At 64.3% G+C, this 57671-nt stretch carries 45 protein-coding genes and 2 pseudogenes (2 of these 47 only partly in view); 28 read left to right on the top strand and 19 right to left on the bottom strand.

The annotated features are described in order from the left end of the window. On the bottom strand, nucleotides 1–976 hold the 5' portion of the coding sequence (locus tag XH88_RS05245; protein WP_271614325.1) for an anhydro-N-acetylmuramic acid kinase. 128 nt of this gene lie to the left of the window's left edge; the window shows 976 of its 1104 coding nt (coding positions 1–976); its start codon is at nucleotides 974–976; the stop codon falls past the left edge of the window. 163 nt (nucleotides 977–1139) lie between these two features. Here XH88_RS05245 and tyrS point away from each other — a divergent pair, with 163 nt between their 5' ends. The 4 genes from tyrS to XH88_RS05225 all read left to right on the top strand — a co-directional run bounded on the left by tyrS (nucleotide 1140) and on the right by XH88_RS05225 (nucleotide 6441). Next, entirely contained in the window at nucleotides 1140–2393 is a 1254-nt protein-coding gene (gene tyrS / locus XH88_RS05240) for a tyrosine--tRNA ligase (RefSeq protein WP_271614324.1), read from the top strand. A gap of 56 nt (nucleotides 2394–2449) precedes the next feature. Next, nucleotides 2450–3718, top strand: a complete 1269-nt coding sequence (locus XH88_RS05235; RefSeq protein WP_271614323.1) for an MFS transporter — start codon at nucleotides 2450–2452, stop codon at nucleotides 3716–3718. A gap of 219 nt (nucleotides 3719–3937) precedes the next feature. Beyond that, nucleotides 3938–4384 (top strand): DoxX family protein, encoded by a 447-nt coding sequence (locus tag XH88_RS05230; RefSeq protein ID WP_271614322.1) that lies wholly within the window; start codon nucleotides 3938–3940, stop codon nucleotides 4382–4384. A 362-nt stretch (nucleotides 4385–4746) separates the two neighbouring features. Then, complete coding sequence (locus XH88_RS05225; protein WP_271614321.1) at nucleotides 4747–6441, top strand: methyl-accepting chemotaxis protein; 1695 nt, start codon at nucleotides 4747–4749, stop codon at nucleotides 6439–6441. Between the two features lie 62 nt (nucleotides 6442–6503). Here the strand turns inward: XH88_RS05225 and XH88_RS05220 are convergent, their stop codons facing one another. After that, nucleotides 6504–10304, bottom strand: a complete 3801-nt coding sequence (locus XH88_RS05220; RefSeq protein WP_271614370.1) for a YhdP family protein — start codon at nucleotides 10302–10304, stop codon at nucleotides 6504–6506. 204 nt (nucleotides 10305–10508) lie between these two features. Here XH88_RS05220 and XH88_RS05215 point away from each other — a divergent pair, with 204 nt between their 5' ends. Both XH88_RS05215 and XH88_RS05210 read left to right on the top strand, forming a co-directional pair. Beyond that, complete coding sequence (locus XH88_RS05215; protein ID WP_271614320.1) at nucleotides 10509–11210, top strand: peroxiredoxin; 702 nt, start codon at nucleotides 10509–10511, stop codon at nucleotides 11208–11210. Between the two features lie 111 nt (nucleotides 11211–11321). Further along, nucleotides 11322–12680, top strand: coding sequence for a peptidoglycan DD-metalloendopeptidase family protein (locus XH88_RS05210; RefSeq protein WP_271614319.1), 1359 nt, complete (start codon nucleotides 11322–11324; stop codon nucleotides 12678–12680). Here the strand turns inward: XH88_RS05210 and XH88_RS05205 are convergent. The 6 genes from XH88_RS05205 to XH88_RS05180 form a co-directional block, all read right to left on the bottom strand. Then, nucleotides 12677–13945 (bottom strand): ABC transporter substrate-binding protein, encoded by a 1269-nt coding sequence (locus XH88_RS05205; RefSeq protein WP_271614318.1) that lies wholly within the window; start codon nucleotides 13943–13945, stop codon nucleotides 12677–12679. The two genes, XH88_RS05210 and XH88_RS05205, sit on opposite strands and share 4 nt — an antisense overlap. A 170-nt stretch (nucleotides 13946–14115) precedes the next feature. Next, nucleotides 14116–14997 (bottom strand): NAD(P)-dependent oxidoreductase, encoded by an 882-nt coding sequence (locus XH88_RS05200; RefSeq protein WP_271614317.1) that lies wholly within the window; start codon nucleotides 14995–14997, stop codon nucleotides 14116–14118. Between the two features lies 1 nt (nucleotide 14998). Then, nucleotides 14999–16130 (bottom strand): peptide chain release factor 2 gene (prfB, locus tag XH88_RS05195; protein WP_271614316.1). Its coding sequence is split into 2 segments (ribosomal slippage): nucleotides 14999–16060 and nucleotides 16062–16130, totalling 1131 coding nucleotides; the frame shifts between segments, so codons are not numbered across the junction. Between the two features lie 109 nt (nucleotides 16131–16239). Beyond that, nucleotides 16240–18750, bottom strand: a complete 2511-nt coding sequence (locus XH88_RS05190) for a penicillin-binding protein 1A (RefSeq protein ID WP_271614315.1) — start codon at nucleotides 18748–18750, stop codon at nucleotides 16240–16242. A gap of 229 nt (nucleotides 18751–18979) precedes the next feature. After that, the gene (locus XH88_RS05185) at nucleotides 18980–20275 is read right to left on the bottom strand and encodes an N-acetylmuramoyl-L-alanine amidase (RefSeq protein WP_271614314.1); all 1296 of its coding nucleotides are present in this window, start codon (nucleotides 20273–20275) and stop codon (nucleotides 18980–18982) included. 613 nt (nucleotides 20276–20888) lie between these two features. Beyond that, nucleotides 20889–21764 carry a hypothetical protein gene (locus tag XH88_RS05180; protein ID WP_271614313.1) on the bottom strand — a complete coding sequence of 292 codons (876 nt, stop codon included), beginning with the start codon at nucleotides 21762–21764 and terminating at the stop codon, nucleotides 20889–20891. Between XH88_RS05180 and XH88_RS05175 the strand changes: the two genes are divergently transcribed. Further along, nucleotides 21708–24083: an Rne/Rng family ribonuclease gene (locus XH88_RS05175; protein ID WP_271614312.1), complete on the top strand. Its 2376-nt coding sequence runs from the start codon at nucleotides 21708–21710 to the stop codon at nucleotides 24081–24083. The two genes, XH88_RS05180 and XH88_RS05175, sit on opposite strands and share 57 nt — an antisense overlap. 65 nt (nucleotides 24084–24148) lie before the next feature. On the opposite strand, the gene XH88_RS05170 is transcribed toward XH88_RS05175, so the two are convergent. Beyond that, nucleotides 24149–24820 carry a helix-turn-helix domain-containing protein gene (locus XH88_RS05170; RefSeq protein WP_271614311.1) on the bottom strand — a complete coding sequence of 224 codons (672 nt, stop codon included), beginning with the start codon at nucleotides 24818–24820 and terminating at the stop codon, nucleotides 24149–24151. Nucleotides 24821–25026: 206 nt separating this feature from the next. Between XH88_RS05170 and XH88_RS05165 the strand changes: the two genes are divergently transcribed. From XH88_RS05165 to XH88_RS05155, 3 genes are read left to right on the top strand one after another with little or no spacing between them, the layout of a single operon-like run. Continuing rightward, complete coding sequence (locus tag XH88_RS05165; protein ID WP_271614310.1) at nucleotides 25027–26523, top strand: amidase; 1497 nt, start codon at nucleotides 25027–25029, stop codon at nucleotides 26521–26523. Nucleotides 26524–26580: 57 nt separating this feature from the next. Then, nucleotides 26581–27795: an MFS transporter gene (locus XH88_RS05160; RefSeq protein ID WP_271614309.1), complete on the top strand. Its 1215-nt coding sequence runs from the start codon at nucleotides 26581–26583 to the stop codon at nucleotides 27793–27795. A 16-nt stretch (nucleotides 27796–27811) separates the two neighbouring features. Next, complete coding sequence (locus XH88_RS05155) at nucleotides 27812–29044, top strand: NAD(P)/FAD-dependent oxidoreductase (protein ID WP_271614308.1); 1233 nt, start codon at nucleotides 27812–27814, stop codon at nucleotides 29042–29044. A gap of 1 nt (nucleotide 29045) precedes the next feature. On the opposite strand, the pseudogene XH88_RS05150 reads toward XH88_RS05155, so the two are convergent. Next, a pseudogene (locus XH88_RS05150) lies at nucleotides 29046–29879 on the bottom strand (helix-turn-helix transcriptional regulator). Between the two features lie 86 nt (nucleotides 29880–29965). On the opposite strand from XH88_RS05150, the pseudogene XH88_RS05145 reads away from it, so the two are divergent. Continuing rightward, a pseudogene (locus XH88_RS05145) lies at nucleotides 29966–30891 on the top strand (SDR family oxidoreductase). Here the strand turns inward: XH88_RS05145 and XH88_RS05140 are convergent. From XH88_RS05140 to XH88_RS05130, 3 genes are all read right to left on the bottom strand, one after another. Further along, nucleotides 30878–32212 carry a dicarboxylate/amino acid:cation symporter gene (locus tag XH88_RS05140; RefSeq protein WP_271614307.1) on the bottom strand — a complete coding sequence of 445 codons (1335 nt, stop codon included), beginning with the start codon at nucleotides 32210–32212 and terminating at the stop codon, nucleotides 30878–30880. The pseudogene XH88_RS05145 and the gene XH88_RS05140 sit on opposite strands and share 14 nt — an antisense overlap. Before the next feature lie 84 nt (nucleotides 32213–32296). Next, the gene (locus XH88_RS05135; RefSeq protein ID WP_271614369.1) at nucleotides 32297–32854 is read right to left on the bottom strand and encodes a biotin transporter BioY; all 558 of its coding nucleotides are present in this window, start codon (nucleotides 32852–32854) and stop codon (nucleotides 32297–32299) included. A 90-nt stretch (nucleotides 32855–32944) separates the two neighbouring features. Then, nucleotides 32945–34132, bottom strand: coding sequence for a pyridoxal phosphate-dependent aminotransferase (locus tag XH88_RS05130; RefSeq protein ID WP_271614306.1), 1188 nt, complete (start codon nucleotides 34130–34132; stop codon nucleotides 32945–32947). Between the two features lie 174 nt (nucleotides 34133–34306). Here XH88_RS05130 and XH88_RS05125 point away from each other — a divergent pair, with 174 nt between their 5' ends. The 10 genes from XH88_RS05125 (at nucleotide 34307) to aat (ending at nucleotide 44163) form a co-directional block, all read left to right on the top strand. Continuing rightward, nucleotides 34307–35710 (top strand): M48 family metalloprotease, encoded by a 1404-nt coding sequence (locus XH88_RS05125; protein ID WP_271614305.1) that lies wholly within the window; start codon nucleotides 34307–34309, stop codon nucleotides 35708–35710. Between the two features lie 101 nt (nucleotides 35711–35811). Continuing rightward, nucleotides 35812–36579 (top strand): DsbA family protein, encoded by a 768-nt coding sequence (locus tag XH88_RS05120; RefSeq protein WP_271614304.1) that lies wholly within the window; start codon nucleotides 35812–35814, stop codon nucleotides 36577–36579. Between the two features lie 214 nt (nucleotides 36580–36793). After that, the gene (locus tag XH88_RS05115; RefSeq protein WP_271614303.1) at nucleotides 36794–37642 is read left to right on the top strand and encodes a DUF1236 domain-containing protein; all 849 of its coding nucleotides are present in this window, start codon (nucleotides 36794–36796) and stop codon (nucleotides 37640–37642) included. A gap of 225 nt (nucleotides 37643–37867) precedes the next feature. After that, nucleotides 37868–38335 (top strand): type II 3-dehydroquinate dehydratase, encoded by a 468-nt coding sequence (gene aroQ, locus XH88_RS05110; RefSeq protein WP_271614302.1) that lies wholly within the window; start codon nucleotides 37868–37870, stop codon nucleotides 38333–38335. Between the two features lie 38 nt (nucleotides 38336–38373). After that, nucleotides 38374–38862 (top strand): acetyl-CoA carboxylase biotin carboxyl carrier protein, encoded by a 489-nt coding sequence (accB, locus tag XH88_RS05105; RefSeq protein WP_271614301.1) that lies wholly within the window; start codon nucleotides 38374–38376, stop codon nucleotides 38860–38862. A 31-nt stretch (nucleotides 38863–38893) separates the two neighbouring features. Beyond that, entirely contained in the window at nucleotides 38894–40252 is a 1359-nt protein-coding gene (gene accC / locus XH88_RS05100) for an acetyl-CoA carboxylase biotin carboxylase subunit (RefSeq protein WP_271614300.1), read from the top strand. A 107-nt stretch (nucleotides 40253–40359) separates the two neighbouring features. Then, nucleotides 40360–41886, top strand: coding sequence for a sensor histidine kinase (locus XH88_RS05095; protein ID WP_271614299.1), 1527 nt, complete (start codon nucleotides 40360–40362; stop codon nucleotides 41884–41886). Further along, the gene (locus XH88_RS05090; RefSeq protein WP_271614298.1) at nucleotides 41883–42323 is read left to right on the top strand and encodes a response regulator; all 441 of its coding nucleotides are present in this window, start codon (nucleotides 41883–41885) and stop codon (nucleotides 42321–42323) included. Before XH88_RS05095 ends, XH88_RS05090 begins: the two co-directional genes overlap by 4 nt. After that, the gene (locus tag XH88_RS05085) at nucleotides 42320–43423 is read left to right on the top strand and encodes a sensor histidine kinase (protein WP_271614297.1); all 1104 of its coding nucleotides are present in this window, start codon (nucleotides 42320–42322) and stop codon (nucleotides 43421–43423) included. The genes XH88_RS05090 and XH88_RS05085 overlap by 4 nt, the downstream gene beginning before the upstream one ends. Nucleotides 43424–43482: 59 nt before the next feature. Further along, nucleotides 43483–44163 (top strand): leucyl/phenylalanyl-tRNA--protein transferase, encoded by a 681-nt coding sequence (gene aat, locus XH88_RS05080; protein WP_271614296.1) that lies wholly within the window; start codon nucleotides 43483–43485, stop codon nucleotides 44161–44163. 7 nt (nucleotides 44164–44170) lie between these two features. On the opposite strand, the gene XH88_RS05075 is transcribed toward aat, so the two are convergent. After that, nucleotides 44171–45187, bottom strand: a complete 1017-nt coding sequence (locus tag XH88_RS05075; protein ID WP_271614295.1) for a DUF2155 domain-containing protein — start codon at nucleotides 45185–45187, stop codon at nucleotides 44171–44173. Nucleotides 45188–45388: 201 nt separating this feature from the next. Between XH88_RS05075 and XH88_RS05070 the strand changes: the two genes are divergently transcribed. After that, nucleotides 45389–46399: a Na+-dependent transporter gene (locus tag XH88_RS05070; protein WP_271614294.1), complete on the top strand. Its 1011-nt coding sequence runs from the start codon at nucleotides 45389–45391 to the stop codon at nucleotides 46397–46399. Between the two features lie 20 nt (nucleotides 46400–46419). Here XH88_RS05070 and XH88_RS05065 read toward each other — a convergent pair whose 3' ends face one another. Next, nucleotides 46420–47301, bottom strand: a complete 882-nt coding sequence (locus XH88_RS05065) for a LysR family transcriptional regulator (RefSeq protein WP_271614368.1) — start codon at nucleotides 47299–47301, stop codon at nucleotides 46420–46422. Nucleotides 47302–47421: 120 nt separating this feature from the next. Between XH88_RS05065 and bla the strand changes: the two genes are divergently transcribed. Next, complete coding sequence (gene bla, locus XH88_RS05060; protein ID WP_271614367.1) at nucleotides 47422–48306, top strand: class A beta-lactamase; 885 nt, start codon at nucleotides 47422–47424, stop codon at nucleotides 48304–48306. Between the two features lie 15 nt (nucleotides 48307–48321). Here bla and XH88_RS05055 read toward each other — a convergent pair whose 3' ends face one another. Continuing rightward, on the bottom strand, nucleotides 48322–49260 hold the full coding sequence (locus XH88_RS05055) for a GlxA family transcriptional regulator (RefSeq protein WP_271614293.1): 939 nt from the start codon (nucleotides 49258–49260) through the stop codon (nucleotides 48322–48324). A 91-nt stretch (nucleotides 49261–49351) separates the two neighbouring features. On the opposite strand from XH88_RS05055, the gene XH88_RS05050 reads away from it, so the two are divergent. After that, nucleotides 49352–50038: a DJ-1/PfpI family protein gene (locus XH88_RS05050; protein ID WP_271614292.1), complete on the top strand. Its 687-nt coding sequence runs from the start codon at nucleotides 49352–49354 to the stop codon at nucleotides 50036–50038. A 476-nt stretch (nucleotides 50039–50514) separates the two neighbouring features. On the opposite strand, the gene XH88_RS05045 is transcribed toward XH88_RS05050, so the two are convergent. Beyond that, on the bottom strand, nucleotides 50515–50922 hold the full coding sequence (locus XH88_RS05045) for an NADH:ubiquinone oxidoreductase subunit NDUFA12 (protein ID WP_271614291.1): 408 nt from the start codon (nucleotides 50920–50922) through the stop codon (nucleotides 50515–50517). A 242-nt stretch (nucleotides 50923–51164) separates the two neighbouring features. Here XH88_RS05045 and XH88_RS05040 point away from each other — a divergent pair, with 242 nt between their 5' ends. The 3 genes from XH88_RS05040 to XH88_RS05030 all read left to right on the top strand — a co-directional run bounded on the left by XH88_RS05040 (nucleotide 51165) and on the right by XH88_RS05030 (nucleotide 54789). Further along, entirely contained in the window at nucleotides 51165–51746 is a 582-nt protein-coding gene (locus tag XH88_RS05040) for a BA14K family protein (RefSeq protein ID WP_271614290.1), read from the top strand. A 374-nt stretch (nucleotides 51747–52120) separates the two neighbouring features. Next, nucleotides 52121–52540, top strand: coding sequence for a response regulator (locus XH88_RS05035; protein ID WP_271614289.1), 420 nt, complete (start codon nucleotides 52121–52123; stop codon nucleotides 52538–52540). Then, nucleotides 52537–54789: a CHASE3 domain-containing protein gene (locus XH88_RS05030; RefSeq protein WP_271614288.1), complete on the top strand. Its 2253-nt coding sequence runs from the start codon at nucleotides 52537–52539 to the stop codon at nucleotides 54787–54789. Before XH88_RS05035 ends, XH88_RS05030 begins: the two co-directional genes overlap by 4 nt. Nucleotides 54790–54808: 19 nt before the next feature. Here the strand turns inward: XH88_RS05030 and XH88_RS05025 are convergent, their stop codons facing one another. Continuing rightward, nucleotides 54809–55768, bottom strand: a complete 960-nt coding sequence (locus XH88_RS05025) for a helix-turn-helix transcriptional regulator (RefSeq protein ID WP_271614287.1) — start codon at nucleotides 55766–55768, stop codon at nucleotides 54809–54811. A gap of 438 nt (nucleotides 55769–56206) precedes the next feature. Here XH88_RS05025 and XH88_RS05020 point away from each other — a divergent pair, with 438 nt between their 5' ends. Then, nucleotides 56207–57346: a helix-turn-helix transcriptional regulator gene (locus XH88_RS05020; RefSeq protein WP_271614286.1), complete on the top strand. Its 1140-nt coding sequence runs from the start codon at nucleotides 56207–56209 to the stop codon at nucleotides 57344–57346. Nucleotides 57347–57421: 75 nt separating this feature from the next. Here the strand turns inward: XH88_RS05020 and XH88_RS05015 are convergent, their stop codons facing one another. Continuing rightward, nucleotides 57422–57671: the 3' portion of a GDSL-type esterase/lipase family protein gene (locus tag XH88_RS05015; RefSeq protein ID WP_271614285.1), read on the bottom strand. Its footprint extends 248 nt past the window's final position; only the last 250 of its 498 coding nucleotides appear in the window; the start codon falls outside the window, past its right edge — the gene reads right to left on this strand; the stop codon is at nucleotides 57422–57424.

Raw genomic sequence — 57671 nt, 5'->3', positions numbered from 1 at the left:
AGGCCCAGCCGAGGGTCTCGGCGGCCTCGACGGTGGCGGAGCCGACGCGCTCGCGCAGCATCCGCAGCATGGTGAGGTTGCGGGCGCCGCCGCCACAGACGATCCAGCTGCGCGGCCGCCGCGGCAGCAAGGGAATGACGCGCGCGATCGCCGCCGCGGTGAACGCCGTCAGCGTCGCAGCGCCATCGGCCGGCGCGACGTCGCCGAGCTTCAGTGCGGCAAAGTCGTTGCGGTCGAGCGATTTCGGCGGCGGAAGAGCGAAGAACGGCAGCTCCAGCGCTCGCGCAATCCAGGCTTCGTCGGCCTTGCCGAGCGCTGCGAACTTGCCTTCCGCATCGAAGGCTTGGTTCATGGTGCGGTACATGAAATCGTCGAGCAGCGCGTTGCCGGGCCCGGTGTCGCAGGCGATCAGCGTGTCGTTGCCGTCGATATAGGTGATGTTGGAGACGCCGCCGATATTGACGACGACGATCGGTCCCTCGCGCGCCAGCGAATTGGCGAGCGCCCGGTGGTACACCGGCACGAAGGGGGCCCCCTGCCCGCCGGCCTCGACGTCGGCGGCGCGAAAGTCGTACATCACGGGAATATGGATGGCCCTGGCGAGCGCCGGCGCGTCGCCGATCTGGACTGTCAGCCGCCGCTCGGGCCGGTGCAGCACGGTCTGGCCGTGGAAACCGACGATGTCGATCTCCTCGGGCTTCATCCGGTTCTGGGCGAGGAAGGCGGCCACAGCCTCGGCATGCGCCTGCGTCACCGCGCGCTCCGCCTCGGCCAGGATCCCCGGCCGGGCGTCGCGTTGCGACAGGTTCACGGCCTCCGACAGCGCCTGGCGCAACAGGTTACGTTCGGCCGGGCTGTAGGGCCGGTAGCCGGACGGCCCGAACGCCTTCACCTGCTTTCCATCGGTTTCGATCAGCGCGACGTCCACCCCGTCCAGCGAGGTGCCGCTCATCAAACCGAGTGCCGTCAACATCATGGATCAGCATCCTCAAAGCCCCCTCCGGCATGCCGATCTTGTGCCAGAGGGGCACATCTTATAATGCCACAGCGCCAAGTGGCGGGCGGCAATCGAGTTCCCACGGAAGACCCTTAAATTGCTCCCAAAACAGTAAACCAAGAATTGTCAGGCACGCCGACAGATGACTGCATTTAAATCGGATTTCCTCAACACTCTGCAGGAACGCGGATTCATCCATCAATGCTCCGATTTCGAGGGGCTGGATGCGCTCGCCGCCAAGGGCGAGGCAACCGCCTATGTCGGCTACGACTGTACCGCTCCGTCGCTGCACATCGGCAACTACCTGACCATGATGATGCTGCACTGGCTGCAGCAGTCCGGCAACAAGCCGATCACGCTGATGGGTGGCGGCACCACCATGGTCGGCGATCCCTCCGGCAAGGACGAGACCCGCGCGATCCGCGCCGTCGCCGAAATCGAGGCCAACAAGGCTTCGATCCGCGGCGTGTTCGCGAAGGTGCTCCGCTATGGCGATGGCAAGAGCGACGCCATCATGCTCGACAATGCGGAGTGGCTGACCAGGTTGAACTGGATCGAAATGCTGCGCGACGTCGGCAAGCATTTCTCGGTCAACCGCATGCTGACGATGGACTCCGTGCGCCTGCGCCTCGAGCGCGAGCAGGAGATGAGCTTCATCGAGTTCAACTACATGATCTGCCAGGCCTACGACTTCGTCGAGCTCGCCAAGCGCACCGGCTGCCATTTGCAGATGGGCGGCTCGGACCAGTGGGGCAACATCATCATGGGAGTCGATCTCGGCCGCCGCATGGGCACGCATCAGCTGTTCGCGCTGACGACGCCGCTGCTGACCACCGCATCGGGCGCCAAGATGGGCAAGACTGCGCAAGGCGCGGTGTGGCTCAACGCCGATCAGTTCTCGCCCTATGATTTCTGGCAGTACTGGCGCAACACCGAGGATGCCGACGTCGGCAAATTCCTGAAGCTGTTCACGACGCTGCCGATCGCCGAGATCAAGAAGCTCGAGGCGCTCGGCGGCTCCGAGATCAACGAAGCCAAGAAGGTTCTGGCGACCGAGGCGACCGCGCTCTTGCACGGCCGCGATGCTGCGAACGAAGCCGCCGAGACGGCACGCCGCACCTTCGAGGAAGGCGCCCTCGCCGAGAGCCTGCCGACGGTGGAAATTCCGCGCGGCGAGCTGGAGGCCGGACTCGGTGTGCTCAACGCTTTCGTCAAGGCAGGCCTCGTCGCCTCCAACGGCGAGGCACGGCGCCAGATCAAGGGCGGCGGCCTGCGCGTCAATGATGGGCCCGTCACCGACGAGAAGATGACGCTGTCAGCGGCCAATCTGACGCCGGAAGGCGTGATCAAGCTGTCCTTCGGCAAGAAGAAGCACGTCCTCGTCCGGCCTGCATAGGCGTATGAGCTTTTGATGCTTGTCAGGGCGCGTTGAAGCGCGCTCCCTGACGGACAATGGATCAGAAGACGCCCAGGAAAACGCCCAACCAAACGGCCAGGGAACAAGACAGCACGCAGCAAGGCGCGGTGCGCACCGCGCTTGTCGTGCTCGCGCTGTGCTTCACGCTGGCCGTGCTCGGCCGCGGCCTGAGTGAAAGCTTCACCGTCTTCCTCAAGCCGATCTCCGAAAATTTTGGCTGGGACCGCGCGCAGGCCGTTTCGATCTATTCGCTGACATGGCTCATCAGCGGACTGACGGCGCCGCTGGTCGGCCGCCTGTTCGATCATTCCGGACCACGCATCGTCTATGCGCTCGGCCTGTTGCTGCTGGGCTCGGCGTTCCTGATCGCCGGCCATGCGCGAGCGCTCTGGCAATTCCAACTCTCGATTGGACTGTGTGTCGGCATCGGCGTTGCATTCATCGGCAATGTGCCGAACTCGATCCTGCTCGGCCGCTGGTTCGGGCCGCGGCTGCCGACTGCGATGGCGGTGGTCTATTCCGCCATGGGCGGCGGCGTGCTGGCGCTGCTGCCGGCTTCGCAGCTCCTGATCGATCATCTCGGCTGGCGCGCGACCTACCAGGTCTATGGCTTCGCCGCATTGGGCCTGCTGGTGCCGCTGATGCTGCTGCCATGGCGGCTTTTCGCGGCGGGCTCGCCGCATGTGGTGAAGAAGACCGATCCCGATTTCATCGACGACGGCTGGACACTTTTCAGCGCGATGCGCCATCACGCCTTCTGGGCGCTGTTCTCGACCTTCTTCTTCACCGCCGTCGGCATGTACGCGATCGCGGCCCAGATCGTCGCCTATCTGATCGATGCCGGCTTCCCGCCGATCCAGGCTGCAACCGCATGGGGTTTTTCCGGCGTGGTGCTGGTGTTCGGCATGTTGGGAGTCTCGGCCCTCGACGGACTGATCGGCCGTCGGCCCTCGGTGCTGCTGAGCTATGCGATCTCGATCCTCGGCATCGCCCTGCTCTGGCTGTTGCAGTACTCTCCGAACCTCATCCTGCTCACCGGCTTCGTCGTCTGCTTCGGCAGCATGATGGGCTCGCGCGGGCCGCTGATCACGGCAACCGCGATGAAGATCTTTCGAGGCAAGCGGGTCGGCACCATCTACGGCACCATCTCGATCGGCAGCGGGCTGGGCTCGGCATTCGGCTCCTGGAGCGGCGGCCTGATCCACGACGCGACCCACGGCTACAACGCGCTGCTCATCTTCGCACTTGCGAGCGTGGTGCTCGGAATGATCCCCTTCCTGATCGTACCCGCCTTGCGGCGCTAGGTTTCTCAGAGGGAACCCCGTCTCACTCACGCTACCAGGGAACTACGGGCGGGCGCGACGCGTATACGTCCAGAAAGCGAACGGCGCGTGGCTGAAAACACAGCTTGCGGTGTTTTGTCCGACATGACGAAAATGTCAGCGTGAATTGACCTGGCGCAGCTTGCGATGCGGAACCGAATGCGGTCCTAGTCGTAGCATTGGATGGAGGGCACAAACCAAATGAACTTTCCTTATCTCTCTCGCTATCAACCGGTTCTCTTGAGCCTGTTTCGCTTCATTACCGGGCTGCTGCTGTTCCAATACGGCATGACCAAGCTCTTCCACGTTCCGATGGTGGCCATGTTCGCCAATCCGCCGCCGCTGATCTGGACGGCCGGCCTGATCGAGCTCGTCCTTGGCGCGGCACTGATTCTCGGACTGTTCACCCGCCTCTCGGCCTTCGTGCTCTCCGGCGAAATGGCCTTCGCCTACTTCCTCGGCCACGTCTTCCACATCTCCAAGGAAGGCCCGGCAGTGTTCCTGCCGCTGCTCAACGGCGGCACCGCCGCGATCCTGTTCTGCTTCGCCTGCCTCTACCTCGCGGCAGCGGGTGGCGGCCCGGTCAGCGTCGATGCGCTGCTCGGCAAGGAGAGCGGTGCGCCGGGCGGCGCCTTCGCGCGGCGCTGATACGCACGTAATCGACTCCATGTCACGGGGCGGCGCCGGCGATTGACCGGCGTCGCCTCAGCGAGAGCCCAGCACGTTCCAGATCAGAACGAGGGCCGCTGCAAGCAGCACGGACATGATGAGGCGGTGAACGAATCGGTTCATTGCAGGTCCGGCCGGGCGCGACGCCCACCAAATTCCAATTTCCATCTTCCGGCACAAGAGTACCGGCGCGCGTCTGCACGTCGGCGGTTGCCTGCACCGTTACGCATAGCGCTGCGAACCTCGCCGCGCGCCGCGGGCTCCCGCACGGCCATCTTCATGATTGGTAAGAAGTTCATGCTGGCGAGGGGAGCAATAATAGACATCTCGTAGGGGCTGTGATGAAGCTGTTGAGTCATCTGAAGATTCGCACCAAGCTCGCCAGCATGGTCTGCCTTGCTGCTCTCACAGTCACGGCCATCATCGCGGTATCGGCGGTCCTCAGCAAGAGCCGCATGATGGACGACCGGGTCCAGCAGATGAAAGCGGCGGTCGATCTGCTCCATGGTCTTGCGCAGACTTTCCAGGACGACGTCGCCGCCGGCAAGATGAGTCCAGACGACGCCAAGCTGCAGTTTCGCCGGCGTGCGCGCAACATGAAGTTCGGCGGCGGCCAAGGCTATCCTGTCGTCTACAACCCGGACACGTCGATCCTGGTCAATGGCGCCAATCAGCAGCTCGAAGGCAAGATCACAGGTGCCACGGATTCGAATGGCGTCCTGATCGCAGATGCTCAGCTGAACGCTGCCAGGCAGGCGCCTCAGGGCGGCGTCACATCCTATCTCTACCCGCGCCCCGGCCAGACCGAGCCGGTTCGCAAGACTGTCTTCGTCCGCCAGTTCGCGCCCTGGAACGTCACGATCAGCTACGGGCTCTATGTCGACGATATCGACGCCGACGTGCGTGCACTCACGCTGGAGCTCGCCGCAATCGGCGCCGGCCTGCTGCTGCTGATGGCGACGCTGTCCTGGCTGATCGCCCGCGACGTGCTGAAAGCACTCGACCGCCAGAAGACCCGCATGCAGGACATCGCCAATGGGGCCCTCGACATCAAGGTTGAGGAGACCGATCGCGGCGACGAGATCGGCCGGATGGCCGAGACGCTCGAGGTGCTCAGGCAGACGGCAGTGACTGCCCGCACCCTGGAGGCCGAACAGGTCGCGGCCAAGGCGCGCAGCGAGCAGGAGAAGCGCGATGCCCTGATCTCGCTCGCCGATCGCTTCGATGCCTCGGTCGGTCAGCTCGTGGGCATGATGGCCTCGGGCTCCGGCGAGCTGGAAGCCACGGCCAGGTCGATGTCGTCGACCGCCACGGGCACCAATCAGCGCGCCGCCGTGGTCGGCTCTGCTGCAATCGAAGCCAGCCAGCGCGTCCAGACGGTGGCGGCAGCCGCCGAGGAGCTCTCCTCCTCCATCACCGAGATCAGTCGCCAGGTCGCGCAATCGGCCGAAGTGACCGGGCGCGCCGTGGAGAGCGCACGCCACACCGACACCATCGTGCGCGCTCTCTCGGACGGTGCCCAGCAGATCGAGCATGTCGCCGAACTGATCTCCAGCATCGCGGCGCAGACCAATCTGCTCGCGCTCAACGCAACCATCGAGGCCGCACACGCCGGAGAAGCCGGCCGCGGCTTCGCCGTCGTCGCCTCCGAGGTGAAGTCGCTCGCAAGCCAGACCGCCGAAGCGACCCGCGAGATCGGCGACAAGATCGCCCAGATTCAGGGCGCGACCAAGGAGGCCGTCGATGCCATCGGCAGCATCACCACCACCATCGAGGAGGTCAGCCGGATCGCCACCTCGATCGGCGCCGCCATCGAGGAGCAAGGCGCGGCTACCGCCGAGATCGCCCGCAGCGTCTCGCAGACGGCCGAAGCCACCAAGGAGGTCACCACCAATATCGGTGGCGTCAGCACGGCCGCCAACGAGACCGGCAACGCCGCCGGCATGGTGCTCGCGGCCGCCTCGAACCTCTCCAAGCAGGCCGAACAGCTCTCGGGCGAAGTCGGGACATTTTTGGCAGGCGTACGCGCCGCATAAGCGGCACGGGACTCTCGGCGAGAGATGTTCTTGCCGGATACGTCCGGGCAAAAACGCCGCGGCTAACGCCGCACGAGACTGCAACCGTTCGACAATTGTCTTGCCGAACCGGTCGGGCTGTCGCCGGACTGCGACGACGGCAATTCATCGATCGGCGCATTTTGTTTGCCGGTGTTGAATTCCATGATCTTTCGGGTCACGCCGGGAAATATCGCCGAGATCGGATTGACGCGCATCACGGGCGCGCCCGGTGTGCCGACGACCTCGTATGTCACGCCGATCAGTCCCTCCTTATCGCCAGCGCCGAGGAACAACCCGAGTACCGGAATCTGTCCGAACATGTTGTTCAACCCGTACATCGGCACAAAGGTACCGCTCATGCACACCTGGTTGCCGGGATAGTCGATCGAACCCTCGATGGTGGCGCCGATCATCGGGCCTTTGACCACGCCGTCGCGGACCGTCAGCGCGCCGTTCTGACGGATGAACTCGGCGCGGAGCGCGCTGAAGGAGACGCCATTCCCCGTGCCATTCGGAGCGCCGGCTGCAACGCGCTCGAGCTGGGCCTCGCCCTTCACCGTGAAGTCGCGCACGTTGATGAGGCCCTCGCGAGCCGTATTCGGCTCCGACGTCGGCGGCTCCATCGCAACCACCATCTGGCCGCCGATCGCCTTGGTATAAGTATCGGTGAAGCGCAGCAGCGCGCCGGCGTCGTTGGTCTGGAGATAGATGACCTCTCGGCTGCCCTGCGCACGCCCGCCGCGCAAGTCCGCCGCCACCGGCGTGTTCTGACCGATCCTGCCGCTGAGCGAGAACGCCTTGATGGCCCCGCTTCGCTTCGACATCTTGGCGTCGACGCTGCGCATCGCCTCGCCGTTGAAACCCATGACGGCGCCGAGCTTCACGTCGATGTCGAAATCGACGTTCTTGAGCTTGCTCTTGCTGTCGTCCTTGGAATTGCCTGAGATCGCGGACCTGAGGAAACCACGGCCGTCGAACACGTCGCCGCGCATGGTGCCCCTGATGACGCCGTCCTGACCGCGCTCGACCTTCAACGACGTCTTGTCGCCGTCGGACGGCGCATAGGTCGGGAAGTTCGCGTTCATGAGGTCGCCGTTGGGATCGACTTCGAGCGAGCCCTTGATCGAGGCGCCGCCGCCTTCGATGACGATGTCCTCCAGCCGCGTCGATTGCGCCGTCGGCACCACCTTGAATGTCGCCTTGCTCGATTTGCCCGGCAGCTTGACCCAGCCGGGAAGGATATTGTCGAGCTTGACCGACGTCAGGTCTGCCTCGATGCCGAGCTTCGTCGTCGCGTCAGGACCGCCGGCAATCTTGCCCGAAACCTTGATCGGAACCGATCCGCTGACGGCGGGGCTGAGATCGAAGCCGAGGCGCGCACGGCTGGCATCGTCCAGCGTCGTCTGGAGCTTGACGTCCGCATCGCCATCGGTGGCCTTACGGTAATCGAGCGAGGCCGCCTGCCCGTTGATCTTGACGTCGCCCTTGACCTGGTAACCCGCGTTGTTGGCGACGATCTTGAGGGTGTTGGCCTCGAGCTTCTGATTCATCACCAGCTTGTCGGCGGCAAAGCCGTTGAGGTCGGCGGTGACGGCATAGGTGGTATCGGCCTTGGTCAGCTCGCCCTTCACCGGCATGCCCAGCTGGATGTTGGCCGTGAACGTTCCCTTGCTGGCGTTGGGATCGACAACGGTCGACGACAAATCGCTCAACCGATCGTTGGCCAGCATTTCGGCCGCCGCTGGCACCGGACCTTCGACACGGAAGCGGGTCCGCGACGGCGACGGCTTCGGAGCCATATCAGGCACCTCGAAGGTGAAGTCCGAGATCGTGATCTTGCGGCCCGCGGGCGTGTCGGCAATGCCTTGGGCGATATTCACGGTGGCGGTGCGGCCGGTCACGTGGGCCTTGAGGTCGGCGTCGTGCACGACGGGCATGCCGTCGACGGGCCGAACCGCGACGCCGCTCGCAACGATGTTGACCGACAGGCCGTCATCGGGAATCGGCGGCCCCTTGCGCGGCAGGTTACGCGTCGGCGAGTTGATGCCGACCTCGATGCGCTGGAGCGTGCCGCGCTCGATCCGCTCGATGACCCATTGGCGCAGTTCCGGCACGACCAGCGTCGGCCACATCCGCTTCAGTGCGGAGGCTGACATTGGCGTCCCCGCAAAGCCGAGCGTCAGGCGCGGCTCGCCCGAATAGTCGATCGCGCCGGTACCGGCGACGCCGATCTCGCCATTGCTGATATCCGCCTGTGTCAACAGCAGCCGCTTGTGATCGGTGTCGAAGCGGAAGCCGATCGCGATGCGATTGAAGACCAGCGGCGGGTCGTTGTCGATGCCGCCCAGCAGGATCGAACCGCCGCTGAAGCCAAGCTGCCAGTCGTTGATGGTGCCGTTCGGCGGCTCGAGATGGGCCAGCAGCGTCATGCGATTGGCGCCCGAGAGGATCTTGAACGGTGCGACCAGCACCCGCCGTCCCGCATCCCACTCGACATTGATCTCGGCCGAGTCGATCGCCATCGGATAATCGGGCGTGTCGGTGTCGATGATGTTGCCCGCGCCAACCGTGATCTTGCCGCGGAAGAACGTCGGCACGCCGTCGCGGCCAAGCTCGCCCTTCATCTCGCCGGTCAGAGGCAGGTCAGCCGTATAAGTCAGATCCTTGACGCGCAGCGCCAGCAGGATGTTGGAGGTCGAGACCTTGTCCGCGCGGATATCGACCGAACGCACGCCATTCTCGGCAGGTCCGATCGTGGCGCGCAGCGACCACGGATGGGCGCCCTCCTCGCCGAGACTAAGCGCCACGCCACCATGGCTCGGCCGGCGCAGGCTGAGCGTAATGTTCTCAAATGTCCATTTGCTGCCGCGCTGCTGGTCGTCGACGATCAGATTGCCGTTCTTGAGACCGATCTCGTTGAGGTTCTGACCGTCGAGGCCGGTCATGCTCAGGCTGTCGAGCCAGTCTAGTCCCTGAAGGATTCCGCTCTGCGCGGCGGGTTGGGGTGCGGCCTGAGGCGCGTCCGGGGTTGCAGGGACCATCCCGAAAGGCGGCGGCGGCACGCCGTTTCGCGGGAATGTCGGCGGCAGGCCCGCTTCCTTCTTGGACGCGACGCCAGTTGCGAGCGGTTTCGCCGTCTCACCGGCAGACACCGTGACGGTCCCATCAGGTGCGATCCGGATCGCAAGCTCGGCATCGACCAGGTTGAGGCTTTCGGCGCGCAGATGCCCGGAGAGAAGCGCGAGCCCCGACAGCCTCACCTCGGCCTTCGGTGCGCTGGCGACGACGGCATGCTCATGATCGCGCACGATGATGTCGCGGATTCGCACGGCAATCCCGATCCGCCCGGCGCGCTCAATCTGGGTGCCGCCGACCTCCACGGTATTGCCGTGCCCGATATTGTCCTCAATCGCAGCCGCGAGCCAAGGCGTTGCAACGTCGAGATTGATGGGACCGGCGCCGAGCCGCCACCACAGCGCTCCAAAGCAACCGACGAAGATCACGATCATGGTGCCGAGGACGATGGACGTCCGGCGAAGCCAGCGTCCGCTGGGCAGCGCCCGTCGAAACGCCGAGAAACCGTCACCGAGGCGCAAGCGCGAATTGGAACGCGACAACAGGCGGCGTGCGCGATGGCCCGCCTCCTCCTCCTGATCCTGATCCCAATCGGCCTCGTCCCAACCCGGCTGCTCGTGATAGCCGCCGTGCCGATCGAAATCCCGATTATGATCCTGGGGCGACGTATTCCTTGCCATTGCCTCTCGATACAGGCGCCCTTCGTAGGATTGAGCGCCGCCGGGACCGCAGCCATCGACAGGGATCGACGCTCCCCGCCCCGGCATTGCCGCCATACCTCTGATGTTCCTGCTGTTCGTCATTTCGCCCCGGGAGCGCGTTCAACGAGCAGTGGGGTGGTGCGTGGAATTCCTTGTAACCATACTCCGTCGCCGCCAAACTTGCCCGGCCGAGGGCGCGAATCCGGCACACCGGACGAGAGCAGCAATACCGCTTCGGTTGACCCGCCGAAAGCGACGAAAGGAAGGCGTATGTCCAAGACATCCCGAAAGAAATCGTCCAAAACGCCCTCCGGCAGTCCGACCACTAAAAAGAAGCCCATGAAAATACGGGCATCGACTGAAACGCCCAGCGCGAAAACCCGGCGGGCGTCGGCAGGCAAATCAGGCAAGCCGGGCACGCAGACAACATCGCATAAGGCCGCATCGAAACGGTTAAAATCTTCTGAAAAGGCCACCAAGCCCGCCGCCGCCGTGTCCGGCGCCAAACCCGCTCTGGCCGAGGGTCAGAAGGCCCCGGTGTTCCGCCTGCCCCGCGATGGCGGCAATGTGGTCACCCTATCGGATTATGCCGGCCAGAAGCTGGTCCTGTTCTTCTATCCCCGCGCCGACACGCCGGGCTGCACGCGCGAGGCAATTGATTTCACCCGGCTCAAGGATGCCTTCACATCTGCCGGTACCGCAGTGCTGGGCATCTCGGCCGACCCGTTAAAGGCCCAGGAGAAGTTCCGCGACAAGCACAGCCTCGGCATCCCCCTGATCTCGGATGAAGCCCATGAGATGCTGGAGGCGTATGGCGCCTGGGGCGAAAAATCCATGTATGGCAGGAGCTTCCTCGGGATTCTTCGCACAACGGTGCTGATCGGCGCCGACGGCAAAGTGGCCAAGATCTGGCGCAACGTCCGGGTCGACGGCCATGCCGACGAGGTGCTGCTCGCTGCAAGAAGTCTTTAACCAGCCCCGTTAAAATCGGGTGTTCCCGTTTCCGGAAAATTAACCATGACTGGCCCAGATTGCCGCGGCAATTAGGCCGCAAGGAACGTTCCGACCGGCGCGGGAGTGCCGATGTCGAAAAGTTCTGCCCAATATTCGCAGTACCACCAACATCACCCCCACGACCACGGACGGGCCTTCCATCGCCGTCCCGCTGCGGCGGCAGCGGCGATCCCACTTCCCGATAGCGACCACGCCTACACCATCCAGCATCACGGCAAGCAGGTCCGTCTCGGGCCGGTGGTGTTCTGGATCGTGGTCGGCACCATCGTTTTACTCGGCCTTTGGTCGGCGGCGACCGCCACCTATTTCGCGTTCCGTGACGACGTGTTGACCCGGCTGATCGCGCGCCAGGCCGAGATGCAATATGCCTATGAGGACCGTATCGCCGAGCTGCGCGCCAAGGTCGACCGCGCCACCAGCCGACAGCTGCTTGATCAGGAACAGTTCGACCAGAAGCTCGACCAGATCATGAAGCGCCAGACGGCGCTGGAGTCCCGGGCCACGGCGCTCGGGGCCATGCCCGATATCACCGGATCGATCCCCCGCGCGGCCCCGCAGCGTAGCGAGGCGGGCCAGGCGATGCAGAGTACGCCCAAACCGTCGCCGATCAGCGACACTGTGATCTTCGTGGCGCCGCCTGATCGCGAAGCGCGGCTCGAATCGCGCGCGCCAGCTGTGATGGCCCCGCCGGTCAATCAATTCGCCAAGAATCAGGGTTTTGACAATGTCCTGGTCCGGCTGACCAATTCGCTTGATCAGGTTGAGCGCCGCCAGGTCGCGGCGCTCAACGCGGTCGAGGAAGGCATGGATTCGCGGATGCGGCGGATGCGCGGCGTGGTCAGCGACCTCGGCCTGAACCTCGCCAGTCTCGAAGCCTCCGTGCCGCGTGCCGCGATGGGCGGCCCGTTCGTGCCGGTGAAGCTCACCGCGAATGCAGGACCCTTCGAGAAGCAGCTCTATCGCATCAATGTCACACGCGCCGAGATGGACCGGCTCAACCGCACGCTGGCGCAGGTGCCGTATCGCAAGCCCGTCGTCGGCGAGGTCGAATTCACGTCGGGCTTCGGCGTTCGCAGCGATCCGTTCCTCGGTCGGCCGGCGATGCATACCGGCCTCGACTTCCGCGCCGCGACCGGCGACCCCGCACGTGTCACGGCCAACGGCAAGGTGGTCTCGGCCGGCTGGTCCGGTGGTTACGGCCGCATGGTCGAAGTCGATCACGGCAACGGCCTGTCGACCCGCTACGGCCATCTCTCCGAGATCAACGTCAGGGTCGGCGAGATCGTGAAGATCGGCCAGGTGATCGGCCTCGTCGGCTCGACCGGCCGCTCGACCGGCCCTCACTTGCATTACGAAACCCGCATCGATGGCGAGGCCGTCGATCCGCAGAAGTTCTTGCGCGCCGGCGTACGCCTCAGCGCGGGCTAAGGCCGACCATCAGGCGCTCTGCTGGCTCGCAATTGGCCGTGCTCGTGGCCGACCTCACCGGTCATGACGTCGCCGAACAGCTCCCAAGCCTGCCCGTTGAAGCGCATCAGCTGCATCTGCTCGATCGGGAAGTAATCGTCCGGCGAGGTGTTGACCATGATGCCGGGCAGCATCAGGTCGGTGTGGAAATTCTTCAGGCTGGCCGCCTGCTTCATGACGTTCTCGCGCGTGAGATTGTCGCCGCACTGCTTCAACACCTGTGCCATCGCTTCGGCCTCCACGTAGCCGTAGAGATTGTTGGCGTTGGTCTTGTCGCCGTCGGGATAATATCTATCCATGAACGCGCGCCACGCGATCACCGCCGGATCCTTGTCCCAGGTCGGGTCGGTCGGATCCTTCAGATACGCGGTCGAGATGATATCCCTGGAATATTCGAGACCCGCGGGCTTGAGCACCGAGGCGATGGAGGTTGCGGTGTTGGCCAGGAAGAATTTTGGCTTCCAGCCGAGCTCGCCCACCTTCCGGATCGCCTGCGCCGATCCCTTTGGAGCGGCCCATGAGAAGAAGATGTCGGCGCCGGAATCATGCAGAGCGACGATCTGCGAATCGATCGAGGGATCGCTGACCTCGTAGGACTTGTCAGCGACGATCATGCTGGCCTTGTCGCCAAGCCCGTCCTTCAGGCCCTTGAACTGGTCCTTGCCGGCATCGTCGTTCTGCCAGAACACGGCGATCTTGCCGTTCGGAAAATGATCGCGAATGTATTTCGCATAGATCCGTCCCTCGCTCTGGTAATTTGGCTGGAAGCCCATGGTCCAGGGAAAGTTCTTCGGGTCCCCGAACTTGGTGCCGCCGGAGGCGACGAAGAGCTGCGGCACCTTCTTGGCGTTCATGTACTTCATGATCGCGGAGTTCGATGGCGTGCCGAGCGACTGGAAGATCAACAGCACCTCGTCGCTCTCGACCAGCTTGCGCGCCTGCTCGATCGCCTTCGGCGGTGAATAGGCATCGTCATAAGTGATGAAATTGATCTTGCGGCCGTTGATGCCGCCCTGATCGTTGATCATCTTGAAGAACGCGGCCTCGGTCCTGCCGATCACACCATAGGACGATGCAGGCCCGCTATAGGGCATGATGTTGCCGATCTTGATTTCGGAGTCGCTGGCGCCGGGGTCGTATTTCTTCTGCGCCGAAGCCGGTGTCGTGATGAGCACGCCGGCAGCAAGCATGGCGAGGGCATCAAGGCTTTTGCGACGACCCGGCATTGGTCTCTCCCCTACGTTTTGTAGTCTTGTTGTGAGGAGAGTGTCGCAAGGTCGCCAGCGACTGGCAAGCGGCAGGATTTTCCGCCGAGTGAAACGGAACTGATCCAGGCTCAAGATCGCTCGTATGACCTAGCGTCCCCGACGATACCGACGCTGCCCCTTGTCCAAAGCTAGGACGGCTTCTTCGGCCGCGATACCAGCTCGATCATCCTGCCTTCGTCGTCGTCGGGCATCGCGGCCCGCGCCTGCGCATAAGCATCCACGGCAGCGCGCGAGACCAGAGGCTTGTCGGCCAGCAGGCTTTCGGCGAGTTTCACGGCGTAAGCGGCGTCCTTGTGCCGCAGCGCAGCCGTGAACGTCGCGCCGCTGAAATCGCGGGCGACCATGCGCCTGGAATGGCGCGCGACCTGCGGGCTCGCAGCCACGCCAGCCTGGATCGACTCCAGCACCAGCTTCATGTCGAGCCCGGCCTGCTCCGCGATGGCGAGGCCCTCGGCGAGACCGGCGATCTGGATTGCGCCCATGAGATTGTTGATGAGCTTGTAGACCGTGCCAGTGCCGACCGCGCCGAAATGGCGAATGGTCGCGCCGATCGGTTCGAGGAACGGCCGCGCGCGCTCGAGATCGGCGGCATCGGCGCCAACCAGCAGTGTCAGTTTTCCGGTGGCCGCGGCGTCCGGCAATCCCGTCACGGGACAATCGATGTAGATCAGCCCGCGCGCGTTGAGCTCGCGGCCCATCTCGCGGGCGTGGTCATAGGAAACGGTTGAGCACTCGATCGCGATCGTGCCTGATTTCATCGCCTTGGCCGCGCCCTTGGGGCCGAGCCACACTGTGCGCGAGGCCTCGTCATCGGCAACCATGGTCACGACGGCGTCGGCATCGATCGCGGCATCCTCAGGCGACGTCGCCCACTTCGCACCGCGCGCGATCAGGTCTTCCGCTTTGGCCTTGCTGCGATTCCACAGCGTCACCGTGAAGCCGGCATCGAGATAGCGGCCGGCCATGCCGTGGCCCATCCGCCCAAGCCCGATGAAGGCGACGCGGGTCATGCTAGTCCACGTCCTCGATGTCGCCGCTGGTGGTGCCGAAAGCGCGCTGCGCCAGGGTTGCCGCCATGAACTCGTCGAGCTCACCGTTGAGCACGCCCGATGTGTCAGAGGTCTGCACGCCGGTGCGCAGGTCCTTCACCATCTGATAGGGCTGCAGCACGTAGGAGCGGATCTGGTGGCCCCAGCCAATATCGGTCTTCGCGGCCTGGTCCGCGGCGGCCTTCTCCTCGCGCTTCTTCAGCTCGATCTCGTACAGGCGCGCGCGCAGCATGTCCCAGGCTTGCGCCCGGTTCTTGTGCTGGGACCGGCCGGCCTGGCAGACCACCGCCACGCCGGTTGGAATGTGGGTCAGGCGCACCGCGGATTCGGTCTTGTTGACGTGCTGGCCGCCGGCGCCGCCCGACCGCATCGTGTCGGTGCGGACGTCGGATTCCTTGATGTCGATCTTGATGCTGTCGTCGATGACCGGAAACACCTGCACGCTCGAAAACGAGGTGTGCCGCCGCGCATTGGAATCGAACGGCGAGATGCGCACGAGCCGGTGCACGCCGGCCTCGGTCTTGAGCCAGCCATAGGCATTGTGGCCGGAGACCTGGATGGTCGCGGATTTGATGCCGGCCTCTTCGCCTTCGGACTCTTCGAGGTACTCAACCTTGAAGCCGTGCGTTTCGGCCCAGCGCGTGTACATGCGCAAGAGCATCTGCGCCCAGTCCTGGCTCTCGGTGCCGCCGGCGCCGGCATGGACCTCGAGATAGGAATCGAAGCGGTCCGCTTCTCCCGACAGCAGCGCCTCGAGCTCGCGCCGCGCCACCTCCTTCTTGAGGTTCTTCAGCGCAGCTTCAGCCTCGGCCACGACACCGTCGTCGCCCTCGGCTTCGCCGAGTTCGATCATGCCGATGTCGTCCTCGAGCTCCTGCTCGACCTTGCCGATGCCCGAGAGCGAATCCTCCAGCGAGGTTCGCTCCTGCATCAGCTTCTGGGCCTTCTGGGGATCGTTCCAGAGATTCGGATCTTCTGCGAGCTTGTTCAGCTCAGCGAGGCGTGCCGTCGATTTCTCGACGTCAAAGATGCCTCCTCAGCAGCCCGACTGACTGCTTGATCTCTTCTACCAACCGTTCGATTTCGGCGCGCATGTCGTTCTCTGATCTCGCGGAATCCCGCGTGCGATTGAGATGGGGATGTAGCGGCGGCGGCCGCAAAGCGCAACCGCTGCCGCGAAGAACGCCTGTCTTGTCCTAAACCTTAGTACAGCCCGCCGGTGCCCGGCCGCATGAAGAAGCCGGAATCCGGCTGCTGTTGCTGCGAGGCCGGCACGCCCATGCGCCCGTCGGCGTCGGCGACGCCGATGACGGAGTAGTTGTCCGGCGGCGCCGTACCCGGCTTGAAGGCTTCGAGGATGGTTCCCGAGGTCTGCCCTGGAGCTGCGCGCATGCCGGACTTGGCGTCGACCCGGATCAGCTTGATGCCGGCGGGTACCTTGAACGGAACGGCAGGCTTGTCGGCGAGCGCAAGCTTGAGGAAATCGCGCGCAATCGGAGCGGCCAGGTGGCCGCCGGTCGCGGCGTTGCCTCTGCCGAGCGGACGCGGCTTGTCGTAGCCCATGTAGATGGCGACCGCGATATCAGGCGAGAAGCCGACGAACCAGGCGTCCTTGGCCTCGTTGGTCGTGCCGGTCTTGCCGGCGATCGGCTTGCCGACTTCCCTCACCACCGTCGCGGTGCCGGCCTGGACCACGCCTTCCATCAGTTCGGTGATCTGGTAGGCGGTCATGGAATCCAGCACCTGCTCGCGGCGGTCGATCAACTGCGGCTCGGGCTGGTTCTTCCAGCCGCCGGGCGCGTCGCAGCCGCGGCATTCGCGCTGGTCGTGCTTGAAGATGGTGTGGCCGTAGCGGTCCTGGATGCGATCGATCAAGGTCGGCTTCACCCGGCGCCCGCCATTGGCGAGCATCGAATAGGCCGTGACCATGCGCATCGCCGTGGTTTCGCCGGCGCCAAGTGCGTAGGAGAGATAGTTCGGCAGTTCGTCATAGACGCCGAACCGGCGCGCATATTCGCCGATCAGGGGCATGCCGATATCCTGCGCGAGGCGCACCGTCACCGTGTTGAGCGATTGCCGCAGCGCGTTCCGCAGCGTCACCGGTCCCTGATATTTGTTCGCCGAGAAGTTTTCGGGCCGCCACACGCCAGCGCCCTGGCCCTGATCGATTTCGATCGGCGCGTCGAGCACCACCGTCGATGGCGTATAGCCGTTGTCGAGCGCGGCCGAGTAGACGATCGGCTTGAACGACGAACCGGGCTGCCGGTAGGCCTGCGTGGCACGGTTGAACTGGCTCTGGTCGAACGAGAAGCCGCCGACCATCGCGAGCACGCGCCCGGTCCAGGGGTCCATCACCACCATGGCGCCCGACACTTCGGGAATCTGGCGCAGCCGGTACTGACCTTCGACCGGTTGTCCCTCCTTGGTGTAGAGCGGATCGGCATAGATCACGTCGCCGGGCTGCAGCACCTGCGCCACCGAAGTCGGCGTCTTGCCCTTGGTGTTGCCTTGGGCCGCCCTCGCCCAACGCACGCCGTCGAGCGTGACGAGGCCGGTCTCGCGCTGCTTGCTGACGGCGCCGCCGAGCTCGCGGTTCGGCTGGAAGCCGATTCGCGCCGACTGGTCGCTGGTCTCCAGCACCACCGCCATGCGCCACGGCGAGATGTCAGACAGCGATTTGATCTCGGCGAGCTTCACGCCCCAATCGCCCGAAATATCGAGCTTGCTGATGGCGCCGCGATAGCCCTGCTGCTCGTCATAGTTCACGAGACCGGCGACCATGGTCTTGCGCGCCATGACCTGGATCTTCGGATCCAGCGTGGTCCGGACCGACAGACCACCTTCATACAGCTTCTTCTCGCCATAGCGCTCGAAGATGTCGCGGCGGACTTCTTCGGCGAAATATTCGCCGGCGAAGGTGTGGGCGCCGTTCGAACGGTTGGTGACGACCAGCGGCTCCTTGCGCGCCTTGTCGGCATCGGCCTGCTTGATCCAGCCGTTCTCCTGGAGACGATCGATCACGTAGTTGCGACGCTCGATGGCGCGGTCGCGGTTACGCACCGGATGCAGCGTCGCCGGCATCTTCGGCAGCGCCGCCAGATAGGCGGCTTCAGCAATCGTCAGCTCGTTCACCGACTTGTCGAAATAGACCAGCGAGGCGGCAGCAATGCCGTAGGCGCCGAGGCCGAGATAGATTTCGTTCAGATACAGTTCGAGGATCTTGTCCTTCGAATAGGTCTTCTCGATCCGCATCGCCAGCAAGGCTTCCTTGATCTTGCGCGAGAACGAGACCTCGTTGGTCAGGAGGAAGTTCTTGGCAACCTGCTGAGTGATCGTGGATGCACCCTGCGGACGGCGGTTGGAGCCGTAGTTCTGCAAATAGAGCAGGCCCGCACGTGCCATGCCGGTGTAATCGATGCCGCCATGCTCGTAGAAATTCTTGTCTTCGGCCGCGAGGAACGCGTTGATCACGAGCTTCGGCACCGCCTGGATCGGCAGGTAAAGCCGCCGCTCCTTGGCGTATTCGCCAAGCAGCGAGCCATCGACCGCGTGCACGCGGGTCATCACCGGCGGCTCGTAATCCTGAAGCTGAGAGTAATCGGGCAAGTCCTTGGAGAAATGCCAGATCAGGCCTGCTACGGCCCCGACACCGACAAGGAACACCACCGTTCCCGCGGCGAACAGGAAGCCCATGAACCGCACAAGCAAGCGCATTATGTATTTATCCGTTCAATCCCAGGATCAGCCCAAGGCGCCCAAACCAGAATTAAAGAGGCGCCGTCCTCATGTCGCGAATTCACCGGCCTACTCAATACCATCAATGCCGGACCGAAAGACGCTTGCCGAACAGGATTCTCGTCGATTCCGGAACCCCCTGCGCCGTTTTTATAAGGCGCCCGCTGTGGCCAAACTAGGGCTTAACAGCTGAACCGGCATTCCCTTCTCAATTCCCAGGTCCCGCCGTCGCCATCCGCTTGGCCAGGAACGTGTCGATCGCCTGGGCCATCGAGCCCACAGCGCGCGACCGCCAGCTTTCGGAGACGAGATGCTCGAGATCGCCCTTATTGGAGACATAACCGATCTCGACCAGCACCGAGGGCACGTCAGGGGCCTTCAGCACCCTGAAACCGGCCGATTTCAGAGGATGCTTGTGCATCCGCACCGTCGACTTCATTTCGCCCATCAGCAGATGGGCAAAACGGTTTGAAAAGGTGCGGGTTTCCCGTTGCGTCAGGTCGATCAGGATGTCGGCCACATCGGTCGGCTCCTCCGACAGATTGAAGCCGGCAATGGCGTCGGCGCGGTTTTCGGCATCGGCCAGGCGCTGGGCCTCAGCGTCGGAGGCCTTGTCCGACAGCGTGTAGATGGTCGCCCCCTGCGCGTCGCCCTCGGCCTTTGGCAGCGCGTCAGCGTGAATGGAGACGAACAGCGCGGCGTTCAGATTGCGGGCGATTTTGCTTCGGTCGTTGAGCGGGATGAAGGTGTCGTCGTCCCGGGTCATCACGACACGGTATTTGCCTGATTGCTCCAGCCGGTCACGCAGCGCCAGACCAAAGGCCAAAACCAGGTTCTTCTCGCTCTCGCCGCTCGACTGGGTGCCGTTGTCGATACCGCCATGGCCGGGATCGATCACGACGACCGGACGACCATCGGACGGCGCTCCCGGCTTTGGCGGCGCCGGTTCAGTTGCAGGAATCGTTGCCGGCGGCACCGCTGCGACCGCCGGGCGCAATTCGGGACGAGTCTCCGGCGCGGGCGTCTGCACGAAGGCCGCGCGGTCGACCTCCTCCAGCTCGAGCACCAGCCGGGCCGGCTGGCCATTGGCCGCCTCGAGAACATAGGAATTGGTGATCTTGGCCGGCCCGGTGAGATCGAACACGATTCGGGAGCCGCCGGGCATCACCAGCCCGTAGCGGAAGGCTTTGACCAGCCCTCGCCCGGCCCCGGTGCCACGGGCCAGTTGAAAATTCACCTGGGGAACGTCGACCACGACCCGATAGGGATCAGCAAGCGTCGTGGTGCGGAAGCTGACGGTCCGGTCAAGGTCGAGAATGAATCGAGTCTGCTTGCCGTCACCAGCCAGGCGCGCGGCCGTGGCGACCGGGAAGTTCGCTGCGGCAACAGGGGGTTGGGACGGGCTCTCCGCCGCGCTCAAGCGCGAGGAATCGGCACACGGCAATGCTGCGGCGCACAGAAGCGCAAATCCCAGCAGAACCCGTTGATTTGTGCGGCTCGCCACCGAATCCGTGCCTCCGAGCAGCCTCTTTAACGCAATAGAACCACAGGGTTAATCGATCCTTAATGACGGAGACGCGAAACTCTCCGACTGTGACCGGCGTGCGACGCTCCCTTGCACCGATGGCCCATTCCTCGTATGTACGGATTGCTGACGGCCAATGATTTCCGGTTGTGTCGCATTCAGCCTCCCGGTGCAGCGCCGGAGCTCCCAAGGTTTGGGAATTCCAGCGTTTTTCTGTTCTCTCCAGCGGCCAGCGCGGTGCGCGGCAGCGAGGCGGAACGGGGCAGGCCCCGGCGGCGGACGGTTTCCGGTTACCACACTGTTTCCGGGACAGTTTTGACAGCGACGCGGCCAGTTACCCACCCCCTTAATCCCAAGGGGGCGGTTCTCGATCCAAGGCGAGCGCACACGCGCCATGCCTGGCCAACAGCAACTGATTAGGGGCGGCCCCGCCGTCCAATGTTTCATACGGGCCGACGCTTGATGCGCCAGACTGTGCCGACCAATTCTGAAGGATCATTCGCGATGCTGCGGAGTGAAAATTCCGCACGCCGCTTCGGTCCTGAAGCTGCTGGTCCGGCAAGGCGCGAGAGGCGGCGTTTCGGCCTTCCCCTCACCCCCGAATCAGGTGGACCGTCGCATCACCCGGCAGCGCTCTTCGCGCCCACGGTGAATCGCGCCCGCCGCCGCCAAGAGTTAAGACATGCCCAACAAGATGTTGATCGATGCCACCCACCCGGAAGAGACCCGGGTCGTCGTGGTCCGCGGGAATCGCGTCGAAGAGTTTGACTTCGAGACCGCACAACGCAAGCAACTGCGCGGGAACATCTACCTCGCCAAGGTCACAAGAGTCGAACCCTCGCTCCAGGCCGCCTTCGTTGAATATGGCGGCAACCGCCACGGCTTCCTCGCCTTCAGCGAAATCCATCCCGACTACTACCAGATCCCGGTTGCCGACCGGCAGGCGCTGATCGAGGCCGAGGAACAGGCCCATCGCGAAGCCGAGGAAGAGAGCGAGAACCGCTCCCACGGCCGCCGCCGCTCGCGCCACCGCAACGCCCGCCGCCGCGGCCATGGCGAGCGCGTCCGCAGCGACATCGTCGAAGGCCTCGATGCAGGCGCCGATCCCGCGGCCCAGCCGGTCGAGGGCGAGGCCCAGCCGGAGCACGCCGAGGCGGCGCCGCATCAAGGCGAGCACCCGCATGCGGATGCCGAGCACCACGGCGAGCACGAAGACCACGACCATGATCATCATGATCACGATCACGACGATCACGGGCATGACGATCATGAGCACGATGATCACGGGCACGATGATCATCCGCACGCCCATGATGACGAGCACGCGCACGATCATGACGAGCATGACCACGACCACGGCCATCATGCCGACGAGACGCCCGCGCCCGTCGCGGCGATTGGCGCCGAACCTGTGGTCGCGGCCGAGACGATTGCCGAGCCTCAGGAGGCTCCCGCGGTCGAAGCGCATGGCGAGGGCTTTGCCGAAGTCGTGACCTCGGTCGCCGAGCCGGCCGATGCCGTTTACACCGCCGGCGCAACGGTCGATGCGCCTCATGGCGAGGCAGCTGACGCTGCCAGTGAAGACGACGAGGACGAGGACGGCGAGGAAGCCGAAGAGGAAGTCGTCGAATCCGTCGGTGGTGACGACGTGCTGGAGGAAGTGCCGGAGCGTACCTTCCGTCCGCGCCGCCAGTACAAGATCCAGGAAGTCATCAAGCGCCGCCAGGTGATGCTGGTGCAGGTGGTCAAGGAAGAGCGCGGCAACAAGGGCGCGGCGCTGACGACCTATCTGTCGCTCGCCGGCCGCTATGCCGTCTTGATGCCGAACACCGCGCGCGGCGGCGGCATCAGCCGCAAGATCACCTCGGCCCAGGATCGCTCGCGCCTGAAGGAAGTGGTGCAGGATCTCGACGTGCCCGAGGGCATGGGCATCATCCTGCGCACCGCGGGCGCCGCCCGCACCAAGCCCGAGATCAAGCGCGATTTCGAGTATCTGATCCGGATGTGGGAGACGGTGCGCGACCTCACGCTGAAGTCGCAGGCTCCGACGCTGGTTTACGAGGAAGGCTCGCTGATCAAGCGCTCGCTGCGCGACCTCTACAACAAGGAGATCGACGAGATTCAGGTGGCCGGCGAAGCCGGCTACCGCGAAGCGCGCGACTTCATGAAGATGCTGATGCCCGCCAATGTGAGCGCGGTGAGGCAGTATCGCGACGGCCAGCCGCTGTTCTCGCGGATGGGCGTCGAGAGCCAGCTGGACGCGATGTTCTCGCCGACCGTGCAGTTGCGCTCCGGCGGCTACATCGTGATCAACCAGACCGAGGCGCTGGTCTCGATCGACGTCAACTCCGGCCGCTCGACCCGCGAGCACCATATCGAGGACACCGCGCTCAAGACCAATCTGGAAGCGGCCGAAGAGGTTGCCCGCCAGCTTCGCCTGCGCGACCTCGCCGGCCTGATCGTCATCGACTTCATCGACATGGACGAGAAGCGCAACAACCGCTCGGTCGAGCGCAAGCTGTCCGATTGCCTGCGGCAGGATCGCGCGCGCATCCAGGTCGGCCGCATCTCGCATTTCGGCCTGCTGGAGATGTCGCGCCAGCGCATCCGCGCCAGCGTACTAGAGAGCTCGACCGATCCCTGCCCGCATTGCGGCGGCACCGGCCATGTCCGCTCGGTGTCCTCGGTGGCGCTGCAGCTGCTGCGCGGGCTCGAAGAGATCCTGATGAAGGGCGCGACCCACAATCTCGTGGTCCGCACCCGAACCGACGTGGCGCTCTATGTGCTGAACCACAAGCGCGGCCATTTGCGCGACCTCGAGAACGGCTTCAAGGTCACGCTGTCGGTCATCGCCGATCAATCCATCAGCGGCCCGCAGGCCTACGTCATCGATCGCGGCGAGCAGGTGCATACGCTGGAAGCCGCCAAGGCCCTGCTCGCAGCGCAGGCGGCCGCAAGCCCGCCGCCCTTGGCCGAAGAGACCTATGACGACGAGGACGGTTTCGACCTTGAGACCGAAGCCGAGGTCGAGACCGACGAGACTGAAGGTCTCGCCGAGGAACAGGTCTTGGGTGAAGCCGCCGCCGAAGGGGACGGCCAGCGCCGCAAGCGCCGCCGCCGTCGTCGCGGTCGCGGCGGTCAGCGCGAGGGTGAGCTTCGCGAGGACACTGCACCGACGCTACCCGAAGCAGCCCTGGTCGCCGGCGAAGGCGACGAGGACGGCGAGTCCGAGCAGGATGGCGAGGAAGGCGAGGAACAGGCCGCCCGTGGCGAGCAGCAGGTCGGCGGCGAGCGCCGGCGCCGGCGTGGTCGCAGGGGTGGGCGCCGTCGGCGCGGTGGTAGTGAGGAAGGCCTCGCCGGATCCATCGGCGACGAGCTCGGCGGCAGCAATCCACCGTCTGAAGCGACCGAGGCGGTGGCCGATTTCGATGGCGCGTCCGGCGGCGAATCCGCTCCGTCGATTGCGCATTCGGAGCACATGGCCCCGGTTGAAACGTTGCAGCCCGAGCCTCAGGCACCCGTTCAAACGCCGGTCCAGCCTGCGCCCGTCGCTGTCGCGGACGAAGAGCCCGCGGTCGACGAAAAGGCAACACGCCGTCGTTCGACCGTCCGCGAGAAGGTGAGCTTCCTGACGGGCAGCCCGAGCGAGCCGGCAACCCCGGTTGCAGCTGCGCCTGAACCCGTTGCGCCGCCTGCGCCCGAAGCGGCGCCGGAACCGGCAGCCGAGACGCCGGCGGCCCCGCGTCGCGCCGGTTGGTGGTCGCGCCGGTTCGGTGGCGGCGAATAAAGCAAACGCCCAAATGAAACGCCCGGCAAAAGCCGGGCGTTTTTCGTTTCGTGCCTTGCCGAACGCTACGGCGGCAGTTCGTCATCAGCAAGCGGCGCCACGTCGCGCGATGCGATCTGGCGAAGCTGGTCGTAGAGATCGGGCGCTTCGCTGGTGCAGAGACAGACGCCCTTGGCGGATGCTGCTTCGCCGGCGTTGAGATAGGCGTGGCCCATGGTGCTGTCGAGATAGATGCCGTCGCCCTCGCCAAGGATCTCGGGCGCGTAGAACTCCGTGTGAACAGCGACGCGTCCGCTCGTCACCAGGAAATACTCTTCACCGGCGTGGCGCAGCAGCGGGCCGAATTCATCCAGCGAGCGCGCGCGGACCTCGGCCACGATCGGCACCATGCGTTTGCCGATCAGGTCGGTGCATTGATAGGTGTAGGTGTAGAATTTCGTATTGATCAGCTGCCCCTGCCCGGCCCGGCTGATGCTCCGCCGGGCGGTGACCGGCCGACCTTGCGCGGGCGCCGGATTGAACAGCTCCGCGATTTCCATCTTCAGGCCCGAGGTGAGCTGGAGCAGCTTGTCGTAGGTCAGCGACATCAGGCCGTTCTCGACCTTCGACAGCGTCGACAGCGCCATGCCCGTGCGTTCCGCGACCTGCTTGAGCGTCAGGCCACGCGCTTGGCGGGCGGCCTTGAGACATTGGCCAAGCTGGGAATTGGCCCCTTCGGGCGTCGTGATCTCGCTCATGCGGCAAGCCTACCATGACTGCAGAAAAGTTGTTGACTTATCCGCCTAGTCTTTTCGGCGACAAGCGCGGGCTAGCGCCTCTTCGGGGCGCCTTTCGGGCGAAAAGCCAAGAATTGTGCAGAAATCGACCTCTTTGACGAATATTGGTGCGTCGAGCCCATTTTCCGATATGCTAAATCGTTTTCATAATCTGAAAGGGACTGGCGTTGCCGGAGCTATGTGATACGAGTGCCGTTGAGCTGCACCACCTGCTGGCCGCACGGAAGATCTCTCCTGTCGAACTGCTCGACGCCTGTCTGTCACGCATCACCAGCACCAATGCTGCCGTCAACGCCGTCGTGACCCTCGACGAGCCCGGTGCACGCGCCGCCGCGAAGGAGGCCGAGACTGCGATCCTGCGCGGAGAGAATCGTGGCGCGCTGCACGGACTCCCCGTCCTGATCAAGGATACGCAGGACACCGCCGGGATGCGCTCCACCTATGGCAGCCCCCTGTTGCGTGACCATGTACCGGTCGCCGATCAGGGCTCGGTCGCCCGATTGCGCGCCGCCGGCGCCATCATCTTTGGCAAGACCAACACGCCGGAATGGGCCGCGGGCGGCAACACCCGCAATCCCGTCTTCGGCGCGACCGGCAATCCCTTCGATCCCACGCGCTCGGCGGCCGGCTCGTCCGGCGGCTCGGCGGTCGCACTCGCTTGCGGCATGGCTTCGCTTGCCTCGGGCTCCGACACCGGCGGATCTCTGCGCAATCCGGCGGGCTATGCCGGCATCGTCGGCATGCGCCCCTCCTACGGCCTTGTGGCGAGCGAGAAACGCGCCTTCGGCTGGTCCAACCTGTCGACCGACGGACCGATGGCGCGCAGCGTCGCCGATACCGCACTGATGCTGTCGGTGATGGCGAGCGACGATCCCCGCGATCCGCTCGCCTACACGCTGCCCGGTGAACCGGTGCGCGCGCGCGCCGAACGCTGGGCTGGGCCGCGCCCCGCCGATCTCGGCAAGCTGCGTCTCGCCTTCACTGAGGATTTTGGCTTCGCTCCAACCGAGCAGGCCATCCGCCGCGTCTTCCGCAATCGCGTCAGCAAGCTCGCACCATTGTTCGTCGAAAGCCGCGAAGCTGCCCCCGACTGCACCGGTGCCGATGATGCCTTCGCCGTGCTGCGCGCGGGCCTGTTCCTGGCGATGCACGGCAAGAACTACAAAGAGCGGCCCGAGATGCTCGGCCCCAATGTCCGCGCCAATGTCGAGGAAGGCCTCGGCTACACGCTCGAAGACCACGCCCGCGCGAGCACGACGCAGACGCGGATCTATCGCGCCTACCAGAGCTTCTTCGAACATCACGACGTGCTGATCAGCCCGACCATCACGCTTAGCCCGCGGCCGTGGTCGGAGCTCTATCCCGCCGAAATCGACGGGATGCCGACCAAATCCTACTTCCACTGGCTCGCGCTTGCTTACGCCGTGACACTTGCGGGCCACCCCGCGATCAGCATTCCTCTCGGCCGCGATGAAGCCGGCCTGCCTTTCGGCCTTCAGATCGTCGGCCCGCGCGGCGGCGATGCCATCGTGCTCTCGGTCGCCGCCAGCATTGAGGAGGCGTTCGCAGGTGATGCGCAGATGTGCCGGCCGGTGCCTGATTTGGCGCGACTTGCCGCGGCGCCGCCGCTGTCGTCGGCACCCGGCTTCCTCACCTGGGAATAGAGTCCGGGATTAGACCAACACGAGCAGGCGGGGACCGCCGGCAAACCGGAGACGAGGATGACTGAACTGTCGCAGCGGAAAACCGGAATCGTCGCGTTTGTCCTGCTCTACATTGCCTACTGCATCTCCTATATCGACCGCGCGGCGATCTCGCTGGCGCTGGCGCAGATCGGCAAGGACTTCAATCTCCAGGCCGCCGACCTCGGCATCGTCATCAGCGCGTTCTTCTTGGGCTATGCCGCGATGCAAGTGCCGGGTGGATGGCTATCCGATCGCTTCGGCTCGAAATATGTGGTGATCGTCACGATCGTGATGTGGTCGATTTTCACGGCCTTCACCAGCCTCGCCTGGTCGCTGACCTCGCTGGTCGCGATCCGCTTCATCTTCGGCATCGCCGAGGGTGGCTTTCCGCCGGCGAGCATCCGCGCCATCGCGGAGTTGTTCAAGAAGGACAGCCGGCCAAAAATGTCGGCGCTGCTGCTGTCGTCCAATTATGCCGGCAGCATGATCGCGCCGTTGATCATGGCGCCGCTGATCCTCTGGCTGGGCTGGCGTCATGCCTTCAATACCATCGGCATCGCCGGCATCGTGTTCGCGGCAGTCTATTTCGTCTTCGTTCCGCATCTTTCGCGTATCGGCGTCGGGCCCGTGACGGCGAAGCCCCGGGCGCCGATGCGCGAGCTGATGAAGAATCCGCTGCTCTGGCAGTTGATGGTGGTGTGGTTCGGCCTGAGCTGCGTCAACAAGGGCCTCGATTCCTGGATGCCGCTCTATCTGCTGCAGCAGCGCGGGCTCGATCTCAAGACGGTCGGCATCGTTGCGCCGATCCCGTTCGTGATGGCCACGATCGCAACCGCGATCGGCGGCTGGGTGATGACGACGTTCTTCTCCGAGCGCGAGAAATATCTCCTGATCGGCAGCTCGACGTTGACCGGCATCTTCCTCTACGCCATGTACAAGGCGGAGACGATCACGGTGCTGATCGTCTTTCAGTCGCTGGTCTACTTCTTCAAATCCTTCGTGCTGGCTGCGGTGGTTGCGCTCCCGACCAAATTGCTCCGCGACGATCAGATCGGATCTGGCGTCGGCATGGTCAATCTCGGCGGCCAGAGCGCGGGCTTCGTTGCGCCGGCCATCATGGGCTTCATCGTGACCGGAACCGGATCATTCGACGCGGCCTTCGGCTTCCTGGTCGCGATGACGGCGTTGTCCGTGATCGTCGCGACCACCATCAACACGGCGCAGCCCAAGCTCGCGCCGAAGCCGGCCTGAGAGGAGAGATCTTTCGATGCAAAGCGCAATCGTTCTCGGCGGCGGCATGGTGGGCGTGAGCGCCGCCTTGTATCTGAAGCAGCGCGGCTGGACCGTTGCGCTGGTCGACCGAAGGGAGCCGGGCCGAGAGACCAGCTACGGCAACGCCGGGATGATCCAGGCGGAGGCGGTGCGGCCCTATCCGATGCCGCGTGACCTCGCTTCACTCCTGAACATCGCGACTGGCCGCACCAACGATGTGCGCTACAGCCTCTCGTCGCTTCATCGTCACGTCGAGCCGCTGCTGCGCTATTGGTGGCACTCGGCACCGAAGCGGCATCGCGAAGCGATCGAGGCCTGGGCCCGTCTGATCGCCTACGCGACGCCCGAGCACGACATCCTCATCCGCGAGGCCCATGCCGACAATCTGATCCGCCGCGCCGGCTATCGCGTGCTGCACCGTGACGCCGCCTCCTTCGACCAGGCTGTTAAGACGGCCGAGGAAGATCGCCGCGACTTCGGCGTGAATTTTCGCGTGCTCTCCGGCAGCGAGCTGACCAAGGCCGAGCCGATCCTTCGCGACGACCTTCCCGGCGCGATCCACTGGCTCGACACCTGGACCGTGTCCGACCCCGGCGCCCTGGTCACGGCCTACGCCGATCTGTTCGAACGATCGGGCGGCAGCATCGTGCTCGGCGATGCGCAGTCGCTTCAGCAGACCGCGACCGGATGGTCGGTCGAGACCGACAATGGCCGCATCGATGCCGCCAACGCCGTCGTCACGCTCGGGCCGTGGTCGCCCGATCTGTTGCACCAGTTCGGCTATCGGATTCCGCTGGTGCGCAAGCGCGGCTACCACATGCATTACAGCGGCGGCGCCTCGCTCGATCTGCCGCTGGTCGACAAGGGCGGCGGCTACGCCATGGGCCCGATGGCCAAGGGAATTCGTATCACCACCGGCGCCGAGCTGACGGGACCGGATGCGCTGGCAACCCCGGTGCAGCTCGCCAGCGCCGAGGCCTCCGCGCGCGAGCTGATCAATCTCGGCCAGCGCGCCGAGCCGGAGCCGTGGTTCGGCACCCGCCCCTGCACGCCCGACATGGTGCCTGTGCTCGGCCGCGCCCCCCGTCACCCCGGCCTCTGGATGAATTTCGGCCACGGTCACCAAGGCTTTACGCTCGGCCCCGCCACCGGACGCCTGCTCGCGGAGATGATGAACGGCGAGACGCCGTCGATCGATCCGACGCCGTACCGGCCCGAGCGGTTCTAAATTAGCTGTCGACCTTTGCGGCCAGGACAGCCCTGATGCGCCGGGCGTCCTCCGGCGTCGCCGGATTGTAGACGACCATGCCGAGATCGGGCCGGCCGTCGACGGCGAAGGCGGAATATTCGAACGCGATCGGACCGAGCACGGGATGGCGCAGATGCTTGATGCCCTCGCCATGGGAGCGGACGTCGTTATCTGCCCACAGCTTTGCGAATTCGGGGCTCTCGCGGCAGAGCTCATCGACGAATTCAGCGACATGCGAGGCCGCCCCGGCGCGCGCCACATCCGCGCGGAACGCCGCGACCACGAAGCGCGCGACGCTCTTCCAATCATATTGGGCGGCGCGCACTTGCGGCTCGCAGAAGATCAGGCGCAGGATGTTGCGCCGTTCCGGCGGCAGCTTCGAATAGTCGGTCAGCACGATCGTGGCCGCACGATTCCACGCGACGACATCCCAGGTCACGGTCCTGATGATGGCCGGACTGGTCCCGAGCGTCGAGCACGCGCTGCAGTCGCGGCGAGACGCCGTCACTCACCTGGTAACGGACCTCGGGCGGACGGCCTAGACCGATCAGGAAAAGATGTTCGCGCTCGACGTCGGTCAGCATCAGCGCACGAGCGATCCGGTCGAGCACGTCGGCGAGGGCGCGCCGCCACGCCCCTGCTCCAGCCACGTGTACCAGTCGGGCTGATATTGGCCCGCTGCGCCGCCTCCTCGCGCCAACAGCCCCGGCGTGCGCCTGCGGCTGCCGCCAAAGCCGAACGCGGCTGCGTCAAGCTGGGTTCTACGGTCCTTCAAATAGGTCCCGAGCACGTTCTCGCCGGCGGCGATGCCCATCCGGCATTATAACCTGATAAGCTCACTGCTTTACCTGGATAATTCTAGCGCAGATGGTCGTCTCCACCAACTCTGGAGAATTGCTCATGCGTGTCTTCGTCACTGGCGCCACCGGCTTCGTCGGCTCTGCCGTCGTTCGGGACCTGATCGCGGCCGGCCACAGCGTGCTCGGACTTGCCCGTTCCGAAGCAGGCGCGGCGTCACTCGCTGCCATGGGGGCCGAGGTTCATCGCGGCTCGCTCGAGGACCACGCGTCCTTGCGCAGCGGCGCGGCCCGCTCCGACGGCGTGCTGCATCTCGGCTTCAACCACGACTTCTCGAAATTCCTCGACAATTGCGAGCTCGACCGCCGCGCCATTCTCGCGCTCGGCGAGGAGCTCAAGCGCTCCGCCCGTCCGCTGATCGTCACAGGCGGGGTCGCGCTGCTCGCGCCCGGACGACTTGCGACCGAGGACGACCCATCCGCGCGTCGCTTTCCGCGCGTATCCGAAGCCGTCGCCGAAGACCTGGCGGCGCAAGGTCTGCGTACGGCGGTGGTGCGCCTGCCGCCTTCCACCATGGCGAAGACGACCATGGCTTCGTCCCCATCCTGATCAACATCGCGCGCGAGAAAGGCGTATCGGCCTATGTCGGCGACGGGATGAACCGCTGGCCTGCCGCGCATCGCTTCGATGCCGCGCGCGTCTATCGGCTCGCACTTGAGCAAGGCGCAACCGTACCGCGCTATCATGCGATCGCCGAGGAAGGCTTGCCGTTCAAGACTATTGCAGAGGTGATCGGCCGAAGTCTCGGCGTGCCCGTCGTCTCAAAATCACCGGAGGAAGCGGCCGATCATTTCGGCTGGTTCACGCAATTTACCGGTATCGACGTGCCGACATCGAGCGCAAAGATCCGCGCGGCTCTCGGCTGGGAGCCGAAAGAAAAAGGGCTGATCGAGGATCTCGATCAGCCCTATTACTTCAAGGTTAGACAGCGCGGCTCGCGCCGTCAAATCCGCCTCAATCCGTCGTGATCGCCGTCTCCATGTCGGTCGGATCGATCTGCCGGCTCAGCCGCGCGGTGAGCCTGTCGCGATCGAGCTCGCCCTCCCACCAGGCGACGATCACGCAGGCGACGCCGTTGCCGCAGAGATTGGTCAGCGCGCGGCACTCGCTCATGAACTTGTCGATGCCGAGCACGATCGCCATGCCCGGCACGAGCCGCGGATCGACCACCGCAAGCGTCGCCGCCAGCGTGATGAAGCCCGCCCCGGTGATGCCGGAGGCGCCCTTCGAGGTCAGCATCGCCACGACCAGGATGGTGAGCTGCTGGCCGAAGGTGAGATCGAAGCCAAGCGCCTGGGCAATGAAGAGCGTCGCCAGCGTCATGTAGATGTTGGTGCCGTCGAGGTTGAATGAATAGCCCGTGGGCACCACGAGACCGACGACCGATTTGGAACAGCCGAGCCGCTCCAGCTTCTCCATCAAGGACGGCAGCGCACTCTCGGAGGACGACGTGCCGAGCACGATCAGCAGCTCATCCTTGATGTAGGCCAGGAACTTGAAGATCGAGAAGCCAGCGAGACGCGCAATGATGCCGAGCACGACGAAGACGAACAGCGCAGCGGTGAGGTAGAAGGTCGCGATCAGGCCGATCAGATTGAGGATCGCGCCCGAGCCGAACTTGCCGATGGTGAAGGCCATCGCGCCGAACGCACCAAGCGGCGCCGCGCGCATCACGATGGAGATGACGCCGAACACCGCATGCGCGGCGTCGTCGATGAAGCTGCGGATGGTGTGGCCGCGCTCACCCAGGCTCATGATGGCGAAGCCGAACAGCACCGAGAACAGCAGCACCTGCAGGATCTCGCCTTGCGCGAACGCGCCGACCACGGTGTCGGGAATGATGTGCAGGATGAAGTCGACCGACTTCTGACCTTGAGCCTGCTTGGCGTAGTTGGCGACGGCCTGCGCGTTGGCCGCCGCACTGCCGAAGCCCGCGCCCGGCTTCACGACGTTGCCGATGATGAGACCGATGATGAGCGCGAACGTGGAGACGATCTCGAAATAGACCAGCGCCTTGACGCCGATGCGTCCGACCTTCTTGGCATCCTGGATGTGAGCGATGCCGGAGACCACGGTGCAAAAGATGATCGGGGCGATCACCATCTTGATCAGCTTGACGAAGCCGTCGCCGAGCGCCTTGATCCAATCGTTGGTGGCAACGGACGGCCAGAACGAGCCGACGATCGCGCCGAGCACGATGGCGATCAGCACCTGGACATAGAGAATTTTGTACCACGGCTTGGCCGCAGCAGGTGCAGCCGGCGCCCCGGCCATCGTCGTCGTTGTCATTGTTTCACTCCCCCTCAAAAACTCAGAGCCAGCCAAGATCAACTTGGCCGGCCCTGTCAATTGGAACATTCCGTAGGGCGGGATCTAGCTACGGCGATCGACGATCCGACGCACCGCCGGCATCAGCGCGGCGCCGAGCGCGTTCTTGATGACGGAGGCCGCGATGAACGGTGCGACGCCGACCACCCAGGCCTTGGTTCCACCAAGGCCGATGCCGTACGCCAACCAGCCGAAGCCGGCGATGAAAATGACGAGATGGCCGACCGCCATTGCCGCAAACAGCAGCACGACGTTGCGATCCCAGCCACGCTCGGCCAGCCAGCCTGTGGTGAAGGCAGCCGCCACGAAGCCGTAGAGATAGCCGGCGGTCGGACCGACCAGCGGTGCAACTCCACCGACCGGGCCTGCGAATACCGGCAGTCCCATTGCGCCCTCGGCGAGGTAGGCGATCATGGTTGCGCTGCCAAGGCGCCAGCCATAGGCCGCACCGATCGTCAGCACGACCAGCGTCTGCAGCGTCATGGGCACATAAGGCAGCGGCAGATTCACCTTGGCTGACAGCGCCATCAGTGTGGATCCGAGCCCGATCAACACGAAGGCGCGGAATGCGCCGACGGCTTCACCCGGCCGGCTGGGCCACATCACTGCAGCAAGAGGAGAACGCGGTGTGGCGGCGGACTGGACGGTTCGGTCAGACAAGATGCACTCCGGAAGGCTCGCGAAAACTGGCGGCTATTTAAGCCAGTGAGCGATCCGGTCAACTGCTTCCCGCATCTCCGCGGCCGACCGCGCATAGGAGAACCGGATGAACGAGCGGCCATGGATCGGATCGAAATCCACGCCCGGCGTTGCCGCGACATGGGCCTTCTCCAGCATCTGCGTGGCAAAGTCGAAACTGTCGGAGGTGAAATCGGAGACGTCGGCGTAGAGATAAAATGCACCGTCCGCAGGCAGGAACCTGCTGAGGCCCGCCCTGGGCAATCCCTCGATCAGAATGCGCCGGTTCTCCTGATAGCCGTGCTTGATCTCCTCCATCTCGGCCGCACCATCGAAGGCGGCCTCTGCCGCGATCTGCGACAGCGACGGCACGGAGATCGAAAGGTTCTGCTGCAGCCGTTCGATTGGCCGCACCAGGATCTCAGGCACCACCATCCAGCCGACGCGCCAGCCCGTCATGCAAAAGTATTTCGAGAAGGAGTTGATCACGAGAGCGTGCTCCGACAGCGCCGCCGCCGTCACCGCCGGAAACGCGTAGTCGAGCCCGTGATAGATCTCGTCGGAGATGAAGCGGATACCCGCATCTTCCGCCGCTGTGATGAGGCCGGCGAGCGCTTCGCGGGACATCATCGTTCCCGTCGGATTGGCCGGGCTGCCGACCAGCACGCCCTTCAGCGGCGCCTTGCGGTGGGCGGCGAGCAGCGCTTCGCCGGTCAGCGCATGGCGCGTCTCGCTCGTGGTCTCGATCAGCACCGGCTCGCAGCCGAGCGCGGTGAGAATGTGACGGTATGGCGGATAGCCTGGTACCGTGACGGCAACGCGATCGCCCGGCTCGAACATTGACAGGAACGCCAGGATGAACCCGCCGGAGGAGCCCGTGGTCACCACCACCCTCTCAGGGCTGACGCTGCAACCATAGGCATCGCGGTAATGCCGCGCGATGCGCTCCCGCAAGGAAGCAATTCCCAGGGCCGACGTGTAGTCGATCCGGCTCGCGGAAAGCGCGGCCTGCGCCGCCGCGATGGCGGTCTTCGGCGCGCCGGCCGCGGGCTGGCCGACCTCCATGTGAACGACATGGCCGCCGGACGCCTCGATTCGGGCCGCAGCCGCCATCACATCCATCACCATGAACGGGGGAACCTCGCTGCGGCGGGAGGGCTCGAGCCATTGCCCCACCCGGTTCCTCAATGTCGCATCGTGCATCGATTTCTGCTATTTCGCTGGCGGACCGGTCCGTACGGTCCGGGAAACAGGGCGCTTGCGCCCCAGACTAGCCGCATTATACGGCTCATAAGGGCATATCGCTTATCCGGTCCGCCGCCAATCGCCAAAACCAATCACAACACTGCTTCGAGCCCGTTTGACCCAGACCGTTTGATGTCGCTCCAGATCGCATTGCGCAAGAAGGCCTCGGCGCTGACCACCCTCGTCACGGCAGCGGCGATGGTGCTGTCACCTTTCTCCACGGCGCGGGCGCAGGAGGGCAAAGGGCCGCCCATCCTGCGCGACACTGAAACCGAGCAACTCTTGCGCGAATATACGCGCCCGATCCTGCGCGCCGCCGGTCTGGAGAAGCAGAACATCCAGATGGTCATCATCAACGACGGCTCGTTCAACGCGTTCGTCGCCGATGGCCGTCGCATCTTCGTCAATTACGGCGCGATCCTCCAGTCGGAAACGCCGAACCAGTTGATCGGCGTGCTCGCGCATGAGACCGGGCATCTGGCCGGCGGGCATCTGGCCAAGCTGCGCCAGCAGCTTGCCAGCGCCCAGACCCAGATGATCATCGCCATGCTGCTGGGCGCAGGTGCTCTCGCAGCGGGTGCCAGCCGCGGCGGCAACGGCGGCAATAACGGCCTCGCCAATGCCGGCGCAGCTGCAATCGCAGGGCCGCAGGAGATGATCCGGCGCTCGCTGTTGTCCTACCAACGCCAGCAGGAAGAGAACGCCGACCGCGCCGGCGTGAAATTCCTGACCGCGACCCAGCAGTCGCCGAAGGGCATGTACGAGACCTTCAAGCGTTTCACCAGCGAGAGCCTGTTCGCGGCGCGCGGTGCCGATCCCTACCTGCAGTCGCACCCGATGCCCGCCGAGCGCGTCGCCGCGCTCCAGCAATTCGCCAGCACCAGTCCCTATTGGGACAAGAAGGACGATCCCGCGCTCCAGCTCCGCCACGACATGGTGCGCGCCAAGATCTCCGCCTTCATGGAGCGGCCGGAGACGGTGTACCGCCGCTATCCCCTGACCAATGACAGCATGCCGGCGCGCTACGCCCGCGCCATCAGCACCTATCTGCACGGCGATCTGCGCAGTGCGCTGAGCCAGATCGACGCGCTGATCGCGGTGCAGCCGAACAACCCGTATTTTTACGAGGTCCGTGGCCAGGCCCTGCTGGAGAGCGGCAAGCCGGCCGAGGCGATCGCTCCCCTGCGCAAGGCTGTCGCACTTTCGAACAATGCGGCCCTCATCGAGATGTTACTTGGGCAGGCTCTGGTTGGAACCGATAATAAGGCCTACACGGACGACGCTATCAGGATTCTCCGTGCCGCGGTGGCACGTGAGCCCGAGGCGCCGATCGGCTACACCCAACTCGCGATGGCCTACGGCCGGAAGGGAGACTATGCCGAGGCGGATCTCGCCTCCGCCCAAGCCGCGTATTTACGCGGTGACAACAAGACCGCTCGCGAACTCGCCACGCGGGCGAAAACCCGTTTCGCCGTCGGCACGCCCGGATGGGTCAGGGCCGACGATATCGTGGCGTCGAAACCGCCGCGCAATTAAACCGACGCCTGATCACGACATCTGCGACTTCGACGTCACGACGCCAGCTTGAGTCCGCCGGGACGTCTATTGAAACCTGCTCTCGATAAAAGGATTTGCCAATGCCTTCCCTGCGCCTGCTTGCCCCCGCGCTGTTTGCGTTCGCCATCTTCGGCGCAACGGGACCGGCTTCGGCCGACAGCTTCTCGGATGCCCAGCGCACCGATATTGAGGCGATCATCAAGAACTATCTCGTCAGCCATCCCGAGGTGCTCGAGGAAGCGATGACCGAACTCGGCAAGCGCCAGGCCGATGCGGAAGCGAAGAAGCACGAAGCCAGCGTTGCGGAGAACTCGGACGCGATCTTCAACTCATCGCGCCAGGTCGTGCTCGGCAACAAGGAAGGCGACGTCACCTTCGTCGAATTCTTCGACTACAATTGCGGCTACTGCAAGCGCGCGATGAGCGACATGCTCGACCTCTTGAAGTCCGACTCCAAGCTGAAGGTCGTGCTGAAGGAGTTTCCGGTGCTGGGCCAGGGCTCGGTCGAGGCCGCCCAGGTTGCGGTTGCCGTGCGCATGCAGGATCCCTCCGGCAAGAAATATCTCGACTTCCACCAGAAGCTGCTCGGCGGCCGTGGCCCTGCCGACAAGGCGCGCGCGCTCCAGGCGGCCAAGGATGCCGGGCTCGACGTCGCCAAGATCGAGAAGGATATCGCGAGCCCCGAGGTCCGCGCCACCATCGAGGAGAACTTCAAGCTCGCCGAAGCGATGGGCATGAACGGCACGCCGAGCTACGTGATCGGCAAGCAGATCGTGGTCGGCGCCGTCGGCCTCGACGGCCTGAGGGAAAAGATCGGTGTTGCCCGCTGCGGCAAGGCGACCTGCTGATCGCATTCCTTACAACCCACGCTCGCAACGAGGCCGGCCGATAAGCCGGCCTTTTTCTTCGCTGGCCAAAAAAAATGGGCGCGAATCCGGCGCGCGCGTTCATCGAGCGTTTAAGAAACAAATGCCCTGGAACATCAGATGTTCCGGAACAACTCAAATCTCCTTTCGTTGGTGGCGCGGGCAATGACGCAAACAAACACGTGAGGAGAAGACGATGTTGAACCGCTTTATGATCTCGGTTGCCGCACTTGCGCTTGTGGCGGGCACCGGTCTGGCGAACGCACAGGGCACGACGAAGAACGAGAACGGCGGCGCTGGCGCGCAGCCGATGCAGCACTCGCAGTCCTCGGGCGGCGCCGAACACGGCAACGCGATGGGCAAGGAGTCCAGGCATGAGAAGGGCACCGTCGGTCAGGCTGGCGGTTCCAGCAGCATGAAGTCCGGCACGTCGGCCGAGGAGAAGTCATCGGGCGCGACCAAGGCTGAGCACTCCGACCGTGAGATGCACAAGAACGCGGCCGAGGAGAAGTCCGGCGCCACCAAGGGCCACGACGAGCGTGCTCAGGGCCAGATGGACAAGTCCAAGAGCATGAGCCAGGACACCAGCAAGTCCGGCGCCAAGGACCAAAAGGACATGAAGGCTGAGGGCAGCAAGAGCGGCGCCCCGACCAACAATGCCGAGAACCAGAAGGGCACCGAGACGCGCACCAACCAGAACGCCCAGGGCCAGACCGGCCCCAGCACCAACCAGAGTGCGCAGGGTCAGAGCAGCACCAACACGACGGTCGGGCAGGCCGGCGCCGGCGCCAAGCTCTCGACCGAGCAGCGCACGCAGATCACCTCGGTGATCCGCGAGGAGCACGTACGTCCGGTGACCAGCGTGAACTTCTCGATCTCGGTCGGCACCCGTATTCCGCGCGAGGGTATCGAACTGCATGCCCTGCCGTCCCGGGTCGTGACGATCTATCCGGAATGGCGGACCTATAAGTACATCCTGGTCAAGGATGAGATCGTGATCATCAATCCGGATACCTATGAGATCGTGGCTGTCCTGAACGTCTAAGGCCATATCCGGCAGACCTCAGGGGCGGGCAGCGATGCCCGCCCCTTTGCGTTCGGCCGCAATCCATGATTTGGACTGGTTAACAAGCAATTTCCGCAGCTTCCGCACAGGTTTTTGCACACCGGATGAGGTACCTGAAGCCTTGCCGGAGGCCCTTCAGGCTTCCCCTTACGCGCTTTGTTACCTATAACCGCCGCCACGCCGAAACACCTTTCCGGGACAGGAATGGCCGAACCAGCAACCGACACGATCCTCGTTCTCAACGGACCGAACCTCAATCTGTTGGGAACCCGCGAGCCCGAGAAGTATGGCCACGCCACGCTGGCCGACGTCGAGGCGCTGTGCCGGGAGACGGCGGCGACCTTCGGCCTCAAGGCCGATTGCCGTCAGTCCAACCGTGAAGGCGAGCTGATCGATTTCATCCACGAGGCCCATGCCCGCAGGATGAGGGGCATCATCATCAACGCCGGCGGCTATTCCCATAGCTCGATCGCGCTGCACGACGCGCTGCTCGCGGTGCAGATCCCGACGGTCGAAGTCCACGTGACCAACATCCACGCCCGCGAGAGCTTCCGTCACCACTCCTACACCGCGCGCGCGGCGTTCGCCTCGCTCTGCGGTTTCGGCATCGAGGGCTACCGCCTCGCCATCCAGGGCCTTGCCGCCAAGCTCGGCATCAAGCCCAAAGCCTGACGCTCCCTCTTCACCCAGAACATTCGGATCAAAGAAACATGGCGCGCCAGCCAGACGACAAAGCAGCCGCAAAGTTTTCCAGCGACGATTCCGCGCTCGTTCGTGAGCTCGCTCTGCTGCTCGACGAGACCAGCCTCACCGAGATCGAGATCGAGCGTGCCGGCCTGCGTCTGCGCGTTGCCCGCAACGTGAGCGTCGCTGCGACCATGCCGATGCCGGTCGCAACCGCAGCCCCCGCGCTGGTCGCAGCCCCCGCCGCCGCGGCTGCGGTCGCCGCAGACGTCTCTAAGCATCCGGGCGCCGTGACCTCGCCGATGGTCGGCACCGCCTATTGGGCGCCAGAGCCCGGCGCCAAGCCGTTCATCGAAGTTGGCGCGAAGGTCTCGGTCGGCCAGACCCTGCTGATCATCGAAGCGATGAAGACGATGAACCAGATCCCCTCGCCCCGAGCAGGCACGGTGACGCAGATCCTGGTCGAAGACGGCCAGCCGGTCGAGTTCGGCGAGCCGCTGGTCATCATTGAATAAGCGAGTGGCGAATTTCGCCCGCTGAGGCACCATGTTCGACAAGATCCTCATAGCCAATCGCGGCGAGATCGCCCTTCGTATCCTGCGGGCCTGCAAGGAGCTTGGCATCGCGACCGTCGCCGTGCACTCCACCGCCGACGCCGACGCCATGCATGTGCGCCTGTCGGACGAAAGCGTCTGCATTGGACCGCCGCCGTCCAAGGACAGCTATCTCAACATTCCCGCGCTGCTCGCGGCCTGCGAGATCACCGGCGCAGACGCCGTGCATCCCGGCTACGGCTTCCTGTCGGAGAACGCGCGCTTCGCCGAGATCCTTTCCGAGCACAATCTGCAATTCATCGGCCCCAAGGCCGAGCACATCCGCCTGATGGGCGACAAGATCGAGGCCAAGAAGACTGCCAAGCGGCTCGGCATCCCGGTGGTGCCGGGATCGGATGGTGCGGTCGGCCCCAATGACGACGCAATGGCGATCGCAAAGAAGATCGGCTTCCCGGTGCTGGTCAAGGCGGCTGCCGGCGGCGGTGGCCGCGGCATGAAGGTCGCGCAGAGCGAGGCGGATCTCCAGCTGGCGTTGTCGACGGCGGCCAACGAGGCGAAATCGGCATTCGGCGACGCCTCCGTCTATCTGGAAAAATACCTCCAGAAGCCGCGCCACATCGAGATCCAGATTCTCGGCGACGGCCGCGGCGGGGCGATTCATCTCGGTGAGCGCGACTGCTCGCTGCAGCGCCGGCACCAGAAGGTCTGGGAGGAAGGCCCCTCGCCCGTCTTGGCTGCCGCTGCGCGCGCCAAGATCGGCGAGACCTGCGCAAAGGCGATGCGCGAGATGAAATATCTCGGCGTCGGCACCATCGAATTCCTCTACGAGGACGGCGAGTTCTATTTCATCGAGATGAACACGCGTATCCAGGTCGAGCATCCCGTCACCGAGAGCATCACCGACATCGATCTGGTGCTGGAGCAGATCCGCATCGCCGCCGGCGGCGAGCTGCCAGCCCAGCAGAGCGAGATCCAGATCATCGGCCATGCCATCGAGTGCCGCATCAACGCGGAGAACCCGCAGACCTTCCGCCCGTCGCCCGGCCGGATCCAACAATACCACCCGCCCGGCGGCCTTGGCGTACGCATCGATTCCGCAGTCTACCAAGGCTACCAGATCCCGCCCTATTACGATTCCCTCGTCGGCAAGCTGATCGTCCACGGCAAGACCCGCGCCGAATGCCTGATGCGGCTGCGCCGGGCGCTGGACGAGATGGTGGTCGAGGGCATCGAGACCACGCTGCCATTGTTCCGCGATCTGGTGCGCCAGGACGACATCATCAACGGTGACTACCACATCCACTGGCTGGAGCAGTACCTGGCCGGCAAAGCGGAACCGACCGCGAAATAATCGCCTCCCCCGTGGAACCCCTTGGCCCCAATCGCGTTCTGCACGGTGGCGACAGTTCCAAAAGGGGGCGATTTGAATTCCACCCAGCCTGACAGGGCAAAACGGTCGTGACCGCCGAGTTGCAGCGACGGCGCGCATTTTGGCAGATCCTGCTGCTGTCAGCGGGTCTGCTGGTGCTGACCGTGATCAGCGCGGGCTCGGTATATCTTGTCAATAAGGCTCGGGACGACAGCAAATGGGTCGTCCATACAATCGAGACGGAGAACGAGATCAACGCCCTCCTCCTCGAAATTCGCCGAGCCGAGAGTAGCGCCCGGGGTTTTCTCCTGACGGGGGGACCGGATTTCCAGTCAGACCATGAGAAGGCTGTCGCAGCGATCATTCCGGCTCTGGACAAGCTGACGCGCCAAATCGGCGACAATCCGGCACAACGCGAGAACATCGAGAAGCTGAGCGCGGCGATCGGGGTTCGGCTCGACCAGTTCTCGCGCGAGATGAATTTCATCAAGCAAAACGAGTCCGCCCAGGCGACGGCGCTGGTCCGCGAAGCCGCCGCGGGCGACACCACGACAACGATCAGCAACCTCGCCAATGCGATGATCCGCGAGGAGGAACGGCTGTTCCGGACCCGCAACGTCAACTCCGATCGAAGCCAGACGCTGGCCGCATCGATGACCGGCATCGGATCGGGCCTCGTCGTGCTGCTCGCCCTGATCTCGATCTGGCTGGTGCGGCGCTCGTCCCTCGCCCGCGACGAGGCCGAAGCACGTCTGCGCGATACCAACGTCAACCTGGAGGCCCTGGTCGACGAACGCACGGCCGACCTGCGCGAGGCCAATGACGAGATCCAGCGTTTCGCCTATATCGTGAGCCACGATCTGCGCTCGCCGCTCGTCAACATCATGGGCTTCACCAGCGAACTCGAAGAACTCGGCGGCGACATTTTTCGCCGCATCGGCAGTCTCACCCGAGTCCCGGCCGACGGGCCTTCCCTGGTGCCCGGCAGCAGCGGCGAGATCGCGTTGGAAGACGCCGACCAGCAATTGTCAGCCGATTTTTCCGAGGCGCTCGGCTTCATCAAGTCTTCTATCGCGAAGATGGACCGCCTGATCTCGGCGATCCTCAACCTCACCCGCGAGGGCCGGCGCGAATTCCAGCCGGAGAAGATCGACACCCGCGCCTTCGTCGAGGCCATCGTGTCGACGTTGGCGCACCAAGCCGTCGAGGCGCAGGCTGAGATCCATGTCGAGGCGCTGCCTGGTATCGTCAGCGATCGCCTTGCGCTGGAGCAGATCTTCTCCAATCTGATCGATAACGCGATCAAATATCTCAAGAACGGGGTCGCCGGCGAGATCAGAATCCGCGGGCGCACCAAGCTGGGCTATGCGATCTTCGAGATCAGCGATAACGGCCGCGGCATTGATCCCAGGGACCATCAACGGATTTTCGAGCTATTCCGCCGGGCGGGAACCCAGGACAAGCCCGGCCAGGGCATCGGTCTTGCCCATGTGCGCGCACTTGTGCGTCGCCTCGGCGGCACCATGTCGGTATCATCGGAACTGAACGCAGGCAGCACCTTCATCATCACGCTGCCGATCGCTTGGAATGCAAGCAACCGGAACGCAGATCGATGACCCAGCCAGTCACCATCATCATGATTGAAGACGACGAGGGCCACGCCCGCCTGATCGAGCGCAACATCCGCAGGTCCGGCGTCAACAACGAGATCGTCGCCTTCGCCAACGGCACCGATGCGATGAAGCATCTGTTCGGCGCCGATGGCAGCGGCCTCGTGCAGAAAGGCAATGCGCTCCTGATCCTGCTCGACCTCAATCTGCCTGATATGACCGGCATCGACATTCTGAAGCAGATCAAGGAAAACAAATACCTGAAGGCCTCGCCGGTGGTCGTGCTGACGACCACCGACGACTCCCAGGAAATCAAGCGCTGCTACGAACTCGGCTGCAACGTCTACATCACAAAGCCGGTCAATTACGAGAATTTCGCCAATGCCATCCGGCAACTCGGCCTGTTCTTCTCGGTCATTCAGGTCCCGCCCGCCGCCCCATGACACAGCACACGCCGACATTGCTCTACATCGATGACGACGATGCCCTGGCGCGCCTTGTCGATCGCGGCCTGACGCGGCGCGGCTACAAGGTCATTCACGCCGCGAGCGGCGATGAGGGCCTCGAGCTCATCCGCAATGCGAGCAGCAAGGGCTGCATCGATGTGGTGGCGCTCGACCAGTACATGCCCGGCCTCGACGGGCTTGAAACGCTCGAGCAGATCATGGCGATCCCCGACGCGCCGCCCGTGGTCTTCGTCACGGCCTCGCAGGATTCCAGCATCGCCGTCACCGCGCTGAAGGCAGGTGCGGCCGACTATCTGGTCAAGGACGTCAAGGGCGACTTCATCCCGCTGCTGCACGTTGCGGCCGAAGGCGCGTTGCGCCAGGCCGAATTGCAGCGGGCGCGCGAGGAGGCCGAGGCAGAGATCCATGCCTCGCGCGATCGCTACGCCGCGCTTGCCGCCGAACGCGAGCTGTTGCTGCGCGAGGTGAATCACCGCGTCGGCAATTCGCTCCAGATCATCGCTTCGCTCCTGCATCTGCAGGCGAGCTCCGCCGCCCAGGATGAGGTCAAGGCCGCACTGACCAACGCGATGGGCCGCGTCGCGGCCGTCGCTCAGGTACACCGCCGCCTCTACACCTCGCAGGATCTGAAGAGCGTGGTGCTCAACCAATACCTGGACTCCCTGCTCGAGGATCTGCGCCGCTCCGCCGAAGGTAACCGGATGTCGCGCCTGACGGTGAAGGCCGAGCCGATCGAGATCGACCCGGACCGGGCCGTCGCCGTCGGTATCATCGTCAACGAACTGGTGATGAACGCGGTGAAGTACGCCTACCCTGATGGCGCCGGCCCCATTCACGTCGAGCTGATCTCGCAAGGAGACGATCTCCTGCTGTCGATCACCGACAACGGCGTCGGCGACAACGCCAAGGCCGATCCGCGCTCCACCGGCATGGGTCAGCGTATCGTTGCGGCCATGGCTTCCAAGCTCGAAGCCATCGTCGAGCGCGATCCCGCGCATTCCGGAACCCGCATCATCCTGCGGTTCCCCTGCACCCCGGCCGCCCCCGGCAAGGCGAACAGCGCTGCAGCGGGTTGATCCCGCATCCGGAATAGCCCCATCGCACGTGCATTACGATCCTGCTATGATCGGGCGCCATGACTTCGCGCGACTCCGCTTCATCTGAAATCACGCCGGCCGTGCTGCTGCGCGCTTATGCCTGCGGTATCTTTCCCATGGCCGAGAGCGCCGACGACCCGACCCTGTTCTGGGTCGAGCCGGAGATGCGTGGCGTGATCCCGCTCGATGGTTTTCGCGTCGCCTCGCGGCTGGCGCGCACCGTGCGCTCGGACGTGTTTCGCGTCACCGTCAACACCGCGTTCAAGGCCACGATCGCCGGCTGCGCGGCGCCGCAAGCGGGGCGCGAGGACACCTGGATCAACAAGCGCATCCGCGACCTCTATGGCGGCCTCCACGAACTCGGCCATTGCCACAGCGTCGAGGCCTGGCAGGGCGACGACCTTGTCGGCGGCCTCTATGGCGTCAGCCTCGGGCGTGCCTTTTTCGGCGAGAGCATGTTTCACACCGCGCGCGACGCTTCCAAGGTGGCGCTGGTGCATCTGGTCGCGCGGTTGATCCATGGTGGCTTCGAGCTGCTCGACACTCAATACGTCACCGAGCATCTGAAGAGCTTTGGTGCGACAGAGATCTCGCGGCGCCGCTACACCGCGCTGCTCGACAAGGCGCTCGCCGGCGAGCCGGGCGATTTTCTGCGATTGTCCAATGGTGCGACGATCCCCGGCGCACGCGCGCTCGAGATCATCGCCTCGCGGCAATAAATCAGGTTTACCGGCTACCGAAACCGGGGATACCGAACAGGCCCGGCCGCTGCTCCGGCGGCGGGGGCGGCGGAGCAGCCTGCGGCTGCTGCGGTGACGGCGGTAAGGGCTGCGGCGGACGCTGCTGGACCTGTTTGGGGGCCCTCTTCTGCGCCGGGGGCGGCGGTGGCGGAGCGGGCTTGGTCGCGGGATCCGGAGCCGCGGTCGCAATGGTCTGCTGTGGCTCTTTGCAGTCGGTGAGCCAGATGTCGTAGATCGGGTGCTCGACGCCGTGCAGACCGGGACTTGCGGCAAACATCCAGCCGGAGAAGATCCGCTTCACCTCGCCCTGCAAGGTGATCTCGTCGACCTCGACGAAGGCATCGGTGTTGGCCGCTTCCGTCGCGGGCCGTGTGTAGCAGGCATCGGTCTTCACCCGCAGCGCACCGAACTGCACGGTCTCGCCGATATCCTCGTCGAAATTGATGATCCGGCCGGTGATTTTGTCGAGGCCGGAGAAGGTCGCCTTCTTGTTGACGATCTTCTGCGCCGGCGGTTCGGTGACGATCTCGTCGCCCGGCTGGAGGCTCGCGGGGGCCTGCGGCACAGCACCCTGCTGCGGAGCGCCCTTCTGCTGGGGCTGGCGCTGGCCAGGCGCAACCGCGGCAGCCGGCGGCTGGTTCTGCGGCGCAATCGTGGTGCCCGGCGGCGGTGCCAGCGGCTGGCTCTCGACCGGCCCGGGCATGATATTGCCCTGGCGGCCCGGCGGCGGCATCGGGCGGGACGGCAGCACCCGGCCCTGCGGCGGCAGCTCGGGCACCTCTTCGTCATCGTCGGGGGTCGGCTGGGGCATCGGCTGCCCGCCACGGGGGATGGTCCCCGGCGGCCGCAGCGGCGGTGGATCGGAGAAGATCGTCCCGATCTGCGCCTGCGCAGGCGTCGCAACCGTCAGCGCGGTGGCGGCCAGCAGCGCCGCAAGGCCTGTCAGGGTAAAGGTTTTGAACATCTCGCGCGGCTTCAACAGCGAATCGGGCTTGTTGGACATTCTATAGAGGATACCGCCGCTCGCAGGCCCCCGGTTAACACGCCGAATACGGCGGGGAAAGGGCGGCATTCCTGCCCTGCCCGGCGCCGGCTGGCCAGACCGGGCCACGGATGGAATAGTCCCCAGGGGTTCTTCTCCCTCCCAAGGCGTTCCAGGACGCCGGCCACCCCGCGAGCCGTCGGGCTGACAACGTCCCTATCCATGCCGTCCGTTCTCCAAATCATCGTCGCCCTTCCCCTCCGCGGCCTGACCTGGCTCGGCCGCCAGGGCACGCGTGCAGTTGCATCCGTCGTGTTCATTGCTGCCGCCGTGCCGCCGCTCGGCGCGCTGTTGCGTCCCTATGTCACCGAGGCGATCCTCGTTCTGCTGTGCATCTCCTTCATGCGGGTGGATCTCGTGGCGCTGTACGGCCATCTGCGGCGTCCGGTGCTGGTCGCGACTGCCACGGTCTGGACCACGATCGCCGTGCCCCTGATTGTCGGACTGATCGCACATGCGACCGGTCTGACCGACCGTGCGCCCGGCCTGTCGCTGGCGCTGATGCTCCAGAGCATGGCCTCGCCGATGATGGCCTCACCCGCGCTCGCCGCCCTGATGGGGCTCGATGCCACACTCGTGCTGATCACCCTGGTCACGGCGACCGCGATCGTGCCCTTCAGCGCGTCGCTGTTCGCGAGCCTTTTTCTCGGCGGCATGCTCAGCATCTCGCCGCTCACGCTCGGCCTGAAGCTGCTCGGCATCCTCGCGGCATCGCTGCTGGCCGCGACCGTCATCCGCTGGCTGTTCGGCGCGGAAGCGATCCGGCGCCACAAGCAACCGATCGACGGATTCAACATCATCATTCTCTTGATCTTCGCGTCCGCCGTCATGGGCGACGTCGTGACCGATCTGGCGGCGCGGCCGGTCTTCACCATCAGCCTCGCAGTTCTGTCCTTCGCGATCTATTTCACGCTGCTCGCCATCACGACCCTGCTGTTCCGCCGCATCGGCACCGAGCGCGCGCTGGCGCTCGGGCTGATGGTGTCACAGCGCAATCTGGGCCTGATGCTGGCGGCGACCGCCGGAGCACTGCCGCCAACGACCTGGCTCTATTTCGCAATGACGCAGTTTCCGATCCACTTGTCGCCCTACTTGCTAATGCCAATTGCGCGGCGCCTGACGGCGCGAGCGGAAATATCCGATGACGCGACCGCGGGCACGAGTTCTGGTTAGCATCGTGGATCTCGCGAAGCTTAGGGGTTGCGTCGTCTCTTTTTCCTGCACTCTGCCAGGATCCAGTCGCGAAACGCTTTCATCGCATGGGAGAGCTTTTTCGATTTCAGGGACGTGAGCCAATAGGATCCCAGAAAAGCTTGACTGTCATAGGGGCAAACCAGCCGCTTGCGCGACAGATCGTCCGAAAACAGCGCGACGGGCAGCAGTGCGACTCCGGTGCCCTGAGCCGCCGCATGCGCCAGGGAGACCGATGAGTCGAAGGTTGGACCTGTCATTCGGGGTTGCCTGCATTTTGCCACCTCGAACCAATGCGCCCATTCGCCCGGCCGATACGAGCGCAACAGCACCTCCCTATGGAGATCGATCGGAGCTTTGAGGCGCTTGGCGACTTCAGGCGCGCACATCGGCGTGAAATGCGCTTCGACCAGAGGCTCGGCGTTGGTTCCGTGCCACGCGCCGTCGCCAAATCGAATGGCGTAGTCCAATCCTTCGCCGCCGAGGTCCACACGGTTGTTGTTCGCGAAGATCCTGACATCGATATGCGGATGGCTCGAGGTGAAACTCCCGAGGCGCGGAAGCAGCCAGCCGGACGCGAACGTTCCGACCACGCCGATGGCGAGACTCTCGCGCATGCGGCCATTCTCGAACCGATCCAGCACCTGGCTGATCTGGCTGAAGGCGCTCGAGATGACGGGCTGCAGCGCCTCGCCTTCTTCCGTGAGAGCAAGCCCGCGGGTCAGTCGCTTGAAGAGCTTGACGCGCAGGCTCTCTTCAAGCGCCCGCACCTGCTGGCTCACGGCGGCCTGCGACACCCGAAGTTCGAGACCGGCCTTGGTGAAGCTGAGGTGGCGCGCCGCCGCTTCGAATGAGCGGAGCGCGTTCAGGGGCAGGCTGGAAATGCTGGCGGGGCGGCGGGCCACTTCTGATCCAAGTTTTACTTATGGATGGCCTTACGAAGCATCGTTTGTCAATTGCCCGAGCCAGACGCAAAACCTCGCTGCAATTTACGGGAGGTCACGATGCTCACACGACGTCAATTCGGCTCATCAGCACTGGCGGTCGCCGGAAGCCTCTTCCTGCCGAGCGTCTCAGGTGCGGCGTCAGACGCAACGGCACCGCTGATTGAAGCCATCAAGCAGTTGGAACTCAAGAGCGAAGGCCGGCTCGGCGTCTCCGTGCTCGACACGAATACGGGCGTTCCGATCCATCATAGGGGAGACGAACGCTTTCCCATGTGCAGCACATTCAAGGTGCTGGCTTCAGCGGCAATCCTCAAAGCCGCAGGCAGCAAGCTGGCAGGCCTTGAACGACGGGTTCGCATCGAACAGGCCGATCTCGTCGAGTACTCGCCGGTCACGAGCAAGCATGTCGGCGGCGAAGGAATGTCGCTTCGCGAACTTTGCGAGGCTGCCATTACCCTGAGCGACAATACGGCCGGTAACGCGCTTCTGAAAAATATCGGCGGCCCCGCCGGGTTGACCAGCTTTGCGCGGAGTCTCGGTGACAACATCACGAGATTGGACCGGATTGAAACCGAGCTGAACGAGGCCGCGCCGGGCGATCCCCGCGACACCACGACGCCGAATGCGATGGCCGCAAATTATCGCCGTTTGCTGCTCGGTGACGTCCTGCTCCCGGAAGATCGCGAGCAACTCGGCCAATGGCTCATCGCCAACAAGACCGGCGATACTCGTTTGCGCGCCGGCCTGCCGCAAGGCTGGCGTGTCGGCGACAAGACCGGAGCAGGTGAACATGGCACTACCAATGACGTCGCCATCGTATGGCCGCCCGAGCGTTCGCCGCTCATCATCGCGGTCTACCTCACCGGTGCAACGCTGGACCCCAATGGACGTAATGAGGTGATCGCATCGGTCGCTCGGGAGGTCGGCAAGGCCTTTGGCTGACAATCGTAGGCCGCCCTACCCCGCCCGTGCCGCGCGCCGCAGTGCCTGCGGCGGCTGGCCGAAAGCGCGGATGAAGGCGCGGCGCATGCGCTCGGGATCGCCGAAACCGGTCGTCTCCGCGACGCGTTCGATCGCCTCGCGCGAGGACTGCACGCGCTCGCGGGCGACCTCGATCCGCAGCCGCTCGATCGCCTTTGACGGCGTCGTACCGGTCTCCGCGGCAAACGCGCGGGCAAAGTGCCGCGCGCTCATGCCGGCGCGGTCGGCAAGGTCCTCCACCGTCAGCCGTGCGTCGAGATTTTCCCGCGCCCAGGACAATAACGCGCCGAAGCGGCCGTTTGGCGTCTTCAGCTCCAAGAGCGATGAGAACTGCGACTGGCCGCCGCTGCGGCGGTGATAGAGCACGAGCTGGCGCGCCGTCTGTTGCGCGATCTCCTCGCCGTAATCTTCCGTGACCATCGCGAGCGCGAGGTCGATACCGGCACTGATGCCGGCCGACGTCCAGACATTGCCGTCGCGGGTAAAGATCTGGTCGGGCTCGAACTTGATCTTCGGAAAGCGCGCGACGAAATCGCGCGTGCGGCCCCAATGCGTGGTGGCGCGGCGGCCGTCGAGCAGGCCGGCCTCCGCAAGCACGTAGGCCCCCGAACAGACGCTGGCGATCCGCACGCCGCGCTTCGCCAGCCGCTGCACGAAGGCGAGCGTGGTGGGACAACGCGCCGGAGCCGCCACGCCCGAACCGCCCGCCACGACGAGCGTCGTGATCGCATGCGCCGACTTGAAATCGCGCGCCATCATCTCGACGCCGGACGACGAGCGCACGGCGCCTGCGTTCAGGGCCAGCACCCGCAGCGCAAGCGGCTTGCCGCTGGCGCGTGCGGCGATCTCGAACACCGAGATCGGGCCGGCCGCATCGAGCAATTGAAAATCCGGGAAGATCAGGATGCCGATCATGCTCATGTCCGAAAGTGAGGGAAATACGCCATTTTGGACAGAAGGGCATCATGCCAATTTGCGCCGGTCAAGCTTTTCATTGGAGGCTCTCATGTCGGCACCGCTCCAGATCGGACTTTTGGTGTTCCCGCGCGTCACCCAGCTCGACTTCACCGGTCCGTTGCAGGTGTTCGCGTCCGTCCCCGGCGCGACGGTGCACCTGATCTGGAAGACGCTGGATCCGGTGCCGAGCGATTCCGTGCTGATGCTGACGCCGACCATGACCTTCGCCGACTGCCCGCAACTGGATGTCATCTGCATTCCCGGCGGCTTCGGCACCGACGCCCTCCTCAACGATGAGGAGACCCTCGCCTTCGTGCGGAAGCAGGCAGCCGGCGCCAAATTCGTCACCTCGGTCTGCACGGGGTCGCTGGTGCTCGGCGCGGCCGGGCTCCTGAAGGGCTACAATGCCGCCACCCACTGGAGTGCGATGGAGATGCTGCCGCTGTTCGGTGCGACGCCGACGAAGACGCGCGTCTGCATTGATCGCAATCGCGTGACCGGCGGCGGAGTCACGGCCGGAATCGATTTCGCCTTGAAGCTGGTCTCGCTGCTGGTCGATCGCACCACCGCAGAGGCCATTCAGCTCCGCCTCGAATACAATCCCGCGCCGCCCTTCAATGCCGGCTCGCCGGAGACGGCTCCAGCCGAGGTGCTCGCGCTGATGAAGGAGCGGGTTGCGCCAGGGCAAGCCCGGCGCCTCGATGCCGCCAGGCGTGCAGCCGAGCGGGTGATGTAGCTTACTCGTGTCCCGGACGCGCTGCAGCGCTCTTGCGCTGCTGCGCAGAGCCGGGAGCCAGAATGTAACACAGCAGCGGTGAGATGGGGCCGGCTCTACAGCGCACCGCTGAAGGAGCGCTGCGCTGCGTCCGGGGCACGAGATCGGACAAAGAAAAAGGCCGCTCGGTTTCCCAAGCGGCCTTTCCTGTCTCACGGCGGCGCACATTCTCATCGGGCGATTTCGGAGCTTCCAGACCGGGGGCCTATCTCCCGATCGAGTCCTTCCTCGGCGGCCGCTGCATTTCGGGTCAGTCGCGAACTGTTGCCCGAACCGAACGCGATGGTTTCCCATCTCCGTAAGATGGGTTCATTGAGCCGCATCGCTCGCGCCGGCGCAACGGCCCGGCAGGCGGCATCCCCGCTGATCCCGTTGTCCACAGCGAAGTCGTCAGGATGCGTGTGCATCCAATCCAGTGTTGCGGAGAAACGGTCGCTCTAGCCAGGCGTCCAAGGCTGGTAGTCACCGGTTGCCTTCGGCCGCCTGCCGCTGGCGAGCGTCGAGCCGGAGGGCCGGTAGGCCTTCGCCGTGCCGGTGAGATTGGGCTGGTGCGGCTTCTCCCACTCGCGCGGCTGGTAGTTGAGCTCGGTCGGCGGCACGTCGACGACGTGATGGATCCAGCCGTGCCATTCAGGCGGAATGCGGCTGGCCTCGGCATAGCCGTTATAGATCACCCAGCGCCGCTCGAAACCGAGCGTCGGGTCGATCTTGCCGCCGGCGGTGCGGTAGTAGCGGTTGCCCTGCTCGTCCTGGCCGACCAACTCCCCGAACCTCGAGGTCCAGAGTTGGGTGCCAAAGGTCTGGCCGTTCCACCAGGTGAAGAGCTTGAGAAAGAACTGTTTCATGCGGCAAGGGCCCTGCTTCGTGGGGTCCTGATGCCATCCGGACGGCCAAATGTCCAGTTCGGCGGGCGCGACCGTGCCCTGCCCCAACGGCGAGACACGGCCGAAACTGCCCCCCGATCGGACCTGGTCCATTCATGCCGGATACAGCGGCGAGATGGAAATCTGCTCCAGCAGCGCAAACCGGCGTGATCCGGGAACTGCAGCCCCTTCAAGGGATTTGCTTCCGGGAAAGGAGTTTGAACATGCACAGTCTCAAAGTTTTGAGTGCAGCCGCAGCGCTCGCGCTGGCTCTGCCCCTGGCAACGCCGAGCTTCGCCCAGAGTCGTGGCGGACTTGTCGCCGGTGGTGGCGGCGGTCACTTCGGTGGTGGTGGTGGCGGCCACTTCAGCGGAGGCGGAGCGCAGTTCGGCGGCGGCAGCTTCGGAGTCTCCCGCGGCAGTTTAACAGCCCCCAGCGCCGGCGCGACACCAACCGTTAGCGGCACCCGCAGCTTCGCGACCGCTTCATCCGGCAGCTGGAACGGCAGGAGCTGGAATGGTGGCACCTGGAACGGAGGCTGGCGCCATCATCACCATGGCGGGTTCTGGCCCGGCTTCGCGGCGGGCGCTGCGATCGGCAGTCTCGGCTCCTACGCCTATTACGGCGGTCCGTATTACGACGATTCCTACTATGACGACGGTTATTACGACGATGGTGTAGCCGTCGCCGTGGTGCCCGACGCGGGCGGCGATTGGTCGGCCTACTGCGCCCAGCGCTATCGGTCCTACGACCCGGCGTCAGGTACCTATCTCGGCTATGACGGCCTGCGCCATCCCTGCCCGTAACGCGGCCTGAAGACCGTCTTCCTGGGCGGCGCCCGGCTTGAGGGCGCCGCCCTTAATTTGGCCGCCTCGGGTTTGCTGCAAGTGCCGGCGATCGGGCCCGCGCCAACGATGGACTGGGTGATCTTCCTCGCTCCCTGCTCGTGCACGGCTTGGTGCGGCTTCGCAGGTCACGCGGATTTGCCTCAACCTGTTATTGAATTCCGAGGAAATTCGCCTGGGCCACTAGCTTGCGGCCTGCAGCTAATGTTCGGAACTCACGAGGCGCTATGCATTGCGCCGTGCATATCCCTCCTGCCCCAATCCAAAATTGACCCGGCGCACGATTCGCCTATATCACCAGACATTGTGGGGACTTCGATTTACTGGGAAATGTCATGCCGCGCATCCTCGTGGTAGACGACGATCCGATGGTCGGCGCGACTATCGAGGTCCTCCTGCAGCGTCAGGGCTTTGACGTCACGTTGACGGATGGCGGCGAGGCGGGACTGGCTGCGCTCGAAGCGCAGACGTTCGATGTGATGCTGGTTGATATCTTCATGCCGCACATGCGCGGCTTCGAATCCATCCGCATCTTTCACGAGCGCGCGCCGGCGATTCCGCTGATCGCCATGTCGGGCTACGCCTTCGCCTCGTCCGCCTCACCCTCGCCGGACTTCCTCCGCATGGCACTCGAGCTCGGTGCGATGCGCTGCCTGCGCAAGCCGTTCACGCCCGAGGCGCTGTTGACGACGATCCGGGAATGCCTCGCCGGTTCCGGCGACAGCGCAGAGAAGGACAAGAAAGAGGCCCCTTGATCCCCTCGCAGCGCGTCATTCTCGGTGCTGGACTTGCGATCCTCCTGATCATCACCGCCGCCTCGATCGGCCTCGATGTCAAGTCGCGGTCGAATACGGCCTGGGTCAATCACACGGTCGAGGTGCTGAAGCAGATCTCGGATCTGCGCGTTCTGATGCGCCGCTCCGAGAGTGCGGCACGTGGCTTCGAGCTCTATCGCAGCCCGGCCTTCACCGACGAGTTCCAGGCGGCGCGGGGCGCGCTCGCGCCCGCGCTGGCCAACCTCAAGCGGGCCGTCCGCGACAATCCCGACCAGGTCGCACTTCTGGAGGGCACCGAACCGCTGGCGCTGCGTCGGATCGAAGTCGCCGCGGAGGCGATGCGCATGCGCGCGGCGAATGACGAGGCCGGCATTGCCGCGCTCAACGGCAAAGCCGAAGGACGTGGCCTGATGGACACGGTCATGGCCAATCTCGACCGTCTGAGTGCCGGAGAAGAACGCTTGCTCAGCGCGCGTTCGCAGGATTCGCGCCGCACCGGCATCGTGCTGCTCGGCATCGACGTCGCCGGCGCCCTGGTGATCCTGCTGCTGGTCATCATGGTGATACGCGAGAGCCAGCGCACCACAGTGCAGCTTCAAAGTTCGCTCGAACAAACGCAGGCTGCCAAGGCGGCTCTCGAGGCCGCCGTGGCCGAACGTACCGAGCACCTCGTCACCGCCCATGACGAGCTGCGACTGTCGGTCAACGTGCTCCAGAGCACGTTCCGCAGCATGGCGGAGGCGGTGCTGGTAATCGACAGGGAAGGCACCGTGCTCTTGTCCAATCCGGCGGCGGAGCGCATGCTGTTGCACCGCGCCGGCATGAACCTGCGCAATCTGCGCGCGCTCTCCGACGTCTTCCACGGCGACGGCGTCACGCCGCTCAAGGCCGACGAGCTGCCATCCGTCCGCGTGCTGCGCGGCGACGAGTTCGAAGAGTTGGAGATGATCGTCCGCCCGCACAGCGGCAACAATGTGCGCCATCTGATGGTCAGCGGCCGGCCGATGCGCGACGGGCAAGGCAACATCTCTGGTGCCGTACTGGTCTATCATGATGCGACCGCCTCGCGCGAAACCGAGCGGCAGCTGCAGCAGTCGCAGAAGCTCGATGCAATCGGCAAGCTGACCGGCGGCGTCGCCCACGACTTCAACAACATGCTCACCGTGATCTCGGGCAACACCGAGACGCTGGTGGCGAGCCTGAAGGAGCAGCCCGAGCTGCAGCGCACGGCACGCCTGATCGACGATGCCGCCGAGCGCTGTGCCGAGCTGATTCAGCACCTCCTCGCCTTCGCGCGAAAACAGCCGCTGCAGCCGCACGACGTCGAGATCAACGCCGCCATCGCCGACATCGCAAAGCTCCTGCGCCCCACCCTCGGCGAGCAGATCCAGATCGAGACGGTCCTGGAACAGGGACCGATGACCGCGCATATCGATCCGTCGCGCCTCGCCAATGCCGTGCTCAACATGGCCATCAACGCCCGCGACGCCATGCCGAACGGCGGCAAGCTGCTGCTCGAAACCCACCGGATCGTGCTGGACGAGGCCTACGCACAGGCCAATGTCGACGTGCGGCCCGGTCCGTACGTGATGCTCGCCGTCAGCGATACCGGCACCGGCATGCCACAGAGCGTCCAGGAGAAGGCGTTCGAGCCGTTCTTCACCACCAAGGAGGTCGGCAAGGGATCGGGTCTCGGCCTCTCCATGGTCTATGGCTTCGTCAAGCAGTCGGGCGGCCACATCAAGATCTACAGCGAGGAAGGCCACGGCACCACGATCAAGCTCTATCTGCCGCCGGGCGAAGGCATCACGGAGGTGACGGGGTCCACGGCGATGCCCGCGGCCGGCGGCGCCGAGACCATCTTTGTCGTCGAGGACGACGAGCTGGTGCGCAACTTCGTCACCGCGCAGCTCCAGAGCCTCGGCTACAAGACGGTCGCCGCCGCCGACAGCAAGGCCGCACTGGAGTTGATCGAGGCCGGCCAGGCCTTCGACCTGCTCTTCACCGACGTCGTCATCCCCGGCGGCATGAGCGGACGCGAGCTCGCCGAGGAGATCGCCAGGCGCCGGCCGGGCATCAAGGTTCTCTACACCTCCGGCTACACCGACAACGCCATCGTCCATCACGGCAAGCTCGATGACGGCGTGGTGCTGCTGACCAAGCCCTACCGCCGCAACCAGCTCGCCGAGATGATCCGGAAGGCGCTGGGCGGGGGGACGGCGAGCTAGATCAGTCGCCGCGCAGTATTCACAATTGAACCCTGGATATCAATGCTGCGAGCTCGCTTTGCCGATGTGTACCGGTCTTGGCGAAGATGGCTTTGATTTGGTTTCGCACGGTTTCTCGTGAGACTTGGAGCTTGCGTGCAATCTCGTAGGGGGATGCGCCGGTTGCAACCATCACGCCCACCTTTGCTTCGGCAGGAGTCAGTGAGAACGCTTCCGAAACAACGTCCAGAGACGACCGTTGCGCCCCCTCCAAGTCTGTCAGCGTGACGATAAACTTCGCTCCGAGAAAAGGAGTGCTTGCCGCTCTATGGACCGGCAACACCTTCAACAAGATCGGTTTCTTGGTCTCACGCCTGGCAATGATCACACGCTCTGTGCGGCCTTTCACGCGGTGAAGAAGGTCGCCGTCGTTTGCGGCGTCGGACGTCATGCGATCGAGCTCTTGGCGCGCTTTTTCGTCCCGAATGACCAGGCGGGAGTTATGCACCCGAAGGTCGGAGTCGAAAACAGCATCGGCGCCCGCGTTGACTCCCAGGACGAGGCCGTTTCGATCGAGCGCCAGCGCAGGCAATTGCACCAGAAGGAGACCGTCGAGTACGCCTGTCAGCACCGATCGTCCTACGGCAGCCGACAGGTCGGCAACCTCAGTCAAAGCTTGTGCAAGCGGCGCCAGTCGAAGCATGTCGTCCCGTTCGAACGGCCCCTGGGCGGCAGTTCGTTGAAAGGCCACCAGCCAGGGCTGCCCCATGACCGGGAACCGAATCCAACCTCCCCATTTCAGCTTTCCCAGCCGAAGAAAGTCGTTGAAATACGCATCTTTGCGGAACAGCCGCTGCATCTCCTCGTAACTGAACATGTCCGAGTCACAGAAGGCGGGAGCAACGGGACGCGAAGAGGTAAAGAGACTTTGGACACGACGGACGCGTGTGTCGCGCAGGTGCCAACCTTCCTTGAAGTAGACCTTGGTCAAATCCTCCATGGAAGCCGTGTAGGGAACGTCCGAAGTTCGAACTCCGGCTTGCCTGAGGCTGGCCCCCTCAGCGCCGACGGCGCGACTCATCTCCTCAAGCAGACCTCTCCACCGACCGGGGTCGACAGCCGCTTCACCCAATTCGGCATGGATCCGCGAAATCGCAGGCAACTCGACCGCTTGATGAACCATTCAATTGCCGCGAAACCTAGCCTTCAGTCGCCAAGCTAAGCCCCTGATTTTATGAATCCGCCGAGTCGGGGCATGCCCCATTTGTGGTATGCTGGTCTGAACAGCCTTGGGGGTGGAGATGGTGACCGGAGAGGCTTTGTCGATCTGCGTAAGATTTGTGCAATTTGAGGGGACAGGAGCCCTATTCAAGGAAATGGAATTGGCTCCGGGCCCAAATCTGCCTCTGGCGAAGAATGCTGTTCGGAGCCGGCTCTCGTGAACACTGCTCCGCCGGAAGGTCGGCTGCTCACGGCGATCGGAGCCATTTACGATGCGGCGCCGGATCCGTCGCAGTGGCCGCGAGCGCTGGGTGCGATTGCGGATTGCTTCAAGGATGTCGGCGCCCTGCTGCTTTGGCGTCGGGATGACGGCTCCTTCGGTTCTCTCGTGTCAGAGAGGCTCGTCGAAGCGCAACGGGACTACGAAGAAAGCGGTTGGACGCGTCGCGATCTGGCGGCGCTCCGGGCCACTGAGCGCGGTTACTTTTTCAATGGGGAGCCCTTTACGACCCGGCATCTCGTGTCGAAGGAAGAGATCGAGGGTGACCCCTTCTTCGCACAGTTCAGGGCGCGGCACGGTCTTGGGCCATTTGGCTGCGTTGCCGTATCGCCCGACCCGCATGTTGGCGTTATCCTCAGCATGCAACGCCATGCCGATCAATACGAATATTCGGACGACGAACTCGAAACGCTCGGCAGAATAGGCCGGCACATCGAGAAGTCGCTGCGTCTGTCGATCCGATTGCTCGATGCCGAGCTTGCCAAGGTTGGTCTTGGCGAAGCGCTGGCCCGCATCGGGATCGGCGTCTTTGGCCTGGATTCACTGGGCCGAGTGGTCTTCTCCAATCCGGTCGGAGAGCGATTGGCCGGAGATCAATTGCAGCTGGTTCATGAACGATTGCGCATCGGCACCGGCGATACCCGCGAGACGATTGATCAAGCCATCGCACGCACGCTCCGCCGCGAGCCGCGTGAGCTGCTCGACGAGCCGAGGCCAATCTTCGTTCACTCCAGCGGGGCCGAACGCAGGTTGGTAGTTTATCTGCTGCCGGTTGCGCTACGGACCAGCCTGGCCGAACAGTTTCTCACCCACACGCGCGCAATCGTACTTGCGATCGAACAAAAGCTTGATGAGCCCGCCGATCCAGCCGTTGTCCGCGACGTGCTTGGGCTGACGCTAGGGGAAGCGCGGATCGCGGCCATGGTAGGATCGGGTCTTCCGCCCAAAGAAGCCGCTGACCGGCTTGGCATCGCGGAGGAAACGGCTCGTACTGTGCTCAAGCGCGTGTTCCTAAAAGTAGGTGTGTCCCGCCAAAGCGAATTGGCCACCTTGTTGGCGAAGCTGGTACTACGCTGATCATCGGCCATCGCCTCGTGGTCGCTTCCTCGCGGAACACACGATCAATTCGCAATACGACGAGGGGAATTTTAGCTAGTCTATGCGAGGCAACAACTGGCTGGCGATATAGCGCTGGCCTGCTGCATTGAGATGGACGCCGTCAGGCAGCGCCATGCCTTGCTTTCTCGCTGCCCAATAGTATGGCTTTGCGTCGATGACACGTATTTTCCGCGCGTTCAGCCTCGCAACAATCTCCCTGTAGCCAGCCATTGCCTGTTGCACGGTTCTGCCGCGGCGAATGTCGTTACCGCCAATCAGCAAAATGACGATCCGGGTGCCTTGA

Source organism: Bradyrhizobium sp. CCBAU 51627 (assembly GCF_028128765.1).
Lineage (GTDB): Bacteria > Pseudomonadota > Alphaproteobacteria > Rhizobiales > Xanthobacteraceae > Bradyrhizobium.
Note: the sequence above shows the minus strand (reverse complement) of the source record. Positions and strands in the feature narration are given on the sequence as shown.

Excerpts from the sequence above, each read along its gene's own strand:
- XH88_RS05220 (WP_271614370.1), bottom strand. The coding sequence starts at position 10,304 with ATGCCGGGGCGGGGAGCGTCGATCCCTGTCGATGGCTGCGGTCCCGGC.
- XH88_RS05225 (WP_271614321.1), top strand. The coding sequence starts at position 4,747 with ATGAAGCTGTTGAGTCATCTGAAGATTCGCACCAAGCTCGCCAGCATG.
- XH88_RS05115 (WP_271614303.1), top strand. The coding sequence starts at position 36,794 with ATGTTGAACCGCTTTATGATCTCGGTTGCCGCACTTGCGCTTGTGGCG.
- XH88_RS05135 (WP_271614369.1), bottom strand. The coding sequence starts at position 32,854 with ATGTGGCCCAGCCGGCCGGGTGAAGCCGTCGGCGCATTCCGCGCCTTC.
- tyrS (WP_271614324.1), top strand. The coding sequence starts at position 1,140 with ATGACTGCATTTAAATCGGATTTCCTCAACACTCTGCAGGAACGCGGA.
- accC (WP_271614300.1), top strand. The coding sequence starts at position 38,894 with ATGTTCGACAAGATCCTCATAGCCAATCGCGGCGAGATCGCCCTTCGT.
- XH88_RS05200 (WP_271614317.1), bottom strand. The coding sequence starts at position 14,997 with ATGACCCGCGTCGCCTTCATCGGGCTTGGGCGGATGGGCCACGGCATG.
- XH88_RS05160 (WP_271614309.1), top strand. The coding sequence starts at position 26,581 with ATGACTGAACTGTCGCAGCGGAAAACCGGAATCGTCGCGTTTGTCCTG.
- XH88_RS05040 (WP_271614290.1), top strand. The coding sequence starts at position 51,165 with ATGCACAGTCTCAAAGTTTTGAGTGCAGCCGCAGCGCTCGCGCTGGCT.
- XH88_RS05025 (WP_271614287.1), bottom strand. The coding sequence starts at position 55,768 with ATGGAGGATTTGACCAAGGTCTACTTCAAGGAAGGTTGGCACCTGCGC.
- XH88_RS05210 (WP_271614319.1), top strand. The coding sequence starts at position 11,322 with ATGTCGAAAAGTTCTGCCCAATATTCGCAGTACCACCAACATCACCCC.
- XH88_RS05140 (WP_271614307.1), bottom strand. The coding sequence starts at position 32,212 with ATGACAACGACGACGATGGCCGGGGCGCCGGCTGCACCTGCTGCGGCC.
- XH88_RS05230 (WP_271614322.1), top strand. The coding sequence starts at position 3,938 with ATGAACTTTCCTTATCTCTCTCGCTATCAACCGGTTCTCTTGAGCCTG.
- XH88_RS05235 (WP_271614323.1), top strand. The coding sequence starts at position 2,450 with ATGGATCAGAAGACGCCCAGGAAAACGCCCAACCAAACGGCCAGGGAA.
- accB (WP_271614301.1), top strand. The coding sequence starts at position 38,374 with ATGGCGCGCCAGCCAGACGACAAAGCAGCCGCAAAGTTTTCCAGCGAC.
- XH88_RS05125 (WP_271614305.1), top strand. The coding sequence starts at position 34,307 with ATGTCGCTCCAGATCGCATTGCGCAAGAAGGCCTCGGCGCTGACCACC.
- XH88_RS05050 (WP_271614292.1), top strand. The coding sequence starts at position 49,352 with ATGTCGGCACCGCTCCAGATCGGACTTTTGGTGTTCCCGCGCGTCACC.
- bla (WP_271614367.1), top strand. The coding sequence starts at position 47,422 with ATGCTCACACGACGTCAATTCGGCTCATCAGCACTGGCGGTCGCCGGA.
- XH88_RS05180 (WP_271614313.1), bottom strand. The coding sequence starts at position 21,764 with ATGCGCTTCGACCGCGGGAGCCTCCTGAGGCTCGGCAATCGTCTCGGC.
- XH88_RS05120 (WP_271614304.1), top strand. The coding sequence starts at position 35,812 with ATGCCTTCCCTGCGCCTGCTTGCCCCCGCGCTGTTTGCGTTCGCCATC.
- XH88_RS05190 (WP_271614315.1), bottom strand. The coding sequence starts at position 18,750 with ATGCGCTTGCTTGTGCGGTTCATGGGCTTCCTGTTCGCCGCGGGAACG.
- XH88_RS05205 (WP_271614318.1), bottom strand. The coding sequence starts at position 13,945 with ATGCCGGGTCGTCGCAAAAGCCTTGATGCCCTCGCCATGCTTGCTGCC.
- XH88_RS05170 (WP_271614311.1), bottom strand. The coding sequence starts at position 24,820 with ATGAGCGAGATCACGACGCCCGAAGGGGCCAATTCCCAGCTTGGCCAA.
- XH88_RS05130 (WP_271614306.1), bottom strand. The coding sequence starts at position 34,132 with ATGCACGATGCGACATTGAGGAACCGGGTGGGGCAATGGCTCGAGCCC.
- XH88_RS05075 (WP_271614295.1), bottom strand. The coding sequence starts at position 45,187 with ATGTCCAACAAGCCCGATTCGCTGTTGAAGCCGCGCGAGATGTTCAAA.
- XH88_RS05035 (WP_271614289.1), top strand. The coding sequence starts at position 52,121 with ATGCCGCGCATCCTCGTGGTAGACGACGATCCGATGGTCGGCGCGACT.
- XH88_RS05215 (WP_271614320.1), top strand. The coding sequence starts at position 10,509 with ATGTCCAAGACATCCCGAAAGAAATCGTCCAAAACGCCCTCCGGCAGT.
- XH88_RS05045 (WP_271614291.1), bottom strand. The coding sequence starts at position 50,922 with ATGAAACAGTTCTTTCTCAAGCTCTTCACCTGGTGGAACGGCCAGACC.
- XH88_RS05085 (WP_271614297.1), top strand. The coding sequence starts at position 42,320 with ATGACACAGCACACGCCGACATTGCTCTACATCGATGACGACGATGCC.
- aat (WP_271614296.1), top strand. The coding sequence starts at position 43,483 with ATGACTTCGCGCGACTCCGCTTCATCTGAAATCACGCCGGCCGTGCTG.
- XH88_RS05155 (WP_271614308.1), top strand. The coding sequence starts at position 27,812 with ATGCAAAGCGCAATCGTTCTCGGCGGCGGCATGGTGGGCGTGAGCGCC.
- XH88_RS05070 (WP_271614294.1), top strand. The coding sequence starts at position 45,389 with ATGCCGTCCGTTCTCCAAATCATCGTCGCCCTTCCCCTCCGCGGCCTG.
- aroQ (WP_271614302.1), top strand. The coding sequence starts at position 37,868 with ATGGCCGAACCAGCAACCGACACGATCCTCGTTCTCAACGGACCGAAC.
- XH88_RS05090 (WP_271614298.1), top strand. The coding sequence starts at position 41,883 with ATGACCCAGCCAGTCACCATCATCATGATTGAAGACGACGAGGGCCAC.
- XH88_RS05055 (WP_271614293.1), bottom strand. The coding sequence starts at position 49,260 with ATGATCGGCATCCTGATCTTCCCGGATTTTCAATTGCTCGATGCGGCC.